Origin of the sequence: Bradyrhizobium sp. CCBAU 53415 (assembly GCF_028128735.1) — a bacterium.
Lineage (GTDB): Bacteria > Pseudomonadota > Alphaproteobacteria > Rhizobiales > Xanthobacteraceae > Bradyrhizobium.
Genome location: NZ_LBJF01000024.1, coordinates 1 through 55791, shown reverse-complemented (window position 1 = coordinate 55791; position 55791 = coordinate 1). Strand labels below are relative to the sequence as shown.

52 protein-coding genes and 1 pseudogene (1 of these 53 only partly in view) are annotated in these 55791 nt (G+C 64.8%); 26 read left to right on the top strand and 27 right to left on the bottom strand.

Features of this window, described 5'->3' with window-relative positions; genetic code table 11:
* Positions 1-500, top strand: the 3' portion of a protein-coding gene (locus XH87_RS18535; protein WP_158669186.1) for a GGDEF domain-containing protein. 223 nt of this gene lie to the left of the window's left edge; 500 of the gene's 723 nt are visible here — the last part of the coding sequence; the start codon falls outside the window, past its left edge; it ends in the stop codon at positions 498-500.
* 2 nt (positions 501-502) lie between these two features.
* On the opposite strand, the gene XH87_RS18530 is transcribed toward XH87_RS18535, so the two are convergent.
* The 3 genes from XH87_RS18530 to XH87_RS18520 all read right to left on the bottom strand — a co-directional run bounded on the left by XH87_RS18530 (position 503) and on the right by XH87_RS18520 (position 1330).
* Positions 503-754 (bottom strand): hypothetical protein, encoded by a 252-nt coding sequence (locus XH87_RS18530; protein WP_158669185.1) that lies wholly within the window; start codon positions 752-754, stop codon positions 503-505.
* Between the two features lie 22 nt (positions 755-776).
* On the bottom strand, positions 777-995 hold the full coding sequence (locus XH87_RS18525) for a hypothetical protein (protein WP_158669184.1): 219 nt from the start codon (positions 993-995) through the stop codon (positions 777-779).
* A gap of 128 nt (positions 996-1123) precedes the next feature.
* Positions 1124-1330, bottom strand: a complete 207-nt coding sequence (locus tag XH87_RS18520; protein WP_008546179.1) for a YdcH family protein — start codon at positions 1328-1330, stop codon at positions 1124-1126.
* A 329-nt stretch (positions 1331-1659) separates the two neighbouring features.
* Here XH87_RS18520 and XH87_RS18515 point away from each other — a divergent pair, with 329 nt between their 5' ends.
* Positions 1660-1839 carry a YdcH family protein gene (locus XH87_RS18515; RefSeq protein ID WP_025034152.1) on the top strand — a complete coding sequence of 60 codons (180 nt, stop codon included), beginning with the start codon at positions 1660-1662 and terminating at the stop codon, positions 1837-1839.
* Between the two features lie 168 nt (positions 1840-2007).
* Here the strand turns inward: XH87_RS18515 and XH87_RS18510 are convergent, their stop codons facing one another.
* The gene (locus XH87_RS18510; RefSeq protein ID WP_035704714.1) at positions 2008-3111 is read right to left on the bottom strand and encodes an NAD(P)/FAD-dependent oxidoreductase; all 1104 of its coding nucleotides are present in this window, start codon (positions 3109-3111) and stop codon (positions 2008-2010) included.
* Positions 3112-3313: 202 nt separating this feature from the next.
* Here XH87_RS18510 and XH87_RS18505 point away from each other — a divergent pair, with 202 nt between their 5' ends.
* The 5 genes from XH87_RS18505 to XH87_RS18485 are packed head-to-tail and all read left to right on the top strand — an operon-like array spanning position 3314 to position 10469.
* Entirely contained in the window at positions 3314-6001 is a 2688-nt protein-coding gene (locus tag XH87_RS18505; protein ID WP_271588380.1) for a sensor domain-containing protein, read from the top strand.
* A 36-nt stretch (positions 6002-6037) separates the two neighbouring features.
* Positions 6038-7516: a glycerol-3-phosphate dehydrogenase gene (locus XH87_RS18500; protein WP_271588379.1), complete on the top strand. Its 1479-nt coding sequence runs from the start codon at positions 6038-6040 to the stop codon at positions 7514-7516.
* Positions 7517-7568: 52 nt separating this feature from the next.
* Positions 7569-8741 carry an ABC transporter ATP-binding protein gene (locus tag XH87_RS18495; protein WP_271588378.1) on the top strand — a complete coding sequence of 391 codons (1173 nt, stop codon included), beginning with the start codon at positions 7569-7571 and terminating at the stop codon, positions 8739-8741.
* A complete protein-coding gene (locus tag XH87_RS18490) occupies positions 8738-9652 on the top strand; it encodes an ABC transporter permease (RefSeq protein ID WP_271588377.1) in 915 nt (304 codons plus the stop codon). Before XH87_RS18495 ends, XH87_RS18490 begins: the two co-directional genes overlap by 4 nt.
* Positions 9653-9656: 4 nt before the next feature.
* A complete protein-coding gene (locus XH87_RS18485; RefSeq protein ID WP_271588376.1) occupies positions 9657-10469 on the top strand; it encodes an ABC transporter permease in 813 nt (270 codons plus the stop codon).
* Between the two features lie 111 nt (positions 10470-10580).
* Here XH87_RS18485 and XH87_RS18480 read toward each other — a convergent pair whose 3' ends face one another.
* The 4 genes from XH87_RS18480 to XH87_RS18465 form a co-directional block, all read right to left on the bottom strand.
* Positions 10581-11447, bottom strand: coding sequence for a carbohydrate ABC transporter permease (locus XH87_RS18480; RefSeq protein WP_158669178.1), 867 nt, complete (start codon positions 11445-11447; stop codon positions 10581-10583).
* Entirely contained in the window at positions 11444-12316 is an 873-nt protein-coding gene (locus tag XH87_RS18475) for a carbohydrate ABC transporter permease (protein ID WP_035704723.1), read from the bottom strand. The genes XH87_RS18480 and XH87_RS18475 overlap by 4 nt, the downstream gene beginning before the upstream one ends.
* 93 nt (positions 12317-12409) lie before the next feature.
* Entirely contained in the window at positions 12410-13795 is a 1386-nt protein-coding gene (locus tag XH87_RS18470; protein WP_158669177.1) for an ABC transporter substrate-binding protein, read from the bottom strand.
* A gap of 175 nt (positions 13796-13970) precedes the next feature.
* Positions 13971-14951 carry a LysR family transcriptional regulator gene (locus tag XH87_RS18465; RefSeq protein ID WP_271588375.1) on the bottom strand — a complete coding sequence of 327 codons (981 nt, stop codon included), beginning with the start codon at positions 14949-14951 and terminating at the stop codon, positions 13971-13973.
* Positions 14952-15068: 117 nt separating this feature from the next.
* Here XH87_RS18465 and XH87_RS18460 point away from each other — a divergent pair, with 117 nt between their 5' ends.
* Positions 15069-16142, top strand: coding sequence for a 4-oxalomesaconate tautomerase (locus tag XH87_RS18460; RefSeq protein WP_271588374.1), 1074 nt, complete (start codon positions 15069-15071; stop codon positions 16140-16142).
* A gap of 62 nt (positions 16143-16204) precedes the next feature.
* Positions 16205-17590, top strand: a complete 1386-nt coding sequence (dctA, locus tag XH87_RS18455; RefSeq protein WP_333909187.1) for a C4-dicarboxylate transporter DctA — start codon at positions 16205-16207, stop codon at positions 17588-17590.
* Positions 17591-17696: 106 nt separating this feature from the next.
* Here the strand turns inward: dctA and XH87_RS18450 are convergent, their stop codons facing one another.
* The gene (locus XH87_RS18450) at positions 17697-19625 is read right to left on the bottom strand and encodes an AsmA family protein (protein ID WP_271588697.1); all 1929 of its coding nucleotides are present in this window, start codon (positions 19623-19625) and stop codon (positions 17697-17699) included.
* Between the two features lie 273 nt (positions 19626-19898).
* On the opposite strand from XH87_RS18450, the gene XH87_RS18445 reads away from it, so the two are divergent.
* Both XH87_RS18445 and XH87_RS18440 read left to right on the top strand, forming a co-directional pair.
* The gene (locus XH87_RS18445; protein WP_158669175.1) at positions 19899-20636 is read left to right on the top strand and encodes a CoA transferase subunit A; all 738 of its coding nucleotides are present in this window, start codon (positions 19899-19901) and stop codon (positions 20634-20636) included.
* Positions 20636-21286: a CoA transferase subunit B gene (locus XH87_RS18440; protein ID WP_035704748.1), complete on the top strand. Its 651-nt coding sequence runs from the start codon at positions 20636-20638 to the stop codon at positions 21284-21286. The genes XH87_RS18445 and XH87_RS18440 overlap by 1 nt, the downstream gene beginning before the upstream one ends.
* A 145-nt stretch (positions 21287-21431) precedes the next feature.
* On the opposite strand, the gene XH87_RS18435 is transcribed toward XH87_RS18440, so the two are convergent.
* The 3 genes from XH87_RS18435 to XH87_RS18425 form a co-directional block, all read right to left on the bottom strand.
* Positions 21432-22310: an SUMF1/EgtB/PvdO family nonheme iron enzyme gene (locus XH87_RS18435; RefSeq protein WP_271588372.1), complete on the bottom strand. Its 879-nt coding sequence runs from the start codon at positions 22308-22310 to the stop codon at positions 21432-21434.
* Between the two features lie 53 nt (positions 22311-22363).
* On the bottom strand, positions 22364-23461 hold the full coding sequence (nirK, locus tag XH87_RS18430) for a copper-containing nitrite reductase (RefSeq protein ID WP_199763005.1): 1098 nt from the start codon (positions 23459-23461) through the stop codon (positions 22364-22366).
* Positions 23462-23962: 501 nt separating this feature from the next.
* The gene (locus XH87_RS18425) at positions 23963-24163 is read right to left on the bottom strand and encodes a hypothetical protein (RefSeq protein ID WP_271588371.1); all 201 of its coding nucleotides are present in this window, start codon (positions 24161-24163) and stop codon (positions 23963-23965) included.
* Positions 24164-24328: 165 nt separating this feature from the next.
* Between XH87_RS18425 and hemN the strand changes: the two genes are divergently transcribed.
* Complete coding sequence (hemN, locus tag XH87_RS18420; protein ID WP_271588370.1) at positions 24329-25681, top strand: oxygen-independent coproporphyrinogen III oxidase; 1353 nt, start codon at positions 24329-24331, stop codon at positions 25679-25681.
* 119 nt (positions 25682-25800) lie between these two features.
* On the top strand, positions 25801-25998 hold the full coding sequence (locus tag XH87_RS18415; RefSeq protein WP_035704759.1) for a DUF1858 domain-containing protein: 198 nt from the start codon (positions 25801-25803) through the stop codon (positions 25996-25998).
* 105 nt (positions 25999-26103) lie between these two features.
* Here XH87_RS18415 and XH87_RS18410 read toward each other — a convergent pair whose 3' ends face one another.
* Positions 26104-26814, bottom strand: a complete 711-nt coding sequence (locus XH87_RS18410; RefSeq protein ID WP_271588369.1) for a Crp/Fnr family transcriptional regulator — start codon at positions 26812-26814, stop codon at positions 26104-26106.
* Between the two features lie 121 nt (positions 26815-26935).
* Between XH87_RS18410 and XH87_RS18405 the strand changes: the two genes are divergently transcribed.
* Positions 26936-28147, top strand: a complete 1212-nt coding sequence (locus XH87_RS18405; protein ID WP_271588368.1) for an NnrS family protein — start codon at positions 26936-26938, stop codon at positions 28145-28147.
* Between the two features lie 2 nt (positions 28148-28149).
* On the opposite strand, the gene XH87_RS18400 is transcribed toward XH87_RS18405, so the two are convergent.
* A complete protein-coding gene (locus XH87_RS18400; protein ID WP_271588367.1) occupies positions 28150-29178 on the bottom strand; it encodes an AraC family transcriptional regulator in 1029 nt (342 codons plus the stop codon).
* 204 nt (positions 29179-29382) lie between these two features.
* On the opposite strand from XH87_RS18400, the gene XH87_RS18395 reads away from it, so the two are divergent.
* Complete coding sequence (locus tag XH87_RS18395; protein ID WP_158671523.1) at positions 29383-30003, top strand: response regulator transcription factor; 621 nt, start codon at positions 29383-29385, stop codon at positions 30001-30003.
* Between the two features lie 168 nt (positions 30004-30171).
* Entirely contained in the window at positions 30172-31851 is a 1680-nt protein-coding gene (locus XH87_RS18390) for a mucoidy inhibitor MuiA family protein (protein ID WP_271588366.1), read from the top strand.
* 189 nt (positions 31852-32040) lie between these two features.
* Here XH87_RS18390 and XH87_RS18385 read toward each other — a convergent pair whose 3' ends face one another.
* The 4 genes from XH87_RS18385 to hemP are packed head-to-tail and all read right to left on the bottom strand — an operon-like array spanning position 32041 to position 35023.
* Positions 32041-32853 carry a heme ABC transporter ATP-binding protein gene (locus tag XH87_RS18385; protein WP_271588365.1) on the bottom strand — a complete coding sequence of 271 codons (813 nt, stop codon included), beginning with the start codon at positions 32851-32853 and terminating at the stop codon, positions 32041-32043.
* A complete protein-coding gene (locus tag XH87_RS18380; RefSeq protein WP_271588364.1) occupies positions 32850-33941 on the bottom strand; it encodes a FecCD family ABC transporter permease in 1092 nt (363 codons plus the stop codon). The genes XH87_RS18385 and XH87_RS18380 overlap by 4 nt, the downstream gene beginning before the upstream one ends.
* Positions 33938-34891, bottom strand: coding sequence for a heme/hemin ABC transporter substrate-binding protein (locus tag XH87_RS18375; protein ID WP_271588363.1), 954 nt, complete (start codon positions 34889-34891; stop codon positions 33938-33940). The genes XH87_RS18380 and XH87_RS18375 overlap by 4 nt, the downstream gene beginning before the upstream one ends.
* 6 nt (positions 34892-34897) lie before the next feature.
* Positions 34898-35023 (bottom strand): hemin uptake protein HemP, encoded by a 126-nt coding sequence (gene hemP / locus XH87_RS36795; RefSeq protein WP_193374113.1) that lies wholly within the window; start codon positions 35021-35023, stop codon positions 34898-34900.
* A gap of 344 nt (positions 35024-35367) precedes the next feature.
* On the opposite strand from hemP, the gene XH87_RS18365 reads away from it, so the two are divergent.
* The 6 genes from XH87_RS18365 to XH87_RS18340 all read left to right on the top strand — a co-directional run bounded on the left by XH87_RS18365 (position 35368) and on the right by XH87_RS18340 (position 40777).
* Positions 35368-37719, top strand: a complete 2352-nt coding sequence (locus tag XH87_RS18365) for a TonB-dependent hemoglobin/transferrin/lactoferrin family receptor (RefSeq protein ID WP_271588362.1) — start codon at positions 35368-35370, stop codon at positions 37717-37719.
* A 98-nt stretch (positions 37720-37817) separates the two neighbouring features.
* On the top strand, positions 37818-38150 hold the full coding sequence (locus tag XH87_RS18360) for an antibiotic biosynthesis monooxygenase family protein (protein ID WP_271588361.1): 333 nt from the start codon (positions 37818-37820) through the stop codon (positions 38148-38150).
* A gap of 27 nt (positions 38151-38177) precedes the next feature.
* Positions 38178-38693 (top strand): heme utilization cystosolic carrier protein HutX, encoded by a 516-nt coding sequence (hutX, locus tag XH87_RS18355; protein WP_271588360.1) that lies wholly within the window; start codon positions 38178-38180, stop codon positions 38691-38693.
* 27 nt (positions 38694-38720) lie between these two features.
* Positions 38721-39497 carry a tonB-system energizer ExbB gene (gene exbB / locus XH87_RS18350; protein ID WP_271588359.1) on the top strand — a complete coding sequence of 259 codons (777 nt, stop codon included), beginning with the start codon at positions 38721-38723 and terminating at the stop codon, positions 39495-39497.
* A gap of 3 nt (positions 39498-39500) precedes the next feature.
* Positions 39501-39947 (top strand): TonB system transport protein ExbD, encoded by a 447-nt coding sequence (gene exbD / locus XH87_RS18345; RefSeq protein ID WP_035704788.1) that lies wholly within the window; start codon positions 39501-39503, stop codon positions 39945-39947.
* Positions 39947-40777, top strand: a complete 831-nt coding sequence (locus XH87_RS18340; protein WP_271588358.1) for an energy transducer TonB — start codon at positions 39947-39949, stop codon at positions 40775-40777. Before exbD ends, XH87_RS18340 begins: the two co-directional genes overlap by 1 nt.
* A gap of 190 nt (positions 40778-40967) precedes the next feature.
* On the opposite strand, the gene XH87_RS18335 is transcribed toward XH87_RS18340, so the two are convergent.
* The 6 genes from XH87_RS18335 to XH87_RS18310 all read right to left on the bottom strand — a co-directional run bounded on the left by XH87_RS18335 (position 40968) and on the right by XH87_RS18310 (position 47974).
* Positions 40968-42323 (bottom strand): esterase-like activity of phytase family protein, encoded by a 1356-nt coding sequence (locus XH87_RS18335; protein WP_271588357.1) that lies wholly within the window; start codon positions 42321-42323, stop codon positions 40968-40970.
* A 92-nt stretch (positions 42324-42415) separates the two neighbouring features.
* Positions 42416-43387 carry an MBL fold metallo-hydrolase gene (locus tag XH87_RS18330; protein WP_271588356.1) on the bottom strand — a complete coding sequence of 324 codons (972 nt, stop codon included), beginning with the start codon at positions 43385-43387 and terminating at the stop codon, positions 42416-42418.
* Between the two features lie 127 nt (positions 43388-43514).
* On the bottom strand, positions 43515-44414 hold the full coding sequence (locus XH87_RS18325; RefSeq protein ID WP_158669558.1) for a carbohydrate ABC transporter permease: 900 nt from the start codon (positions 44412-44414) through the stop codon (positions 43515-43517).
* Positions 44407-45363 carry a carbohydrate ABC transporter permease gene (locus XH87_RS18320; protein ID WP_271588355.1) on the bottom strand — a complete coding sequence of 319 codons (957 nt, stop codon included), beginning with the start codon at positions 45361-45363 and terminating at the stop codon, positions 44407-44409. The genes XH87_RS18325 and XH87_RS18320 overlap by 8 nt, the downstream gene beginning before the upstream one ends.
* A gap of 139 nt (positions 45364-45502) precedes the next feature.
* Complete coding sequence (locus tag XH87_RS18315) at positions 45503-46846, bottom strand: ABC transporter substrate-binding protein (RefSeq protein WP_271588354.1); 1344 nt, start codon at positions 46844-46846, stop codon at positions 45503-45505.
* Positions 46847-46930: 84 nt separating this feature from the next.
* A complete protein-coding gene (locus tag XH87_RS18310; protein WP_158669556.1) occupies positions 46931-47974 on the bottom strand; it encodes a C-terminal binding protein in 1044 nt (347 codons plus the stop codon).
* 251 nt (positions 47975-48225) lie between these two features.
* On the opposite strand from XH87_RS18310, the gene XH87_RS18305 reads away from it, so the two are divergent.
* The gene (locus tag XH87_RS18305; protein ID WP_271588353.1) at positions 48226-49911 is read left to right on the top strand and encodes a methyl-accepting chemotaxis protein; all 1686 of its coding nucleotides are present in this window, start codon (positions 48226-48228) and stop codon (positions 49909-49911) included.
* Between the two features lie 150 nt (positions 49912-50061).
* Here XH87_RS18305 and XH87_RS18300 read toward each other — a convergent pair whose 3' ends face one another.
* Together XH87_RS18300 and XH87_RS18295 are read right to left on the bottom strand one after the other, a co-directional pair.
* On the bottom strand, positions 50062-51039 hold the full coding sequence (locus tag XH87_RS18300) for a Bug family tripartite tricarboxylate transporter substrate binding protein (protein ID WP_271588352.1): 978 nt from the start codon (positions 51037-51039) through the stop codon (positions 50062-50064).
* A gap of 223 nt (positions 51040-51262) precedes the next feature.
* Entirely contained in the window at positions 51263-52198 is a 936-nt protein-coding gene (locus XH87_RS18295) for a DMT family transporter (RefSeq protein ID WP_271588351.1), read from the bottom strand.
* Between the two features lie 105 nt (positions 52199-52303).
* On the opposite strand from XH87_RS18295, the gene XH87_RS18290 reads away from it, so the two are divergent.
* A complete protein-coding gene (locus XH87_RS18290) occupies positions 52304-52693 on the top strand; it encodes a DUF1330 domain-containing protein (RefSeq protein WP_442868287.1) in 390 nt (129 codons plus the stop codon).
* Between the two features lie 72 nt (positions 52694-52765).
* Here XH87_RS18290 and XH87_RS18285 read toward each other — a convergent pair whose 3' ends face one another.
* Complete coding sequence (locus XH87_RS18285; RefSeq protein ID WP_035704810.1) at positions 52766-53698, bottom strand: DMT family transporter; 933 nt, start codon at positions 53696-53698, stop codon at positions 52766-52768.
* Between the two features lie 424 nt (positions 53699-54122).
* On the opposite strand from XH87_RS18285, the gene XH87_RS18280 reads away from it, so the two are divergent.
* Positions 54123-55415, top strand: a complete 1293-nt coding sequence (locus tag XH87_RS18280; RefSeq protein WP_035704812.1) for an adenylosuccinate synthase — start codon at positions 54123-54125, stop codon at positions 55413-55415.
* A 37-nt stretch (positions 55416-55452) separates the two neighbouring features.
* Positions 55453-55791, top strand: a pseudogene (locus XH87_RS18275) (hypothetical protein); the annotation flags it as partial.

Here is a 55791-nt window from a genome sequence, read left to right as displayed (position 1 = left end):
CGGCCGACACCGATTTCCTGCTCGCGATTCCCAACCGGCGCGGCTTCGAGCGCGAGCTCGCGCGCGCCATCGCCTATATGAAGCGCTACCGCGCCAGCGGGGCGCTGATCGTGCTCGACGTCGATCGGCTGAAGCCGATCAACGATTCATTCGGTCATGCCGCCGGCGACGAGGTGCTCAAGGCGATCGTCGCCACGCTGACGCGGCAGGTCCGCGCCTCTGACGTGGTTGGCCGGCTCGGCGGCGACGAATTCGCGCTGCTGCTCTGGAATCTCACCGAGACCGATGCCAAGGCGAAGGCCGCGGCTTTCGAGCAGGCGATCGACGAATTGTCCTTCGTCTTTCGCGGCCAACACGTGACCGCGGGCGCCTCCGCCGGCGTCGCGCTGCTGGGGGCGCAGTCCGACGCCGGCCGCGCCCTGGAGGAGGCGGATGCCGCCATGTACGTGCGCAAGGCGTGTCGGCGGCACGAGCCGCGGATCAGGCTGATCGGCAGCTGAACTTACAGTGTCCCCAGATCTTCCGGCACGCTGCCGAATTTACGCAGCAGCCTGGCGTCGCCGAATTCGCCGGTCATGGGATCGCCGCTGCGGCTGAACGCGACCGCGCCGATGTGGCCGGCACCGTGTGCCAATATCTCGGCGCGTCGCAGCGCGGCGGCCGAGCTCTGGCATTCCTCGGCAGTGCCCGCGACCGGCGAGCCGTCGGCATCGATCAAGAAGGGCATTGCAACGTAATAGGTCACATCCGACATGGCGTTGCTCCAAAGATGAAACTCAGGCGGCGCTGCTTCCGCCCCGCATCCTGCCGCGCGAAGTTTCCGGAACACAGCCGGCGGAAATCGCCGCCTGCAATTCCTCCAACTCGGCTTCGAGATATTCATTGGCCATGATCAGTGCCTTGATCGTGCTGCGCAGATTGCCGTCACACATCGCGATCGCCTGATCACAGGCCTGTTCATAATGGCTGTTGTCGAGAAGGGGCGTTGCCGACATCTGCGTTGTCCTCGTGTCGTGGGCTTAGGCGTCTTCTGAGGAGTTGGGTTCTCTGGAATGTTCCTATTTTGTTCTTTTTGAGTCAAGCGGATTCCTGCGGCTGAGCCGTAGCGAGGCCGGCTCGCGGATCAGGCTATGATGTCGGGGGTAATCTGGTCTTCGATGAACGCTATGCGGTCACGCAACAACAGCTTGCGCTTCTTCAGCCGCTGTAACCGCAATAGGTCGGGGGCCGGCGATTGATGCAGTGCATCGATCGCTGCGTCGAGATCTCGGTGTTCCTGCTGCAACCGGGTGAGCTCGGCTTCGAGCTCACGCTCGTCTTCATTGGTCATGTCTGCGGTGGCCAAAAGCCGATAGGCGTGAGATCTGGGCTGTGGATGCCCTGTGGAAATTATCGTCCTTGCGCAGCGTGATCGCAAGCGATCTGCGACCCTCGCTCGCCGATCTCCCGCAGCATATTTCTGCAGGTAGCTGCGGCGTTGCGCAGGCGCATTGATATCATGGATTTTTCCCGCGTGGTTCCCTTAGTCACGCTTCGTTGCACATGAACTTTCAAAAATGACGCTGCGATGACGGATACCCATCGACAGGACGAATCGGTGATGTAGACTTGTTCGTCCGGATCGAATCCTGAGGTTCAACCCTACCGAGGAGGTTTCGAATGACAATTCAGGCACATCTTGTTGAATTGGAACGGAAGCACAAACTTCTCGAAAACGAATTGCACGAAGCTCTCGTGCACCTTTCAACAGACGACCTGCAAATTGTTGAATTGAAGCGCCGGAAGTTGATGGTCAAGGACCAGATCGAGCGTCTGAAGCAAGGCGATACGCTCCACTAGCAGCCCCCGTAATAGCGTAGAGTTGATCACATCCTTTCACGCAGGGATGAAAGCGTTCGTGCTCATCCCTGCCGCAAGGTCGAACCGCGCAAGATGCTCGCGCGGCGCCTGCCTTGTCTGGATGCGCTGTCTTGACGCCAGCCGGTATGCACTTCCCTCGAAAACGCTCTAGATGTCTGCGAGCTCGGCGACGTGGTCGGCGATCGCGAGCGACGACGTCAGTCCCGGGGATTCGATACCGAACAGGTTGATCAAGCCTGCGACGCCGTGATCGCGCGGGCCCTGCATCAAAAAGTCCTGCGTGGCCACCGCCGGCGGCACGATCTTCGGGCGGATGCCCGAATAGCTCGGCATCAGCGCCCCGTCGGGCAGCGTCGGCCAGTACTTGCGGATCGCCGGATAGAAGCGCTCGGCGCGTGACGGATCGACCTCGTAGTTGATCGCCTCGATCCACTCGACGTCGGGACCGAAGCGTGCCTGCCCTGCCATGTCCAGGGTCAGATGTACTCCTAGCCCGCCGGGTTCGGGCACCGGATAGATCAGGTGCGAGAACGGCGCCTTGGCGTTGCAGCTGAAGTAGTTTCCCTTGGCGAGATAGGCCGGCGGAATCCGGTCCAGCGGCATGCCGTCGATGTTGCGCGCCACCGTCGTCGCCGACAGCCCGGCGGCGTTGACGAGGAGGCTGCATTGCAACGTCATCGGCGCTTCGCCGCCGGCCTCGACCTCGACGACGCCGGCCGTCGCCTTGGCGCGGATCAGCGGGGTGTGAAACGCGAAGGCCGCGCCGGCGTCCTCGGCCTCGCCGCGCAGCGAGAGCATGTAGGCGTGGCTGTCGATGATCCCGGTCGAGGGCGAGAGCAGCGCGGCATCGCAGGCGAGCGCCGGCTCCAGCGCGCGTGCCGCCTCGCCCGTGAGCAGCTGCATGTCGAGCACGCCATTGGCCTCGGCGTGCGCCTTGATCAATTGCAGCTTCTCGGTTTCCTTCGCATTGGTCGCGACGATCAGCTTGCCGCAATTCTTGTGGGGGATGCCGCGCTCGGCGCAATAGCGGTAGAGCGCGTGCTTGCCGCTGACGCACATGCGCGCCATCCAGCTCCCGGCGCGGTAGTAGATGCCGGCATGGATCACCTCGCTGTTGCGCGAGGAGGTAATGGTGCCGATGGCCTCGGCTTCCTCGAGCACGATGACCTCGCGCCCGGCCTGGGCGAGCTTCCGGGCCACCGCGAGCCCGACCACGCCGGCTCCGATGACGATGCAATCGACCTTATCCATGGTGGTGCAGGATGTCCGCCGGAAGCGCCGGTGGCAATGGACCCGGGAACGAGGGCGCGGGATCGTTTTCCGTTAAGGAAGCATTTATCATGTCAGGGCAATTGCCGTATTTGGCGTCACATTTTTCTGTTGCGCGTACAGGCGTTTACCCGATCCAAACCCGCGAGGCCAGACAATCCGACGTTGAAATCGCGGGTGGCTGATGGCTGAGAAGAACTGGCAACTGGGCAGCACGCTTCCGATTGCTGTGCAGGCCGTTCTGTGCCTGGCCGGTGCGGTCACGCCTGCGGGTGCCCTTGCGGTATCAGACGGCTTCACCGCTCCGGGCGATCTCGACAAGCTCGCTCCCAACGCGGTCTGGGAAGCCCTGATCGCGGGCATCGTCGTGTGCTCGTTCCTTGCCGCTGTCGCGTTGTGGATTCATTCCTCGCTGCGCCAGTCCAGGCGTTTGCAGCTGCGGCGCAACGCCTTCATCTCCTCCGCCATGAACAATCTCAACCAGGGCGTGGTGATGACGGATGCCCAGCGCCGCGTCATCTTCTGCAACGATCGCTATCTCGATATCTACGGCCTGACACGGTCGCATATCCGGGCCAAGATGAGCGGCCGCGAGCTGCTCGACCTGCGACGTCGGCGCGGGGTGCTCGGCGGCGCGTCCGATGACGAGTTCTACGAGAGCGCGGCAAGCCCCAACGGCCTGATCACCGAACTGCCGGACGGACGGGCCATTCTGGTGAAATTCTTCGTGCTGCCGAACGGCGGCTCGGTGGCGACGCATCTCGACGTCAGCGAGCAGCGCAAGCTGTCGCGGCAGCTTGCCTCCACCAAGCAATTCCTGGAATCGGTGCTCGACCATGTGCCGGCCTGCGTGGCGGCCAAGAACATCGAGGACGGCCGCTACATCTTCGCGAACAGCGCCTACGAGCGGTTCTGGGAATTGTCGCGGGACTTCGCCGTCGGCAGGAATGCGCGGGAGCTGTTTGCGCCGCGCTCGGCGGCCAGCATCGAGGCGGCCGACCGGGCGGCGCTCGATGCGCCGGATGGCCAGTACCGCAATGAGTTCGAGGTCGACCGCGCCGGTGCGCGGCGCATGGTCGCCTCGATCCGGATCGTGGTCCGCAACGAGAGCAACAAGCCCGAATTTCTGCTTATCGTGTTCGAGGACATCACCGATCGCCGCTCGTTGTCGCAGGAGCTGGAGAGCACCAAGAAGTTCCTCGAGCTCGTGGTCGACAACATCCCGGTGGCGCTGATCGTGGAACAGGTCAAGGACGGCCGCTATCTGCTCGCCAACCGCAGCGCGGAGACGATCCTCAACCGCAGGCGTGAGGAAGCCACCGGCCTGACCGCTTCCGACATTTTCAACGCCAAGGAAGCCAAGCTGATCATCGCGCGCGATGAGGCCGCGATCAAGAAGCGCGGGATGATCACCGAGGAGCATCCGATCTCCACCAAGGACGGCCTGCGGCTGTTCCTCACCCGCCGCGCCACAGTGCTCAACGATGCCGGCGAGCCGCAATATCTGATCAAGACCCACGAGGACGTCACCGACCGCCGGCAGACCGAGTCGCGCATGGCGCATATGGCCTATCACGACGGCCTCACCGATCTGCCGAACCGCGCCGCCTTCCTGCAGGCGCTGACCCAGATGATCGAGGCCTGCGAAGGAACCCGCGAGGAGTTTGCGGTGCTCTGCGTCGACCTCGACGGGCTCAAGGAGGTCAACGACGTCTTCGGCCATGCGCTCGGCGACAAGCTCCTGATCGAGGTGGCCCATCGGCTCCAGGACTCCGCGCGTGGCGGCGTGGTGGCGCGCCTGTCCGGCGACGAGTTCGGTCTTATCATCGACGGCAAGCAGCCGGACGCGGGCCTTGCGCTGGCGCAGCAGCTCGGCGAGGCCGTCGCTAAGGAGTTCCAGATCGACGGCCGGTCGGTGCGCGCCGGCGCTACCACCGGCATGGCGATCTTCCCGCACAATGGCACTGATGGCGCCTCGCTGCTCGCCAATGCCGGTGCGGCGTTGTTCCGCGCCAAGCAGAAGTCGCGCGGCACGATCAGCCTCTACCAGCCGGAGATGGACCAGCAGATCCGCGATCGTCGCGTGCTGCATCAGGATCTCTCGATGGCGGTCAAGAACGGTGAGCTCTCGCTCGCCTTCCAGCCGCAGGCGGCCGCGGGTCACAGCGTCGCCGAGAGCGAGATCATCGGATTCGAGGCGCTGGCGCGCTGGCAGCATCCGGTGCGCGGCCAGGTCTCGCCCGCCGAATTCATCCCGATCGCCGAGGAGAGCGGCCTCATCGTCGAGATGGGCGAGTGGATCCTGCGCGAGGCCTGCCGCGAGGCGGCATCCTGGCCCAAGCCGCTCCAGGTCGCGGTCAATCTGTCGCCGGCGCAGTTCATGCATGGTGACGTGGTTGGCCTCGTCCATTCGATCCTGATCGAGACGGGCCTTGCACCGGGCCGGCTCGAGCTCGAAATCACCGAGGGCGTGCTGATCGAGGATTTCGATCGCGGCCTCGCACTGCTGCGCCGCCTGAAGGCGCTCGGTGTCCGCATCTCCATGGATGATTTCGGCAGCGGCTACTCCTCGCTGAGCTATCTCCAGGCATTCCCGTTCGACAAGATCAAGATCGACCGCGCCTTCATCATCAATCTCGGCCGCAACCCGCAATCCGCGGCGATCGTGCGCGCGGTGATCGATCTCGGCCACGGGCTCGAAATGTCGATCATCGCCGAGGGCGTCGAGACCGTCGACCAGCTCGTCTTCCTCGCCAAGGAGGGCTGTGACGGCGTGCAGGGCTATCTGCTCGGCAAGCCGCTGCCGATCGGGAGATATGCCGGCCTCGTCGGCCGCACAGAGACCATGGAGCTTGCGCTCAAGACCGGCTAGAGATGATGGGGCACATCGCTCCCATTCGACAGCCTCATGGCGGATTACGACCTCGCGATCATCGGCGGCGGCCTGAACGGTGTCAGCCTCGCCCGCGATGCGGCCGGCCGCGGTCTGCGCGTGATTCTGTTCGAGCAAGGCGATCTCGGCGGCGCCGCATCGTCGGCAACACCGCGGCTGATCCACGGCGATCTCTCGGTGCTGGAGCGCCGCGGCTTCCGGCGGGTGCGCCGGGCTCTGGCCGAGCGCCGCACCTGGCTCCGGATCGCGCCGCATCTGGTCCGGCCGATGCGCTTCGTGCTTCCCGCGCATTCGGACGAGCGTCCACCGTGGCTGCTGCGCGCCGGTCTATTCCTCTATGACAGCCTCGCCGGCCGGAGCGGACTGCCCGGATCGACGACTCTCGACATCACCCATCATCCGGTCGGCAACGAGCTGAAGCGTCCGCTCGGCACCGCGTTCGAATATTCGGACTGCGTCATCGACGATTCCCGCCTCGTCGTGCTCACGGCGCTGGATGCGGCCGAACGTGGCGCGGCGATCCGGACCGGGGCACGCTGCGTGCGTGCCGACAGAACCGACGTCTGGCGGCTCGCGGTGGTCGATCGCGGCCATCGCCGCGCGATCACGACCCGCGCGCTGGCCAACGCCACCGGAGCCTGGACGCCGCTGGTCGCGGAAACCGTGCTGCGGCAATCGCAGCCAACCATGGCTGCCACGCAGATGAGCCAGATCATCGTGCTGCGGCTGTTCGAGTCCGATAACGTCTACGTTTTCCAGAACAGCGACGGCCGGCTGATTTTCGCGAGTCCGTTCGAGCGTGACTTCACTCTGATCGGCACGGTGACTCGTGACTTCACCGGCGATCCCGCGATCGTGGCAATGCCCGGGGCCGATGTCAGCTATCTCTGCGAAGCGGCCAGCCGCTACTTCCGCGAGCGCGTTACCCCGACCGACGTAGTCCGGACGGTCTCCGGCGTCAACCTGACGCTGGCATCCGCACGCAGACGTGACGGCACGACCCTGTTCCACGCGCGCCGGCGCAAGGCGCCGTTGATCACGATGTTCGGCGGCGACGTCACGACATCGCGCCTGCGCGCGGAGCGAGCGATAGCGAAGCTGACGCCGTTCTATCCGATGTCGCCGCGCTGGACCGCCGGCGCGGCGCTGCCCGGCGGCGACTTTGCCTGGGATCGTTTCGACACGGAGGTCGATCTCGCACGCGAGCGCTGGCGGTTCCTCTCGGAGCCCGAAGCTCAGCGCTTGATCGCGGCCTATGGCTCGCGATTGCCGGCGGTGCTCGGCGGGGCCAAGACCCGCGACGATCTCGGCCCCGCCTTCGGTCCCGAACTGACCGGCGCCGAGGTGCGCTATCTGATGGCCTGCGAATGGGCTCGCTTCCCCGACGACATCCTGTGGCGCCGCTCTAAGCTCGGTTTGACCATGCCCGCAGCGGGCCACGACGCGCTGGCCGCGTTCATGGCAAGTGTGAACGATTCATCCCGAACCGGTTGAGCTGGGGACGATCGGCCGCTAGCGTGTGGCGGAATCGGGGTTGGCGGGGACCATGACGGACGAGTTGCCCAGAACAGACACCGCGACCAATGCGGTCGGTGGAGATCCGTATCCGGCCGCAGGGCAGCCGTTGCTGCGGATCGAAGGCGTCGCCAAGACGTTCGGGACGTTCCGCGCCGTCGAAGGCGTCTCGCTCGACATCAAGGCCGGCGAGTTCTTCGCGCTGCTCGGTCCCAGCGGCTGCGGCAAGACCACGCTCCTGCGCATGCTTGCCGGCTTCGAGGCGCCGGACGAGGGGCGCATCCTGCTCGGCGGCAAGGACATCGCGCAGGCGCTGCCGCACGAGCGTCCGATCAACATGATGTTCCAGAACTATGCGCTGTTCCCGCATCTGTCGGTGCGCGACAACATCGCCTTCGGCCTGAAGCGCGCCGGGATGCCGCGCGCCGACATCGCCACCCGCGTCGCGGAGATGGTCGCGCTGGTGAAGCTCGAGGGGCTTGAGAAGCGCAAGCCTGACCAGCTCTCCGGCGGCCAGCGCCAGCGCGTGGCGCTCGCCCGCGCGCTGGCGCGGCGGCCGCAATTGCTGCTGCTCGACGAGCCGCTCGCCGCGCTGGACAAGAAGCTGCGCGAGAGCACGCAAGGCGAGCTGATGGAGCTGCAACGGCGGCTCGGCATGACCTTCATCATCGTCACCCACGATCAGGAGGAGGCGATGACGATGGCGAGTCGGATCGGCGTGATGAAGGCCGGCAAGCTCGCCCAGGTCGCGAGTCCTCGCGAACTCTACGAGGCGCCACGCTCGCGCTGGATCGCGGAGTTCGTGGGCGACATCAATCTGTTCGACGGCGAGTCCAAATTGCGCGATGGTCATCGTCTGGTCATCGGCACGCGTGATGCGGGTGCGCTGGTGGTGGCCGAGCCGCGCGAACCGCTCGGCGCAGGAAAACTGGCGGTCGCGATCCGCCCCGAGAAGGTGAAGCTGTCGCGCCGCGGTCCCGTGAGTGAGGCCGGTCATGAAACGGCGATCAATCGGCTGGACGGCGTGGTCGCGGACATCTGTTATCTCGGCGGCACCACCACCTACAAGGTGAAGCTCGACACCGGCGGCATGGTTCAGGCTTCGGTCGTCAACAGTGCACGCATCGACGTCGACGCCTACAGCCTGAACCAGCACGTCGTCGCCTGGTTCACGCCCGACGATTGCGTGGTGTTGCTGTCATGAACTCCCGCCGCATCTTCGCGCGACCGGCGCGCTTTGCCGCGATCGCACCCTATGTCTGGATGGTGCTGTTCTTCCTGGTGCCGTTCGCCTTCGTGTTGAAGATCAGCCTGTCACAGACGGCGATCGCACAGCCGCCCTACGAGCCAGTGTTCGACCTGGCGGCGGGATGGGACGCGCTCAGGGGCGCCTTTGCCGCGCTCTCGATCGACAGTTTCAGGCTGCTCGTCTCCGACGACATCTACGTGTTCGCCTATGTGCGCAGCCTCACCGTTGCCGCCACGGCGACCGCGCTGCTGCTCCTGATCGGCTATCCCATCGCCTATGGCATGGCGCGATTACCAAAACGCTGGCAGGCGGTGGCGATGGTGCTGGTGATCGTGCCGTTCTGGACCTCGTTCCTGATCCGCATCTATGCCTGGATCAACATCCTCCAGCACGACGGCCTGCTCAACCAGATCCTGCTGGCGCTGCATCTGGTCAGCCAGCCCGTGGTTTGGCTTTCCACCGACACCGCGATGTATATCGGCATCGTCTATTCCTACTTGCCGTTCATGATCCTGCCGCTCTACGCCACGCTCGCCAAGATGGAGCCGGCGCTGGAGGAGGCGGCCTCCGATCTCGGCGCGCCACCCTGGCAGGTGTTCTGGCTCGTCACTTTTCCGTTGTCGCTGCCCGGCGTCGGCGCCGGCGTGCTGCTGTGCTTCATCCCGATCGTCGGCGAATTCGTCATTCCAGACCTTTTGGCCGGCTCCAACTCGCTGATGATCGGCCAGACCCTGTGGCTGGAATTCTTCACCAACAAGGACTGGCCGGTTGCCTCCGCCGCGGCCATCGTGCTGCTGGTGGTTCTGCTGGTCCCGCTGCTGCTGTACGAGCGGCTGCAGAAGCGGCAGCTGGAGCAGGGGCGCTGAGGCTATGCGCAAAATCCCCCGTCTGTCCCGCTTCAACGTCGCCTCGCTCGCGCTGGGCCTGGCATTCCTCTATCTGCCGATCCTCATCCTCGTCATCTATTCCTTCAACGCCTCGCGTCTTGTGACGGTGTGGGGCGGCTGGTCGCTGCGCTGGTATCAGGAATTCTTCAATGACCGCGCCATGATCGAGGCGGCCTGGATGAGCCTGCGGGTCGCGGTCTCCTCCGCCACCATCGCGACGCTGCTCGGTACGCTCGCTGCGGTCGCGCTGTCGCGCGGCGAGCGCTTTCGCGGCCGCACGCTGTTCTCCGGCATGCTCTATGCGCCGCTGGTGATGCCGGAGGTGATCACCGGATTGTCGCTGCTGCTGCTGTTCGTCGCCCTAAACGCGGAGCGCGGCTTCTGGACGGTGACGATCGCCCACACCACGCTGACGATGTGCTTCGTTGCTGTGGTGGTGCAGTCCCGCCTCGGCTCGCTCGATCGTTCGCTCGAGGAGGCCGCGATGGACCTTGGCTGCGACCCGGTGCGCGCCTTTCTGTCGGTGACGCTGCCGCTGATCGCGCCCGCGATCGTTGCCGGCTGGATGCTGGCCTTCACGCTGTCGCTCGATGATCTTGTGATCGCGAGCTTCACCACCGGTCCCGGCTCGGCGACGCTGCCGATCCGCATCTATTCGGAGGTGCGGCTCGGGGTGAAGCCCGAGATCAACGCGATCTGCACGCTGGTGATTGCCGTGATCGCGGTGGTCATCGTCATCGCTTCGCTCGCTTCGAAACTGTCGAGCTCGCAGGGCGAGAGCGCGGCGCCGCTGTAGCGGAAAGTGTCATTCCGGGCGATGCGAAGCATCGAACTACGGTGCGCAATTGCGCACCTGAGAATCTCGAGATTCCGGGTTCGCGCTGCGCGCGCCACGGAATGACACCATTTACGACTTCACCGCGCCCGCCGTGAGCCCGCCCACCATGTAGCGGCGGAAGGCGTAATAGACCGCGGCCGGCGGCAGCGCGTAGATGAAGCCGGTGGTCATCAGCAGCTCCCACGGCGAATCGTCGGCAGCGAGGAAGTTGCCGAGTGCGACGGGGAGGGTGATATCGCGGTCGTTGGACAGCAACAGGAACGCGTAGAGATATTCGTTCCAGGCCAGCAGCACGGCATAGGTTCCGATCGCGACCAGCGAAGGCATCATCAGCGGCAGGTAGACCAGGCGGAAGATCTGCAGCGTGGTGGCGCCGTCCATGACCGCGGCCTCATCCAGTTCGACCGGCAGCTTGTCGGAGGCCTGCTTGAGCACCCAGATCGCGTAGGGGCTGGCGATGGTCACCATGGCCAGGATCAGCGACCAGTGATTGTTGAGCAAGCCGTAATTGCCCATGGTGCGGTACATCGGCACGGCGAGGAAGGCCGCGGGGATGAAGTAGGTGAAGAGCGCGAGGTTCAGCACGGCGCGTCCGCCCGGCACCTTCAACCGCGAGATCGAGAAAGCCGCAGCGGTCGCGATGAACAGCGTCAGCACGCCGACGGAAACGGCGATCACCGTGGAATTCCAGAACTGGACGTAGAAATCGCGGAGGAAATAGTGCTGCTGCTTGAACACGATCTCGAAGTTGTGCAGCGTCGGATGGTCCGGCCACAGCTTGCCCGAGAACGCGTCCTCCTTCGGGGAGATCGCGAACAGGAACATGTGATAGATCGGGATCATCGTCCACAGGAAGACGGGGATGCCGATCAGCAGCAGCCGCGCTTCGGTCGCGACTTCGCGCCAGGAAAACTGTCTTACGCCGGGGAGCTTCATCGCGACAACCGTTTCATCATGAAGTACACGAGCGGCAGGACGAACGGCATCGCGCAGACGATGGATGCCATCGCCAGCGAGAGCTGGTCGAGCCGGAGATAGCGGATGCCGAGCGTCGCCAGCACGTGCGTGAGGTCGGCAGGTCCCCCGCCGGTGAGCAGGTAGACGCTGTTGAAATCGCCGAGCGTCCAGATCATCGAGAGCAGCGTGCAGGTGACGTAGAGCGTCTGCATCGAGGGCCAGGTGATGAAGCGGAATTTCTGCCACCAGCTCGCGCCGTCCACCTCGGCGGCTTCGAACAGGTCGTGCGAGATCGCGAGGCGCCCGGTGATCAGGATCAGCGTCCAGAACGGCAGCGACTTCCAGATGTGCACGGCGATCGCCATGGTCAGCGCCACCGTCGGATCGTTCAGCCAGTTCGGGCCGTCATCGCCGGTCAAGGAGAAGATGTAGTGGTTGATCATGCCCCATTCGGGATTGAGCATGAAGCGCACCGACAGGATGGTCGGGATCGACGGCACCGCCCAGGGCAGGATGAAGATCACCGAGAGCCATTTGATCCAGGTGCGCTGCTGGGCGAAGAAGCCGGACAGGAACAGCGCGATCAACATCTTGATGTTGATGCCGATGACCAGGAAGATCAGCGTGTTGACCGCGGCGCGCGCAAAGATCGGATCATTGTAGAGCGCCACATAATTTGACGGGGCCCGCGCCAGCCACAGCCCGTAGCCGACGGGATAGACGACGAAGGCAAGGAAAACGAGCAGATAGGGCGCGAGCAGGATGATTCCCCAGACCTGCGCCGGGGTCAGCCGCGACGACAAGGGCGGGCCGGGGATTGCCTGATCGCCAGAGAGCGTGATCGCCATTCTTTCGAACTCTTCAAGGAGAAGCCGGCCGCGAAACGCGGCCGGTGTTGTTCTTGCATCCTCTCCCGCAACGCGGAGAAAGGGGCGGGCGACTTAACCCGCGACCTGCTTGATGCGGGCGATCAGTTCGTCGACGGCCTTGTCGACCGGGACCTTCTCGCTGACGACGCGGTTCATCGCCTTCGCCCACACGTTCTCGTTGTTGAGGATCGTGAACTTCCAGTTCTTGGTGAAATCGAACGCGGCGGTGCCGCCCTTGAACTGCGCGTAGACGGCCTTGCGGTGCTTGTCAGCCTGCCAGAACGGGCTTTCCTGGCTCTCCTTGGTCACCGGGAACCAGCGGCCGAGCGCGCCCTCGATGTAGGGACGGACGTTCTCTTCCTGGAGCAGGAAGCTGATGAACTGCTTGGCCTCGGCCTTGTTCTTGGCTGCGGTGAACACCAGCCCGGTCTTGACGTCGGAGCGGTACTTGATGGTCGAACCATCCGGCGCCTTCGGGAAGGATGCCGTGATGATGTCCTGCTCATAGGCCTTCTTGCCGGCGTCGCGCTGCTCCTGGGTGAGCGCCTGGTTCTGCGAGTCCTCGAACCACTTCGCCGCGATCGAGATCGTGAAGTTGTGGGTCATCACGATGGTCTTGTTGTGGAACGCGACGTTGTTGTCGGGATCCTTCCAGGTGGTCGAGGAGGGCGGGGTGCAGCCCTTGATGTAGGTGTCGGTATAGTCCTTCATCGCCTTGATCAGGCCGTCGCGGACCTTCGGGTCGTCGACCAGCAACTTGCCGTCGTCGTCGACCAGCTTGACGTGGTAGGCATCCATGAAGGTGTAGAACGACTGGAATGAGTCGGTGGATTCCACGCCCATCGGCTGGCCGACGGCGTAGATGCGCTGGCCGGTGGCCTTGCGGATCGCCGGCTGCACCTTGTCGCACCAGAACGTCCAATAGCCCGTCCAGTCGTTCGGGATGTCGCTCTGCTTGAAGCCGGCCTTCTCCAGCATGTCGTTCCAGATCTGGACGTGCATGCTCTGCTGCTTCAACGGAAAGCCGTAATAGGCCTTCTTCTTGGTGACGTCGTTGTAGAGGATCGATGCATCCAGCGTATTCTGCACGAACCGGCCCTTGATCGGCTCCATGACGTCCGTGAGATCCTCGAGCTTGCCCTCATAGGCCCACTTGCCCTGCGCCTGCACGTCATAGGAGTCGGAATAGGCGACATCGGGAACCGTGCCGGCATCGAGCGCGGCGACCGTCTTCGGAATCATGTCCTGGATCGCGTATTGCGACAATTCGACCTTGATGCCGGTCTTGGCTTCGAATTTCTTGATCGTCTCGATCAGCGCGTCGTCTTCGGACCGATAGAAGCCCTTGCCCCACCAGACCGTGATCGTCTTCTGTTGTGCAAAGGCGGGTGCAGTGGCAGCAAAAAGCCCGGCTGCAGCGACCGCCAATGATACTGCGCCAATTACCTTGGATCTCACGTTTTTCTCCCTCAAACGGCCGGTGTTTTTAACCGGTCGTATAAAACACTAGCGCATGGTCGTCATCCGATCTAGCGGCATGTTGTCAGACATAGGTCGTGGTTGGAATTCGCGCATCGATGCAAAGGCCGCATCGATGCATGCCAATCAATTCACCTCGTGGCGTCTGGCTTCGTCAGCGTTTTCCTTTGAGGCCCGTCGAAGCGGCATTCGAACTCGCCTCAGCGGATTGGGGCCGCGGCTTGCCTCGCCCGCTTGTCGGGGAAGGAGAACGCCATGCCTCGAGGAGCATCTTGAGAAATTGGCTGGCATGAGGCGATAGCGTCGCCCCGCGCCTGCGCACGATGCCGATCGTCCGCGACACTTCCGGCTCGGTCAGCCGAATGGTGTGAATGATCGGATGGCCGGCCGCTGGCGTCGCGAGCCTCGGCAGCACAGCGATGCCGAGGCCCGCTTCGACCAGGCCAAGCGAGCCGGAGAGGTGAGCGACTTCATAGGACCAGTTCAGCTGCAGGCCGTGTCGTGCCAGCGCATTGTCGATCAGCGCGCGATTGCCGCTGTTGCGACCGACGGTGATGACCCGGTGCGACACGATCTCCGACCAACTGACCTGCTTGCGCGATGCCAGCGGATGGTCGTGACGGCAGGCCAGGACGAAGGGATCCTCAACCAGTTTCTCGAACTCGATTTCCGCATGCGAAGCGCCGATGAAGTTGATGCCGAAGTCGGCTTCTCCGCGCGCGACCGCTTCCAATCCCTCGTTGGCACCGATGTCGAGTATCCGGATGCGAATGCGCGGATACGCTTCGGCAAACCGACCGATCGCACGCGGCAGGAAATAGAACACCGCTGTCGGCACCGCAGCCACCGAGACCAGGCCTGAACTTCGCGCGCCGATATCGTGGATGGCGAGCACCGAGGTCTCGAACTCGTCGATGAGGCGGCGCACCTTCGGCAGGAAGTCGCGCCCGGTCATGGTGAGATTGACGTGGCGCGTCGACCGTTCGAGCAGCGGCGCACCGAGGCTCTCTTCCAGCTTTTGAATGCGTCGGCTCAGCGCCGGTTGCGACAGGTTCAGCGCCCTGGCGGTGCGGACGAAGCTTCCCGTCTCCGCCACGGTGATGAACGCCTTGAGGTCGAGCAGTTCCGCGTTCATGGCAGGCTCCATTATATCGATATACGAAATAATACCTCAGATCTTTGCATTTCACAAAATAGTTCTGCCGAAGGATGCTCTGGCCTGCGTGAAGATGTCGCCGAACGGAAGAGCTCCATGAACGATCAGATTGCCATTCCCTGTGTGGTCATGCGCGGGGGCACCTCGCGCGGGCCGTTTTTCCTGGCCCGCGATCTTCCGGTCGACCCGAGCCTGCGCGACGCGGTCCTGTTGTCCGTGATGGGAGGCGGACACGATCTTGGAATCGACGGGATCGGCGGCGGCAATGCCGTCATCAACAAGGTCGCGATCATCGGGCCGGCAACGGTGCCCGGCGCCGATGTCGATTACCTGTTTGCCCAGGTGCGGGTTCGTGAGGGGATCGTCGATACCTCGCCGAATTGCGGAAACATGCTGGCGGCCGTGGGGCCGTTCGCAATTGAAGCCGGCTTGGTCGCCGCTGCCCCAGATCGCACCCATGTGCGCATCCACAATGTCAACACCGGCAAGTTGATTGACGCAACCGTTCCGACCCCCGCAGGACACGTGACTTACGACGGCGAGGCGCGGATCGATGGTGTTCCGGGAACGGCCGCGCCGATCGAACTGTCGTTCCCCAACGCGGCCGGCGCACGCACTGGTCGCCTCCTGCCGACGGGGCATCTGGTCGACCGCATCGAAGGGATCGATGTGACCTGCCTCGACGCGGCGATGCCGGTCATGCTGGTCCGCGCGGCGGATCTGGGATGGAGCGGCCGTGAGGCTCCCTCGGACTTCGCCGACAGCGGCTTCCGCACGCGTCTCGACACTTTGCGCATCGAGGCCGGACGCCGGATGGGCTTTCCAGATTCCGCGACGATGGTGATCCCGAAGCCGGTTCTGATTGCGCCCGCGAGAGAGGCGACGTTGAACGTCAGGTACTTCATGCCACACGACTGCCATAGTGCGCTGGCGGTGACCGGCGCGGTCGCGATCGCGACTGCATGCATCACTCCCGGGACGATCGCGGCGGAGATGGTCGGGCCACTGGCGCCGCCGGTGCCGATCACGCTCGCCCATCCCTCCGGCCAGCTCGTGGTTCGGCTGGAGCCCGGCCCGGTTGCCCGGGTGCTGCGGACAGCCCGGCGAATCTTCGAGGGCCACGTCTTCGCCCGTCGGTCGCACGTGCCTCATTCGGTCCTGGCGGCCTGAAGCCCGCCGCGCCTCCGAAGCCATCAAGAATAATCAGAGCCATGGGAGAAACGAGAATGCAAATGCACAAGGAAGCGCTGGTTGGGCACCTGAACACCGAGGCGAGAAAGCCCTTCTACCGGATTCTCTACGTCCAGGTGCTGATTGGCGTCATGCTGGGCGTTCTCACAGGCCATTTCTGGCCCGAGTTTGGCGCCGCGCTGAAGCCCTTTGGCGACGGCTTCGTCAAGCTGGTCAAGATGATGATCGCGCCGATCGTGTTCTGCACCATTGTGAGCGGCATCAACAGCGTCAGCGATTCCCGCGAGGTCGGCCGCACGCTGGTGAAGTCCATGGCGCTGTTCTACCTGCTGACCGTGCTCGCTTTGCTGGCAGGACTGATCGCGGTGTCGCTGATCCAGCCGGGCGCGGGCATGCATGTTGCGGTCAATACGCTGGACCCGTCGGTGGCCGCGAAATTCACCAAGCAGGCAGGGGTATCCGGCTTCGCGGACTTCATGCTGCACATCATCCCGCATTCGTTCTTTGGAGCGTTCGCCGATGGCGAAGTGCTGCCGGTGTTGCTGGTTTCAATCCTGATTGCCTTCGGCCTGAGCCGTGCCGGCGACGGAGGTGTCGTGGTGACAAAGGCAGTCGCCTCGTTCTCTCAGGTGCTGTTCGTGTCCTTCGGCTTCATCATGAAGCTCGCTCCACTCGGCGCCTTTGGCGCCATGGCGTTCACGGTGGGCCGCTATGGCATCCGATCGATTGGCTCGCTCGGATTGCTGATCCTGACATTCTATATCGCCTGCTCCGTGTTCGTGGTGGTCGTGCTTGGTACGCTGGCGCGGCTGAACGGCTTCAGCCTGTGGAAAACGATCCGCTACTTCAAGGAAGAGCTGCTGATCGTGCTCGGCACGTCGTCGTCGGAGCCGGCGCTGCCGGGCGCGCTGCGCAAGCTGGAGCAGCTCGGATGCCGGAAAGGCGTATCGGGGCTCGTGTTGCCGATGGGCTATTCCTTCAATCTAGACGGCAGCGCGATTTATCTCACCTTGGCTTCCATCTTCATCGCGCAAGCCTGCGACATTCACCTGTCATGGGGGCAGATTGCGGCAATGCTTGGATTGATGCTGCTGACGTCCAAAGGGGCCGCCGGTGTCACCGGCAGCGGCTTCGTTGCGCTTGTCGCGACTCTATCGGTGATGCCGGATTTGCCCGTGACCGGCGTGGCGCTGCTTGTCGGCATCGACCGCTTCATGTCGGAGGCGCGGGCGCTGACCAGCATGATCAGCAACTGTGTCGCATCCATCACCGTTTCGCTGTGGGAGGACGCCTGTGACCGCGAGGTGTTGGCCCGTGAACTGGGACAGGGTGGTACGTTCACGGTCGCGGCCGGGTCGAAGATGGGGGCGGCACCAGTCGTGAGGGAAGACGAGGCCTGGATTTCAACGCCGCAATCGGCCGCGTGACGTCGCGTTGAGATCGGTCGCAGTATTCAGTCTGGCAAGTCGAAGCTACAGCGCGCGGGCTTGCCACCCCAAGCAGCGCGACGTTGACACCTCTGGTTGGACTTGCCTAGTTGGACTTGGCGCCGTCCTTCGCGTTCTCCGCCGTCGGCGATTCCGCAGGTGCGGGACGCTTTCCGCTGCCGGTAATGCGCTCGATTGCGGAGCGCACGGCATCGCCCCCCTTGCGGTCCTTCAGCATGTCGAGCAGCGGCGCGGAGGCCGGCGAGCGGCGGATCAGGCTTTCCGGATCGGGAAAGATCAGCGGATCGTCCCAGGGGCCCTGCACCACGAACGGCAGTTCGAACCCCGACGCGCTGTTGAGACTCGCCACGCCCTTCATGTCGTATTCGCGCGTCGGCACCGAGGCGGTGCCGGTGAGCGTGATCTTCGTCGCCGGGCCTTCGACGCGGATGTCCTCGGCGGTGGCGATCCCGTCGGAGAATTTCACGGCGATGGTGAGATTGGTGTAGGGCGTCGAGCCGTTGCGGAAATTGCCGCCGCCCGACAGCGGCCGCCGCTCCAGCCGCTTCAGGAGCTGCTCGGCGTTGAAGCCCGAGATCGCACCGTCATGCCCGGTCACGGTGGCGCTTCCGTCGAGTGACTGCACGAGGCCGAACGGGCTCGATCCGGAGGCGAGGAGCGAGACGTTGATGTTGCCGCGGCCGGACAGCTTGTTGAGGCCGAACAATTCGGTGGCGCAGGCCTGGAGATCGACGTCGGTGAACTGGAACTGCGCCTTGATATCGGCGACGGTATCGGACCGCGCGATGCCGAACGAGCCCTTTGCGATCCCGCCATAGACCTGAGCCTCGCCGACCGAGAGCGCCAGCGTGCCGTTGCGCAAATTGGCGCCGATCGCGGTGCGGCCGAGCCTGGTCGGCCCGACCGTCAGCTTTGCTGCCGACAGGCGCATGTCGAGGTCGGTGGTCGACAATCCGTTGAGGTCGAACAGCTGCCTGTTCCAGTCGCGCGCGCCGCTCGCAAGCAGGCGGAACGTCGAGATATAGGGTGTAAAGTCGAGCGCGTCGGCGGCGAGCGTCGCCTGCAGCGTCTGCCGGCCGTTGTTGGCGTAGGTCATGACGCCCTCGGCGGCATTGCCGTCGAGCTCGACATTGACGTTCGTGAGCGCGATCGAGGCGCCGACGACGTTGGCGCGCGCCTTCAGCGCGAACCGGCCGAAGCCGCCGCTGCCGGGCTGCGGCTGTCCCGTCCAGCGTAGCGCGTTGCGCAAGGACGGGCTGTCGACGGTGAGCGTGCCTTCCATCATCGGGCTGGTGCGGTTGGCGACGCTGCCGTCGAATGCGAGCTTGAGCGGTGCGCTGGCGATTCGCGCCTTCAGGCCGGACCGGTCGCCGGAGAGGGCGGCGACGAAATCGGAAAAGCTGATCGAGCCGTCGACGCGCTCGCCGCGCCAGTCGAACTGTCCGGTCGCGGCGAAGGAGCGCGAGATCGAGGGCCAGGCCAGCGACAGGTCGATGTCCTCCAGCTTCTCGGTGGCATGCGCGTCGGCCTCCTCGTAATCGAGCACCCCATCCTGGATCCGGATTTCGGAGAACGAGACCTGGTTCTCGGCTCCGGGCTTCATGGTGCGCGCGATGGTCTGGATGAAGGGTGTCCAGTTGCTGTCGCCGTCCGGCTTGAGGCTGACATGGATGCGCGGCCGCAGCAGCATCAGGTCGGCGATCTCGAACCGCTGCAGCAGCAGCGGCAGCAGCCGCAGATTTGCGGTGAGCACGTCGACCTGGAGCGCGGGAGCGCTGGTGCCGCCGCCCTTGAGGCGCACGTCGTGGAAGGAGATGTAGCTCGCCGGCAGCACCGAGATGTCGATATTGCCTGCGACATTGAGCTCGAGCCCGGTGACGTCGCGGATCTGCGTTTCGACCGCCTTGCGCAGCGCGTCGCGGTTGATGAACCAGGAGGTCGCGATCAGGGCGATCAGCACGACGCCGAGCAGCGCCGCGATCGGCGTCCCGAGGCGCTTCATTCCTTGGGCCATGGTCAATGGCATGTCCTGATCGGGTTGGTCGTTGGAGCCAGAAAGGGCGGGCCGGGAAACCCGCGCGCCCACACCCAACCCCCACAACTTGATGGGTTTTCTTGACGCTTTCAAGGCCGCTGTACGGTTATGCCCACGGCGTGGGCAGCTTCTATCACCCAAGGGCGGAGCGGAGAACCCCGTATCATTGACGGCTTCGGACGATTTCGCCTAATAATCGCCCCCAATAAGGCGCGACGCCTGCAAGCCGAAGGTTCAGTCGAGGTTTTTTGCATGAACAAGGTCTATCCCGACGCCAAGTCGGCGCTCGACGGCATTCTCAAAGACAACATGATGATCATGTCGGGCGGCTTCGGCCTCTGCGGCATTGCCGAGGAGCTGTCGGACGCGATCCGGGAGTCCGGTGTCAAGGGCCTGACGGTGGTCTCCAACAATGCCGGCGTCGACGGGATCGGCCTCAGCCGCCTGCTCGAAACCCGCCAGATCAAGAAGATGATCTCGTCCTATGTCGGCGAGAACAAGCTGTTCGCCCAGCAATTCCTCGCCGGGGAGCTGGAACTCGAATTCAATCCGCAGGGCACGCTGGCCGAGCGCATCCGCGCGGGCGGCGCCGGCATCCCGGCCTTCTACACCAAGACCGGCGTCGGCACGCTGATCGCCGAAGGCAAGGAAGTGAAGGAGTTCGACGGCGAGAAATATCTGATGGAGCGCGGCCTGTTCGCCGACCTCGCCATCGTGCACGCCTGGAAGGGCGACACCGCCGGCAACCTCATCTACCGCAAGACCGCGCGCAACTTTAACCCGATGATGGCGACCGCCGCGAAGATCACGGTGGCCGAGGTCGAGCATCTGGTTCCGGCCGGTGAACTCGATCCCGACCACATTCATACGCCCGGCATCTTCGTGAAGCGCATCGTCGAGGTCGGCACGGCCAAGAAGCGCATCGAATTCCGCAACACCCGCCCGCGCCCGACGGCGGCGCCGGCGGCCGGCACTGGAGTTGAAATCTGATGGCCTGGACCCGTGAACAGATGGCCGCGCGCGCCGCGAAGGAGCTGCGTGACGGCTATTACGTCAATCTCGGCATCGGCATCCCGACGCTGGTCTCGAACTACATTCCGGACGGCATGGACGTCAGCCTGCAGAGCGAGAACGGCATGCTCGGCATGGGCCCCTTCCCATATGAGGGCGAAGAGGACGCCGATCTCATCAACGCGGGCAAGCAGACCGTGAGCGAGCTGCCCTCGACTTCGTATTTCTCGAGCGCCGATTCCTTCGGCATGATCCGCGGCGGCCACATGGATCTCTCCATCCTCGGCGCCATGCAGGTGGCCCAGAATGGCGATCTCGCCAACTGGATGATCCCCGGCAAGATGGTCAAGGGCATGGGCGGCGCGATGGATCTCGTCGCCGGCGTCAAGCGCGTCGTCGTGGTGATGGAGCATTCCGCCAAGGACGGCGCCAAGCTCCTGAAGAAGTGCAATTTGCCGCTGACCGGCGAGCGCGTGGTCGACATGGTCGTCACCGATCTTGCCGTCTTCACCATCGACAAGCATGGCAATGGCGGCATGGCGCTGATCGAGCTTGCCGACGGCGTCTCGCTCGACGAGGTCAAGGCCAAGACCGAAGCCGAGTTCCGCGTCGCGCTGAAGAACACGTAAGAGCGTCGCCAGCTATCTCTTCGCCGTCATTGTGAGGAGCTCTTGCGACGAAGCAATCCAGACCTTCTCCGCGGTGGGATGCCGGATTGCTTCGCTGCGCGCGCAATGGCGGGGTGATACGCTGCCGTCATTCTCCCCGCGCTTGTTACGACCTCGCCGACCACGCCTTGCCCCATCGCGCCGACAGGCTCGCCACCCATGACGCCTCCTCGCGCACCAGGCGGAAGCCGAGATTGGCAGGCGGCACGCCTTGGGCACAGCCGCCGGCGCGGGCGTCGCGGATGAAGTCGGTGACATAGGCGCGGTGCGCGCCTTCGGCGATGCGCACGCCGCAATTCACGGTCGCGCGGCCGGCATTGCCGGCCTCGTCGACCCGGGAGCGCACGAAGCAGGTCGAGGTCCACTCCCAGACATTGCCGGCGAGATCTTCGACGCCATGCTCGTTCGGGCCGAACTTGCCGAACGGATAGGCCGTGGTGTCGGTGAGGTCGCGTTCGGATTCACGCTCGTAGCGGCTGATCCAGCGCTTCGAGGGGTCGCTTGCATCGACCGGTGCACCATCATCCCTAAATCTGGAGCCGGCGGCAAAGGCCCATTCCTCGTCGCTCGGCAGGCGGTATTGGCGGCCGGTCTTGCGCGACAGCCAGCCCGCATAGGCTTCGGCATCGTGCCAGCTCACCTGCACTGCGGGGCGATCGGGGGCGATCGCCACGTCGCGATCGAGCGCGCGGCAGGCGCCATCCTGCACGCAAAGTCGATAGTCGGATGAGGCGACCTGATTGCGCATGATGTGCAGCGGCCGGTCCCTCCGCACGTTGCGCAGCGGCGCTTCCGCCTGCTGCCCGCCGCGCGTGAAGTCGCCGGCCTCGCGATATGAGAAGCTGCCGGCAGCGATCTCGACCATCGCCGGCTCGCCTCCCGCATGGTGCGTCGTCACCTCGGAAACCAGAGGCGCAACGGCGAGCGGCCCGGCAAGCCCGGCCGCGCAGGCGAGCGCCAGCTTGAGCTTGAATGCGATCAGCATGGTGATTCCCCGGAGAAAGAAGGGGCCGGTGATGGCCCGACCCCTTGTCGCGTCTAGTTGGTGCCGGCAGGCGGTATTTCAGCAGGCGCCTTCACCTGGGTCATCAGATCGTCGTTCCACTTGCCTTCGACCTTGAAGTGCGCGGTGGCGCCGAGATCGGCTGCCTCGATCAGATTGTGCGTGACATAGGCGTAGATGCCGGGCTGCTGGAATTTGTACAGCGCGGCTCCGGCCGAACCGCCGCGGATGAACCAGGTCTCGAGCCCGACCTCGGGCGCATTGCCGAACTTGCCGGTCTCCCAGACATAGTCGCCATGGCCGCCGATCAGATGCGGACGGCTGTCGCGATTGGCCTGCGAATGCACGATCAACACGTTCTCGCCGACCTTGGCGGTGAGCGCATTCTTGCCGGTGAGCGCGCCGACCTTGCCGTTGAACACGACATGGGTGGGGATCAGCTTCTTCATCACCTCTTCCGTGTCGGTGAAGGCTTCGCCGGGCGAGTCGTACGACTTGAAATTGCCCTTCTCGTCGCGCGGCACGTACATGTCCTGCTCGCCGATGTAGTAGACCTTGTCGTATTTCAGCGCGTGGCCCTTGCCGTCATTCAGCCCGTCGCGCGGCAGCACCATCACGGCACCATTCATGCCGGAGACGACGTGCCAGGGAATCATCGGGCCGCCCGGCGCGCAGTGATAGACGAACACGCCGGTCTTGGTCGCCTTCCAGCGCAGCACGACCTGCTCGCCGGGGTTGATGAGCGTGAGTTCACCGCCGCCGAGCGCGCCGGTCGCGGAATGGAAGTCGATATTGTGCGGCATGGTGTTGGTCGCGGGATTGACCAGCGTCAGCTCGACATAGTCACCCTCGTGCACGACCATGAGCGGTCCCGGCATCGAGCCGTTGAACGTCATCGCCTGGAAGGTGGTGCCCTTGTCGTCGATGACGACCTTCTTCTCCTCGATCGTCATCTTGAACTCGATGATCTTGGGGCCCTGCGTCGTGGCCTGCTCGTGCGCGTGCACGAAGGGCGGAGCGACCAGCTCCACCTTCTGACGCGGCAGCTTGAGATCGCTCGCGGCGAAAGCCGGCGCCGCCAACATCAGGGCGGTCGCGGCGGCGCTGATCAATGCGGCTCTGCGGGTGAACATCGGAAGCATCCTTCATCTGAAAAGGTTTTGATGACGGAATGCAGTGTGCGCCGATCGCGGCAAGCGTGTTTGCGCTGCGACAAGCTTCCGCCGGATTCACCTCCGCAACAGTACTTAGGTGTCTCGGCGGAGCATGATCGGTGATGCCATCTTGGCCGCGTCCCAAGGCGGGATGCGAATGTCGCGGCCGAGCAACCAGCCTTTGCGGCAACCGGCGTCGCGCCATGCTCGGGATCGCCGAGCGTGACCGCAACGCATCTGCGCTCAGCGGCGACTCGTTCGCATCTTCAAGCGGGATGGCGATCTCGGCCGGACCGGCGCGTCCGGGCGAGGATGCATGGCTGGTCGTGTCGGCGGCGAGGTGGGCAGGCCGGCAAGGCAGGTGGGGACGACCAAAGCATGATCCGGCAAAGTGCGCAGCGGTTTTCCCTCGCGACAAGCGCGGAACGTGTTTGTGCGGAGATCATGAGCGCGATTGTTTCATCCTGATCGCATCGCGCTTTAGAGGAGGTGGATCGCAAGCCAGACCGTTCCCCAGATCGCCAGCGACAGCCCGACCAAGACGACGATTGCTGCGGCCAGAGCGAGCACCAAGCCGGCGGGGGCTGGCGTGGCCGGGGCCGGCCGGAAGTCGTCGAAACGCGGGATATGGCCGCGGACGTCGAGCAGGGAGAGAATGAGGTCGAGTGCGAGAAGCCTCATGGCAAAACGCTCCGGTAGCCTGCGGATCGTTCTCATCATGGTCGGGAACCGATCGCCGCGCTTTGCGCGAGCGCAAAGTCGCTTCCGCGCCTCCGGGTTAATTGAACTCGTTCCGTGATTTGCCGTGGCGTCTGCGCGCGGCGGAAATTTACGAATGGGTAAGATATGAGAGCTGATCTTGCGGCGATCTACGGCGAGGAACGTCTCCCACGCTACACCAGCTACCCGACCGCACCGCACTTCACGTCCGCGATCGGTCCAGACACATATGCGAGGTGGCTGGCGGAACTGCCGGCGGGTGCCAGCGCGTCTCTTTATCTGCACGTGCCGTTCTGCCGCGAGATGTGCTGGTACTGCGGCTGCCATACCCAGATCGTCCGCCGCGACGAGCTCATCGCCGGCTATCAACGGACGCTGCGCGGCGAGATCGCGCTGGCCGCCGAAACCATCGGCCGCCGCATCAAGGTCGAGCATATCCATTTCGGCGGCGGTACGCCGACGATCATGGCGCCGGAAGCCTTTGCCGAGTTGATGGCGACGATGCGCCAGAGATTCTTCGTGCTGCCTTCGGCCGAAATCGCGGTCGAGATCGATCCCCGCACGTTGACCGCCGACATGGTCGAGGCCATGCGGCTCTCCGGCGTCAACCGCGCGAGCCTCGGCGTGCAGAGCTTCGATCCCGTGGTGCAGAGGGCGATCAACCGCGTGCAGAGCTTCGAGCAGACCGCGTCCGTGGTCGACATGCTCCGCGGCGCGGGCATCGAGGGCATCAATTTCGACCTGATCTACGGCTTGCCGCACCAGAGTGTCGCGTCGTGCCTGGACACCGTGCGGCGCAGCCTCGCGCTCGCGCCCAATCGTTTCTCGGTGTTCGGCTATGCTCATGTGCCTGATTTCAAGAAGCACCAGCGCATGATCAGCGAGGCCGTGCTGCCCGACGGCCTGGCGCGCCACGACCAGGCCTGCGCGATCGCGAATGCCCTGAAGGAGGCCGGTTACGTGCAGATCGGGCTCGATCATTTCGCACGGCCCGACGATTCCATGGCCGTGGCGTTCGAGCAGCGGACGCTGCGGCGCAATTTTCAGGGCTACACCACCGACAAGAGTGAAATCCTGCTCGGCTTCGGCGCGAGCGCGATCGGACATCTGCCGCAGGGCTACGTCCAGAACGAGGTGCAGATCGGCGCTTATGCGCAGAGCATCGCCGCCGGCCGCCTCGCTACCGCGAAGGGCTATGGGCTCACCGATGACGATCGGCTGCGCGCCGATATCATCGAACGCATCATGTGCGAGTTCGGTGCTGATCTCGGCGACATCTGCGCGCGCCATGGCGCAGAGGCAGGGGCGATGCTGAAATCGGCGGCGCGTCTGAAACCGCTGATCTCCGACGGCGTCGTTAGGTTGGACGGCGACCGGCTCGCGGTCGCCAAGGATTCGCGCTTCCTGGTCCGCAGCGTCGCCGCCGCATTCGACGCGCATCTGGATACTGCGAAGCAGTTGCACAGCAGGGCGGTTTAGACGCTCTCTCCGTCACTCCGGGATCGTGCTGTGCACGCCCCGGAATGACGACGTTGCTTGCGCTTCGACAAAGAAGCTCCGCCTCGCCCCGCTATCGTCGTCTCCGAACGGAGTTGTCCATGCCATTTGGATCCGACGATCTGGTCGATGACATCATGCGCACGGCGCCGCACACGATCCGCGTGTTTCTCGCCTTCAGGATGGCTTGTGTCGGCTGTCCGATCGCGACCTTCCACACCGTGGATGATGCCTGCCGCGAGCATGGCATCGACCGCGACAAATTCCTCGCTGCATTGAGCGATTGCGTGCCGGCGTGAGACGGTCTGGAATTCGCGCGGGTGCGCGTTCCCGGATGAGGGAGCGCTTTCGCCGCAGGCGGAAGCGCCTCTCACCCTCGTCAGCCGAGGCATCCCGGCGTCGGCTCAAGTCGCGCCGCTGTCGGCGTTTCGCTCCGCCAAGACGACGATTCTGTGCGGGTCGCGCAGGATGATGCGCTGGCGGCCGCTCTCGACGAGGCCTTGGCTCTCCCAGCCGCTGAGGATGCGGCTGACGGTGTGCAGCGTGGTGCCGGTCATCTGCGCGATGTCCTGGCGGCTGATCGGGAAGTCGATCTCGATGCCGTGGTCGAGTTTCTTGCCGGACTGCTTGGCGAGGCGCAGCAGCGCGTGCGCGACGCGTTGCTCGACCTGCTGGGTCGACATTTCCAGGATGCGGGTGTGGCTCTCCTGAAGCCGGGTGCCGACGGTCTGCAGCGTGTTGGCGGCAAGCGCTGGAAACCGCTCGACCAGCCGCGGCCAGGCCGAGGTCGGCCAGATCAGCACGACGCTGTCATCGACGGCCATCGCCGTCGCCGGGTACCGCGCGGCTCCGATCGCCATCGCGAGCCCGAACGTTTCGCCAGGCGCGACATAGCGCACCACGATCTGCTCGCCGGTCGGCGTGGTCTTGGCCGCGCGGACATGGCCGTGCAGCAGCAGGAAGAAGGACTGCGCATCCGCCCCCTGTTCGAAGATGGCACTGTTCTTGGGATAGCGCGCCGACCGGGCCTCACGCAGGATCTCATCCAGAGCGTCCGGCGTGACCCCGGCAAACAGCGGCAAATGCGCAACCAGCGATGTGTCGACCTTGGCCATTCTGCCTCCTTGTCGCTCGGGAGCGTGATGGCACCTGCAATCGTCAGGTAGTTTGCGATAGCGCAAAACGGACCGGCCGGGTGGCGGTATTTTTCGATCCGAATTGATTGGAGTTGACCTCATGGCTGGCGCCCGATCCCGCAATTTTGCGGGCTGGCCGCTGTTTGCGAACAGCTTTCGGCCCTTCTTCCTGCTTGCCGCGATCCAGGCGGCGCTGTCGATCCTGGCCTGGCTGCCGATGTTCTATGGCGAATTGTCCGTGAGTTCCGCATTCGCGCCGCGCGATTGGCACATCCATGAGATGCTCTATGGCTTTCTTCCGGCTGTCATCACCGGGTTCCTGTTCACGGCAATTCCGAACTGGACGGGGCGGCTGCCGGTTCGGGGCACGTCGCTGGGAGCGTTGCTCGTGGTTTGGCTGGCGGGACGCGTCGCAGTAACCTTGTCCGCCGAACTCGGCTGGTCGCTTGCGCTTGTCGTCGATGCCGCCTTCCTGATGCTCGTCGTCGGGGCCGCCGCGCGCGAGATCATCGCCGGCGGCAACTGGCGCAACCTGCCCGTGGTGGGACTGGTGCTCGTGCTGCTCGCCGGCAACGTCGCCTTTCATCTCGAAGCGCATTACGAAGGCGCGGCCGATGTCAGCATCCGCGTCGGCATCAGCGTCGTTGTGCTGCTGATCTCGCTGATCGGCGGCCGCATCATCCCGAGCTTCACCCGCAACTGGTTGGTCAAGTTCAATCTCGGCCGTCTGCCCGTGCCATTCGGACGCTTCGACGGCGCAGTGATCGGATGTAGCGCGCTCGCGCTCGTCTCATGGATCGTGGCGCCGTTGAATGCCGTCACCGGCATCCTGATGGCATTCGTCGGCGTGCTGCATCTGGTGCGGCTTGCGCGCTGGGCTGGCGATCGCACCTTCCGCGAGCGGCTGCTCGTGATCCTGCATGTCGGCTACGTCTTCGTGCCGTTCGGTTTTATCCTGCATGCCCTGGCGGTTCTCGGTGTGCTGCCGCCCAGCGCCGGCATCCACGCCTGGATGGCGGGTGCGGCGGGAACCATGACGCTCGCAGTGATGACCCGCGCGAGTCTCGGCCATACCGGACAGGCGTTGACGGCTTCGCCGGCGATCCAGGGAATCTATGCTGCAATCATCATCGCGGCTTTGGCTCGGGTCGCTGCCGTCGTATTGCCAGCGCACAACGATGTGTTGTTGCACATCGCCGTCTGCGGCTGGATCGTCGCCTTCCTCGGATTTGCCATCGCGTTCGGTCCGCTGCTCGCCGGCAGCCGGTGGCGTGCCCTCGCCACGATGGGCGTACCCGCTCCGGCGCGCTGAACTCAAGCCGCAGTCGCCGAGGGCGGCGCTGTCGGAGGCCGCGCGCCCTTGCGCCATTCGGTGATGGTGCAGCCGAATCGGCCGCGGAACCAGCGCGCCATGGCGCTCTGCGCGGAGAAGCCAAGCTGCATCGCGATGTCGGCCAACGGTCGGCCGGGGGCGCCGATCAGCTTGATCACGAGATCGGCGCGCTGCGTATCCAGGATGGCCGAGAAGCTGGTGCCGGATGCCGCGAGGCGGCGGTGGATGGTGCGGCGAGTGCAGGCGAGATGCTCGGCGACGCGCTCGATCGTGCAGTCGCCGCCGGCAAGGAGGAGACGTACGACCTCGTCGACCTTCTGCTCCCAGCTTGCGGGCCGTGTTTCGATCGCCTCGATCCGCTTGCGCAGATAGCTCGCGATCAGCGGATGCGCGCTCGGGATCCGACGCTCCATATCGTGTGCGGACAGCACGATCGCATCATCCCTCGCGTTGAAGATCACGCGGCAGCCGAAGAATTCGCGATAGCGCTTGCGATCGTGCGGCGGCGGATGATGCAGGTGCACCTCCTGCGGCCGCCAGTCGTGACCGAACAGCGACTGGATGATGCGGTGGACGCTGCCGAGCGCCATGTCGATCGACTGCCGCGACGCGCCCGGGTGCCGGCCGCGCAGATGCATCGTGATGGTCACGGTCTGCTTGCTGCGCGCAACGTCCAGCCGCATGCCATCGTGATGGATATGAATGAAGCGTGAGAACGCATTGATGGCCTCACCGACGGTCGCTTGCTCGCGCACGATCAGGCCGACCGCGCCGAAATTGGTCAGGCCGCCGCGCTCGGCGAGACGCAAGCCGAAATCGTCGACGCCGGACGCCTCCGCCGACAATTCGAGCAGACGACGCAGGCTGGCGACGGCGATGGGCGTGTCGGGCTTGTCGACGCAGGCCGGTGGCAGCCTCGCCTTGCGCATCATCTGCCTGGGGTCGAGCCCGACTGACCGGGCGACCTCCGGGTAATAACTCAGGCTCGAGCTGCGAACGAGGTCGGTCATGCGAACCGTTCCTGCCAGCCATCGCTGCAGGTGTCCCGAAATGTAAAATTTCTGTCCCGGTCAGTCAAACCCGGGAACCGGGCGGAACATACATACGGGAAACCGAAGCACGAGCGTGAATGCCGTGTTTACGACGGTCGGGCAGGGCGATGGAGCCGGCTACCGTCTCGGACCATTTGACCAAGACATTGCTGGATCGGGATCATGCCGGGAAACATGCTTTCCAAGGGTGAGATATTCGTCATCGACACCGACGCAGCCTCCCGCGAACAACTTTCGGCGGCGCTCCAACGGAACGCCTATGAAGTGACCTGTTTCGCTGACGGTGCGTCTCTCTTGTCCGCAGCAAAGGCGCGGATGCCGGCCTGCGTGCTGCTGGAGCTGCCGTCCGATCATTCCGGCCTCGAGGTGCTCAAGCGGTTGCGCGGCGAGAACTGCATGGCGCCGGTGCTCGTGACCTCGGCCAACGGCAGCATCGCCATGGCGGTCGACGCCATCAAGAGCGGCGCGGCCGACTTCATTGAAAAGCCGTTCCGCACCCACGACATCGTCGGCCGGATCGATGCCGCCATCGATGAGTTCACCCAGCCCGCCGCGATCCGGCAATGCTGGCTGCCCGGTTGCGAGCCCCTGACCGGGCGCGAAGGGGACGTGCTCGAGCATCTCGCCGCCGGTCTCACCAACAAGGAGATCGCCCGGCGCATGCATCTGAGCGCGCGGACGGTCGAGGGTTACCGCGCCAGCATCCTGAAGAAGGCCGGCGCCCGCAACGTGACCGATCTGCTGCGCCGTATCTTCGGCCAGGCTTCGCCGGCCCAGGTTTAAAGACCGCCGGAACGACAAAGCGTTCCCCGGCCATGGTGCCGTCGCGGCGGCGCCGCACAGAAACCTCAATCGAACCAGTTCCTTCCCTGCCGCGTCCAACCACGATGGCGAGGCATTTCATCGCGCGCGTCCGGCTGGCGGCGCGGCGATACCGGCAGGAGGGACTTCATGCGCATCACCGCGAAATATCTGGCAACCACGAGCCTGGTCCTCGTGACCACGGCAATTGCATCGCCGTCATGGGCGGCCAACGTGGACGCCACGTCGGCGATCGACACGGTCACCGTCTATCCCGACGGCGCCACCATCACTCGCGTCATTTCGTTGGATCTCGCCTCCGGTGACTCGACGCTGGTCGCCAAGGATTTTCCGCTCTCGCTCGATCCGTCGTCCCTCCGCGTCGAAGGCGAGGCGGGCGCCAAGCTCACCATCGGTACGATCGATGCACGGCCGCCGAGGGCCGCGCCGCCCGCCAACCTCCCCGAGCTCGACAAGCGCATCGAAGCACTGAGAGATCAGCGGGCCGATCTGCAAGGTGCGATCGACTCTGCCAACGCCCGGCGCAAGTTTGCGCAGCATTTTGCCGAAGCCTCGCCGGCCGGCCTCGGTGAGAAGGGCGAGGCGCGGCCGATCACGGAGTGGCGCGCGGCGTTTGCGGCAGTTGCCGAGGAGATCGCGACCGCCGACACCGCAATTCGCGACGCCGCGCGAAAACAGCGCGAGATCGACCGACAGATCGCGCAATTGGAAGCCGAGCGCGCGGCCAAGCCGCCGAGCAAGCTGGAAGTTCGGATCGACGTCGCCTCAGCCGCGGCGACCAAGGCGACGTTGCGTGTGACCTACGCCGTGCGCAACGCGCGCTGGGTGCCGCTCTACGACGCCCGGCTCGACACCGGCGCCAAGGATCGCAAGCCGCAGCTCGAACTCGTTCGTCGCGCCGAGGTCACGCAATCGACCGGCGAGGACTGGTCGAACGTGACGCTCGGCGTCTCCACGGTCCGCATCGGCCGCGGCGGCGGTGCTCCGGAGCTGAGCTCACTGGTTGCGCAATATCCGCAATTGCCGAAACCGCTGGCGCTCGGCACGGCCTCCGATCTGGCACGGCCTGCGCCCGTGACGCGTCAGGCGCAATCGCCGGCCATGGCCAGGATCGCAGAGGCGGCGGAGCCGCGCGAGCGCGCCGACGAGCAGCAGGCCGTCGCCGAGATCGGCGATTTCCAGGCTACCTTCAGGATTCCCGGCCGCGTCAGCCTCGGCGCTGCGGAGGGGGCCAAGAGCCTCCGCATCGCATCGGTGAATGTGCCCGCCGATCTCGCCGTGCGCGCCGCACCGGTGATGGACCCGACCGCGTTCCTCGAAGCCAGCTTCAAGCAGACCGACGACACGACCCTGCTGCCCGGCAAGGTCGCGATCTATCGCGACGGCGTTTTCGTCGGCCGCGGCAAGATCATGGCGTCCGCCAAGGACGACATCGTGCGGCTCGGCTTCGGCGCCGACGACAAGGTGAGAATCGAGCGCGCTGTGCTCAAGCGCAACGAGGGCTCGGCGGGCTTGCTCGTGACGACGTCGAAGACCGACGAGCGTTCATTCAAGACCACGATCCGCAACGGCCATGATTTCCCGATTCGCGTCGCGATCGAGGACCAGCTGCCTGTCAGCGAGAACGAGGACATCGTCGTCGAGATGCTGCCGTCGAGCACCCAGCCCACGGCGAGCAATATTCGCGACAAGCGCGGCGTGCTGGAATGGTCGTTCGACGCCAGGCCCGGCGAGGTCAAGGACATCAATTTCGCCTGGCGCATCCGCTGGCCGAAGGACAAGAGCATGGTGATCGTGCCGGCGGGGTAGGGCCCGAAGCACGATGTTGTCTTACCTCGCCCCGCTTGCGGGGAGAGGTCGGATTGCATCGAAGATGCAATCCGGGTGAGGGGGACTCTCCACGAGTCTCACTCTTTCCGTCCCTGCGGAGTCCCCCTCACCCCAACCCTCTCCCCGCAAGCGGGGCGAGGGGGGCGTACCGTCTCTGCGGCCGCGCTTTCAGCTCGATTGCATGAGAGGTACCGCCGCTCGCATCGACTGCGGCAACACATACGGCACGCCGTCACCGGCTTCGTGAACAACGGCGTCGATCTCGAAGATGTCGCGGATGATCTCGGGGGTGACGATCTCGGCGCGCGGGCCGTCGGCGACGAGCCGGCCGCCATTCAGCACGATCAGCCGGTCGGCGAAGCGGATGGCGAGATTGAGATCGTGCAGGATGGCGATGACTGCCGTGCCGCTGCCGGCGCGGCGGCGCGCCGCTTCGACGAGGTCGATCTGGTGACGCAGGTCGAGGCTCGAGGTCGGCTCGTCCAGCAGCAAGAGCCCGGGGCCATGCTCGGCCTCGCCGCAGGCGAGCTGCACCAGCACGCGGGCGAAATGGGCGCGCTGCTGCTCGCCGCCCGACAGGGTCGGCAATTGCCGTTCGCGGAAATGCGCGAGGCCGACCTCGTTCAGGGCGGAGTCGACGAGCGGTCCAGCCTCGCACAGGCTGCGCTCGCCTGCTCCCATCAGCACGATCTCCTCGACCGTGAACGGGAAGGTGACGTTGATGTGCTGGGACAGCATCGCGCGCCGCGCGGCGAGCTCGCGCGGCGTGAAGCTGCCGATATCGCGCTGCTTCAGCCGCACCTTGCCTGCGCTCGGGCGAAGATCGCCGGAGAGCAGCCGCAGCAGCGTCGACTTGCCGGCGCCGTTCGGGCCGATGATGGCGACCATCTCGCCGGCCGTGACCGTCAGGCCGACGTCGTCGAGCAGCGTCGCGCGGCCGGCGCGCTTGACCAAGCCGCGTGCCTCGATCACCGCGTTCATAGCGAGGCGAGCCCGCGCTGCCGCAGCAGGATGAAGAGAAAGACGGGTGCGCCGACGGCGGCGGTCAGGATGCCGATCGGCATCTCCGCCGGCGCCACGATGGTGCGCGCCAGCGTATCGGCGCCGACCATCAGGATGGCGCCCAGCAGCACCGAGGCCGGCAGCAACAGGCGATGCGCCGGCCCGATCACGAGGCGGAGCAGATGTGGCACCACGATGCCGACGAAGCCGATGACGCCGCTGATCGACACCGCGACGCCGGTCATGGCGGACACCATGACGATCGAGATCCGCTTCTGACGCTCGACGTCGACCCCGCCGTGGAAAGCGTCGGCCTCGCCGAGCACCAGCAGATCGAGACCGCGCGCGATGAAGGCGCAGGCGGCAAGCCCGATGACGAGGATCGGCGCGAGCATGGCGGCCTTGGTCCAGGTCACGCCGCTCATCGAGCCCAGCATCCAGAACGTGATGTCGCGGAGCTGGCGGTCGTCGGCGATGAACACGAGCAGCCCGATGCCGGCATTGGCGATCGCGGTGATGGCAACGCCAGCGAGCAGGAAGATCGCGGTCGAAGTCCGCCCCGAGCGGCTCGAGATGCCATAGAGGATTGCGGTGGTCGCCAGCGATCCCGCGAAGGCCGCCAGCGGCAACAATTCGGTATGGAGAGAGCGCAGCGTCTCACCGAAGCGCGAATCGGTAAAGACGATTGCGCTCGCGGCTGCGAGCGCGCCGCCGCTGGAGACGCCGACCAGGGCGGGATCGGCCAGCGGGTTGCGAAACAGTCCCTGCATGATCGCGCCGGCCGCGGCGAGCAGGCCGCCGACCATCGCGGCTGCTGCGATGCGGGGAATGCGGATCGACCACAGCACCAGCTGGTCGCGGGCCGTCGTGGCAGTGCTTTCGCCGGCAAGGCCCAGCGCGGCAGGCAGGCGGGAGAGGGGGATACCCGCGGCGCCGACGGTCAGCGCGACCATCGCGGTGATCGCGAGCACGGCGATCAGGAGAGGAATCGCGAGCGAGGCGGACCGTCGTCTCGCGCTGGCGCGTCGCCGCGGGCCATGCGCCCCGGTCGCGATCGCCTCGCTCATTGCCGGCAGTTCGCCGCCGACAGGGCCGACGTGAACGTGCCGCCCTGGTCGGCCAATGCCGGGTAGAGCCTGACGGAGAGGTCGCGTGCCGCCGCCGCCGTCCGCGGCCCGAAGCCGAGCAGATAGAGCCCGTCCATGCTGATGAAGCTCTTGTTGGCCGCGACCGGCGTCAGCGCAAATCCGGGATGGGCATAGATCGCATCGGCCTGGAGCGACTCCTTGCCGCGCTCGATCGACAGCACGAATTCGGGTTTGGCCGCCGCGATCGCCTCGTCGCCGATGATCTTGTAGCCGTCGTAATCGTCGACAACGTTGGCCGCGCCCGCGAGCCGGATGATCTCGTCGGCCGCGGTCTTGTGGCCGGCCACCATCGCCCGCCCGTTCTGGAGCGACATCACGAACATCACGCGCGCCGGCTTCGTCACCCTGGCGCGCAGTGCGCGGAGCTGCGCGAGATCGGCGCCGACAGCGGCACTCAGGCATTCGGCTCGTGCGTCGACGTCCATGGCATGGCCGACCAGTCTTATCTTCTCGATCAGACCTTCCTCGGAGAAGGTCTCGGGCACCAGCACCAGCGGCACCTTCGCCGTCTCCAGAATGTCCATGGTCTCGCGCGGGCCCGAGCCCTGGATCGCCAGGATCAGGGTCGGGTTGAGGCCGAGCACGCCTTCGGCCGAGATCTGGCGCATGTAGCCGACATTGGGCTTGTCGTGCAGCGCCGCCGCCGGATAGAGGCTCGTGGTGTCGACGCCGACCAGGCGGTTCTCCAGCCCGAGCGCGTAGAGGATCTCGGTGATGGCACCACCGATCGAGACCGTGCGCGCGAAGTCGTTCACCGCGACTTCGCGATTGCGCGCGTCATGCACGGTGATGCCGGTCGCGTGCGCGGCAGACGCGAGCGCGATCGTGCCGGCGAGCAGGAGATTGGTGAGAGTGCGGCAAAATGTCATTGCGGGTTACTTCGTCAGGAGCAGCTTGTTCTGCGAGGTCAAGCGGAGACGATAGCTGTCCTCGCCATGCGCGATGATGATCTCGCGCTCGGCCGCAAACAGCTCGCGGCTGTCGATCCGGCTCCCTCGCATGGTCAAAGTTCTCGTCGTTGCGGAAGGGCTCTGTGTCGGCCCTGCCGCATCGCCGCCGTTGTCTCCTGATGTTGCTGACATTGTCGGTGTGTGCGCTTTCGATAACTTGGATTACCGGTTGTTTGTACAGGCGGTGCGAAGCGCATTCCAACGGCCGCAATTTACAATCGATATAAAGTGCAACCTGATGTCATTGACCGTCAGCGTGTTGCCACGTAACCAAATATGGCAGCGGGGTGACGTCCCCGCCGTTTGAGGCAATCAGCCAGCCAGTCGCTCGCGTTGCGAGCGCGCGCCAGCCAACACACTGAAACAGCTAACGTGAAGTGCAGGCTGGGGCTGATATGGCTGACGGGGCTAGGTATTCGCGCGCCCTGATTTTGGGCGCGTCGGTGGTTGCAATTGCGGCAATGATGGCGGAGGGCAGTCTCGCGCAGACCGCATCGCCGCAGGCTGAAAACGCGCCCTCGGAACAACCGAAACGGGCCAAGCGCAAGCTGGGGAAGCCCCAGGTCGCGGAGCAGGCAGCGCCTGAAATCCTGAATGCTCGCGCCCAGGCCGGCGGCACGGCGTCCGTTCAGGTGCTCGACACCATTACCGTCGCCGCAACCAAGACCAGGGAGCGCGCGATCGACGCGCTCGCGCCTGTCAGCTCGATCACGCTCGACCAGATCCAGGGGATCCAGCCGAACCGCCTGTCGGGCATTTTCTATGCGGTGCCCGGCGTGTCGTTCCAGGAGCGTGGTGACGATCCCGCAACGGTCATCAACATCCGTGGCTTGCAGGATTTCGGCCGCGTCGCTGTCGTCGTCGACGGGGCGCGGCAGAACTACCAGCGCACCGGCCACAACGCCAACGGCTCCTTCTTCCTCGATCCTGAATTGATCGGCGGCGTCGACGTCGTGCGCGGACCGACCGCCAACATCTACGGCTCCGGCGCCATCGGCGGCCTGGTCTCGTTCCGCACCAAGGACATCAATGACGTGCTGCGACCCGGTGAGCGCTGGGGCGCCGATCTCTCGGGCTCCTACGGGTCCAACAACAATCGCGGCCTCGGCTCGGTGTTCGGCGGCGTGCGCGCCACGCCCGATGTCGACATCTTCGGCGGCGCGGTCTACCGCACGCAAGGCAATTACAAGGACGGCAACGGTACCGAGATCGGCAACACCGGCAACCAGGTCGAGGCCGGGCTGATGAAGCTCACGGTGCGCCCGGCCCTCGGTCACGAGGTCAAGTTCGGTGCGGTCTTCCAGGACTATCAATACGACATCGGCCAGTTCAACCGCGGTCCGGTGGTAACAGCGGCGCAGCGCGCGCTCTATCAGGGCTCGTCGGTCTACGCCTCCGACGCGAAGAACTACACCGGCACCATCACCTGGAACTATTCGCTGCCGAGCGACAATCTGTTCGACTGGCATATGTCGATCTACGGCAATCGCGTCGACAACGACCAGACCAAGACCTATCACTATTCCACGTCCGGCGCCGCCTATTGCGGGACGGGAAATTTCGGCAACAACATTTCGGGCTGCGTCGGCGACAAGCGCGGCTACGTCCTCGATACCTATGGCATCGACGTCAACAACACCACGCGCTTCAACGTGGGCGACTGGCGCAACGCCGTCACCTGGGGCATCGACGCCTTCCAGGACGATGTGATCACGACCGACAGCCGCGGCAATTCCAACATCACGACGCCGAGCGGCATCCGCACCGTGTCGGGCGGTTTCCTTCAGCTGAAGCAGAACTACAGCACCTGGTTCGAGGCGGTGAGCGCGATCCGCTATGACCGCTACGATCTCGATTCCGGCAGGACCAGCGCCGGCGGCGACCGCTTCTCGCCGAAGATCACTCTCGGCGTGACGCCGGTTCCGGGCTTCCAGCCCTATGTCAGCTATGCCGAAGGTTATCGCGCGCCGTCGATCACCGAGACCGTGATCTCGGGCGCGCATGCGACCGGTGGCGGACCGGCCTTCTTCCCCTGTCCTGACGGCACCGTCGGCCTGTTCTGCTTCCTGCCCAGCCCGAACCTTCGTCCCGAGGTCGGCAAGAACAAGGAAGTCGGCCTCAACCTGAAGTACGACAACATCTTCAGCGCCAACGACTCGTTTCGCGGCAAGATCAATCTCTTCCGCAACGATGTCAGCGACTACATCGACCTCGTCGCTTCGGCGCCGGTCCCGGTGCCGCCGTTCGGATCGTTCAGCCAGTACTATCAGTACCAGAACATCGCCAATGCCCGCATCGAGGGCTTCGAGGCGGAGACGATGTACGATGCCGGCAGCTGGTTCATCGGCGTCGCGGGACACTACATCAAGGGCAAGAACGTACAGACTAATATCGGGCTTGCGACGATCACCCCGACCAAGGTGGTCACGACCGGCGGCGTCCGCCTGCTCGATCGCACCCTGATCCTGTCGGCGCAGTGGGCGTCGTACGGCCCCAACAACGACGTGCCGGCCAACTATATTCGCTCGACCGGCTACGATCTCGTCAATCTGTACCTGACCTACAATGCGACCAGGGACATCGTGTTCTCGGCTTCGATCGACAATCTCTTGAACCAGTACTACCGGCCTTACGCCGTTCCCGGCAGCTCGACCGACGGCACGTCGCAGAACGACGTGCTGTGGTCGAGCCCGGGTCCGGGCAGGGTCTACAAGGCCGGCATGAAGATCCACTTTGGAGGTGCGTAAGCCTGGAGGCGCCGCATCACCATAACCTCCGCCGGGCCGCGCTGATGCTCCAGCGCGGCTTCGGCGTATTTTCGTCTTGATCAGAAGGAGAGACTTTCATGTTTATCGCCATGAACCGGTTCCAGGTGAAGAAGGGCGCGGAGGCTGCGTTCGAGACCGTCTGGGCGACCCGCGAATCCTATCTCGGCAGCATGGCCGGCTTCGTCGAGTTTCATCTGTTGAAGGGCCCGGAGGCCGAGGACCACACGCTCTATTCCTCGCACACGACCTGGGTCGACAAGGCGGCGTTCGAGGCCTGGACGCGCTCGGAGGAATTCCGTCGCGCCCACGCGCGTGCCGATAACAAGACTGGCGAGAGCCTGCATCTCGGCCATCCCAGGTTCGAGGGCTTTGAGGTGATCCAGAGCGAGCGCAAGGCGGCGGCCGCCTGAGTCGATGACGCACGAGAGGAGCCGGACATGTTGAGCACCCATCTCGCCGATCTCAGGGCCCATATGGCCGACAACCCCTGCGCGGCGATCGAGGACGTCGCGCGCGAGCGCAAGGTCACCCCGCGCGCGGTGATCGAGGCGCTGCCGTCTGCCATGATGCGCATCGGGGGCGGCGAGCACTTTGTTGCTGCGATGCAGGACCTTGCGGAATGGGGCGAGGTGACGCTGATCGTGCACACGGATGATGCGATCTTCGAGTTCACGGGCCCGATTCCCGCGGGGGAGATCGGCCGCGGCTATTTCAACCTGATGCAGCCGAAGGGATTGCATGGCCATCTTCGCCATGAGCGTTGCGCGGGCGTCGCCTTCGTCGAGCGGCCCTTCATGGGCAAGACCTCGGCCTTCATCGCGTTCCTGAACGCTAACGGCGGCATCATGTTCAAGGTCTTCGTCGGTCGCGACGAGACACGGGCGCTGCGGGCGGATCAGCTGGCGCGGTTTCGGCAGCTTGCGGACCGAATCGCGGCCGCGCCCGCGGCGTAGTTTGCTTCAACCTGTCGGGAGATCAGGATGCAGAGCAATTCGAGGCTTGGGCATATGATCCTAACAATCGCGCTGGCGCTCGCGCCGGCACCGGCCTTCGCGATCGACGAAGCCCTGTTGCCGCGCAATCTGTCGCCCTGGGGCATGTTCGTCAGCGCCGACATCATCGTGAAGACCGTGATGGTCGGGCTCGCGGTCGCCTCGCTGGTGACGTGGACGGCGTGGCTCGCCAAGACCATCGAGCTGCGCCGCAAGTGCGCACTCGCCGTGCAGCGGACGCGGGCGCTCGAAGGACGGATGACGCTGGCGGAGGCGGCGGAGAAGACCGGGGATGCACACGATGCGGTTGCCCAGCTCATCCAGTCCTGTGCCAGGGAGGCGGAGCTCTCGGGCGGCATCGTCGACGACGGCCTGCAGGAGCGGGTCGCGCTGCGGCTGGAGCGGGTCGAGGCCGCGATGTCACGGCAGATCGCGCGCGGCACCGGCGCGCTCGCGACCATCGGCGCCGTTGCGCCCTTCGTCGGCCTGTTCGGCACGGTCTGGGGTATCATGAATTCCTTCATCGGCATTTCCGAGAGCCACACCACCAGTCTTGCGGTCGTCGCGCCCGGCATCGCGGAAGCCTTGCTCGCGACCGCGCTCGGTCTCGTCGCCGCCATCCCGGCGGTCGTGATCTACAATCATCTCGTCCGCGGCATCGCCAACTACCGCGCACTGCTCGGCGATGCCTCGGCGCAGCTGATGCTGCTGGTGAGCCGCCAGCGCGACCACCGCCATTTCCGTCTGGCCCGGGCGGCGGAGTAGGCCATGGCCGCGAAGCTCGGCGCACGCGGGGGACTAGCGCTGAGGCGCGGCGACCCTGATGATCTCGACGTCACCCATGAGATCAATGTCACGCCGTTCATCGACGTCATGCTGGTGCTGCTGATCATCTTCATGGTGGCGGCTCCACTTGCCACCGTCGATATCGGCGTCGATCTGCCGGCAACCGCGGCCGAACCGGCGCCACGGCCCGACAAGCCGGTTTTCGTCACCGTCAAGCCGGATCTTTCGATTGCGGTGGGTGAGGATATCGTGGCTCCCGACGCGCTCGGCAGCTCGCTCGATGCCGCCACCAAAGGTCGCAAGGACGAGCGCATCTATCTGCGCGCCGACAAGGCAGTCTCCTATGGCGACCTGATGCAGGTGATGAACACCTTGCGCAATGCCGGCTATCTCAAGGTCGCGCTGGTCGGCCTCGACGGACGCAGCTGATGGCCGAGAACGCCTTTGCCTTGCACGAGCCGCTCGGCGAGCGCGAGGGCGCGCGCTGGGGTGTCTCGGCGGCTCTGATCGTGATGTTGCATGTGGCTGCCGCGCTGCTTGCGATGAATTGGCTGAGGTCGCAGCCTGAACAGGGCGTCAGCCTGCCGGCGATCATGGTCGACATGTCGCCGGTGACCTCGTCGCCGCAGCCGACGCAGGACGACGTCGCCCCGGGGCCGGTGATGCAGGAGGCCGACGCCGCGCCGCCAGAGCCCATGCAGCAGCAGGCCGTCGAGGAGACCATCGCGCCGACGCCCCCACAGGACAAGCCGGACGTCGTGGCGCCGCCGGAGCGGAAGCAGGAGGCGGCATCGGCCAAGCCGGAGCCCGCGAAAATCGTGCCGGTCGAAAAGCCGGTCCCAGTGAAGCCGAAGGTGGTTCGCCGCGAAGCCAAGAAGCCGTCGGAAGCAACGCCCGCGCCGCGCACCAGCGCACCACCGCGCGCCGAGCGCGAGGCGCCGATGGCATCCGCCATGAGTGCGGGGGCGGTGGCCGCCACGATCGCATCCTACAATCAACGTGTCCGCGCGCATCTGATGCGCTTCCACTCGTTTCCGGCCGGCGGTGGCGGCCAGCGTGGCGTTGCAAGGCTCAGCTTCACGATCAGCCGCAGCGGGCAGGTGACATCGAGCCGTCTCGGTGGCTCGTCCGGCGTCGCCGCCTTCGACGCTCAGGCGATGTCCATGGTCCGCCAGGCCTCGCCGTTCCCGCCGATCCCGAATGAGATCAAGAACGGCTCGATGAGCTTTGCGATCCCCGTGGAGTTTACCGTGAGGTGATGTCCGCCCTCCGCAAACTCAGCCGTCGTCCCGGACAAGCGCAGCGAAGCGGAGCGCCGATCCGGGATCCAACCACAGGATCAGGTTTGACGAAGATTCGTCATCACCATCTCGCGCCACGACTCCGGTTCGGGGGTATGGGTCCCGGCTTTCGCCGGGACGACGGAGGAGCGTGTAGCGAGCGGCGAGACTACTTCGCCTTCAGGAAATCCGCGACTTCGAGCAGCATGAACTCGTTGTCGTCGGCCTTGTTGGGCTCGCGGCTGGACGAGAACGGCAGATTATTGTCGTTGCCGACGATGATGTGGGTGTCGTCGACGCGGTCGACGTTCTCGATGGTGAAGAACGGAAAGGTGTAGACGCCGTCGTTGAGCGGCTTCCTGGCCTTCTTGTCGGGATCCCTGATCTTCATCAGGTCGATATAGCCGATCTTGCGCACGGGCTTGCCGACGTTGGCGTCGGTGAGCTCGATCTTGTAGATGCGCTTGAACTTGGCAAGATCCGGAAAGCAGTTCTCGCCGCGGGTGCCTTGCGAGCAGGCCTTGTCGGCGGTGCCTTCGCCATTGTCGCGCTCGATGATGAGGCCGGAGGTCTGATCGATCATGTTGAAGTCGCCGATGGCGTTGCCGTTCTGCTCGAACACATATTGCCAGGAACGGCCGGTGAATTTTTCCGCGGCGACGTCGAATTCGAGGATGCGGGAGGCTTCCTTGCCGTCGACCTTCTCCCAGTCCTTCTTTTCGGCGTCCCACAACGGGCCTTCGAGCAGGCCGTAGAGGAACTTTCCGTCTTTCGACGAGGCGAAGCCCTCATAGCCCTTGGAGCGGCGGAGGTTGACGTTGGTGTAGCTCGCGCCCGGCGCGCCGGGCGTCGCCACCGCCCAATTGTCGGGCGAGCGCACCGGCTTGCCGCCGGCGACGGTCTCGAACACGCCGAGGATCTTGCCCGCTTTGTCCGCCTTCAGGATGTACGGGCCGAACTCGTCGCCGATCCAGATGACGTCGCCGATGATCTGGAAGCCCTCGGTGTCGAAGTCGGAGCCGGTGAGATAGCGCTTCTCGGTGTCCTCGTGCACGATGCGGAAGGGGACCTTCTTGTCGGGATCGTGCAGGAAGATGGTCTCCAGCCGCTCGATCTTGCCGTTCGCCCAGTCCATCTTGTAGCGGTTGAGGTACAGCATCGAATCCGGCGAATTGGCGCGCGCGCCCATGCCGTTGTCGGTGATGACCCAGAACGTGCCGTCGGGCATGGTCTTGATGCCGGAATGGCCCTGCAGAGGCTGGCCCTTGAACGGCAGCGACACGCCGGTCGGTCGCTCATAGGACTTGCCCATCACGGTGCCGAGCGCGTCGACGCGCTTGCCGGTGGTGTATTTGCCCGACGTCTTGAGATCGGCGGGTGCATCCGCCGGCGCGTCGATGAAGCTGGCGGCCGGCATCACCACGTGGCCGGCGAGCTTGGCCGGGAATTCACCCTCGCTCTGCGCCAGCGCAGAACTGGCGGCAAGAATGATCGTTGCGACGGTGCTGAGAAAAGTCGCGCGCATGTGCGTCTCCTGTTAACGGACGCACGCCTTATGCGGACTGCACGTTGCAGTTTTGTGAAGCCGGGCCAAACGCCGCAGCTGCCCGCAGCGCGTCACACGCCTTCGTAGACCAGCCTTGTGAAATAGCCGGGATCGACGAGGAACTGCCCCCATTTCGCGTCGAACGCTGCGGTTGGCTTGGCGGCAACAGCCTCGTCTCTGGTCTTTCCCTGCTTCTTGAGGTTGCCGACATTGTCGCGGATGGCGACCAGCATGTCGCGGAATTCCTGGAGTTCGGCCTTGTTGCTGACGGGCTTGCCGTGGCCGGGAATGATGATGGTGTCGGTCTTGGCCGCGGCGAGATTGGCGTCGGATGCCGAGATCATGCCGTCGATGCTGCCGCCGGTGGAATAGTCGATGAAGGGGTAGATGCCGTTCCAGTAGGTATCGCCCGCATGCAGGATATTGGCCTCGGCGAACGAGACGGAAACGTCGCTATCGGTGTGTGCGGGTCCGTAGTGCTTCAGCGAAATCGATGCGCCGTTGAGCTTCAGCTCGTGCTCCTTGGCGAAGACCTCGGCCGGCAGGGCACCGGCGGGAGCGGGGAGGAAATTGTAGTCCCAGTCCTCGACTCGCTGGATGCCGGAAAGATGCTTGCGGGTGTTCTCGTGAGCTATAATCTTCGCGCCTGCCGCATGCAGCCACTCATTGCCGTCGGCATGGTCGAAGTGCCAGTGCGTGTTGATCAGATGTGTGACCGGCTCGCCGCCGAGTTCGGCCAGCGCCTTGCTGAGTTGCGGCCGCGACACGCCGATTCCGGCATCGACCAGCACCTTGCCGTCTGGCCCGGTCAGGACGGCGATGTTGCCTCCGGACCCTTCAAGGACGCTGATGTTGTTGCGCAGCTTGTAGGTCGTGATAGGCGCTGTTGCAGCACTGTCCTTGATCAAGCTGACGATGCCTCGGGCCTCGGCATAGGCCTGGCGCGGCGTGAGCCAGCCCGCGGTGGCCGAGAGCGTTGCGCCGCCGACGCAACACAGGCAGAAGCCGCGTCGGGACAACGAATTGAGTTTTGGCGATGTCATGCAATTCTCGCTCTTCGCGCGATCATCGACGGCGCCAACGATCGACCCCGCCTTCCGCGTGGAAGGTGGGATCGAAAGAGTGGAGCGGTCTATCACGATCGCACGATCGCTCGCGTGCAACCGCGATCTACTCCTTCACCGCCCCGGTCAGCGAGGAGACGTAGTAATCCACGAACAGCGAGTAGAAGATCGCGACCGGCAGCGAGCCGAGCAGCGATCCCGCCATCAGCGCGCCCCACTGGTAGACGTCGCCGGTTACGAGCTCGGTCAGGATCGCGACCGGCACGGTCTTGTTGGCGCCGCTCTGAATGAAGGCGAGGGCATAGATGAACTCGTTCCAGGACAGCGTGAAGGAGAAGATGCCGGCCGAGATCAGCCCGGGCACCGCGAGCGGCAGCGTGATCCGCCGCAGGATCTGCAGCCGCGTGGCGCCGTCGACCAGCGCGCATTCCTCGAGCTCGTAGGGGATCGACTTGAAATAGCCGATCAGGAGCCAGGTGCAGAACGGCACCAGGAAGGTCGGATAGACCAGGATCAGGGCAAGCGGAGAGTCGAACAGGCCGAACTGCACCACGACGGTCGCGAGCGGAATGAACAGGATCGACGGCGGCACCAGATAGGCGAGATAGATGCCGAGGCCGACATAAGGACTGCCGCGGAAGCGCAGCCGTTCGATGGCATAGGCGGCCAGCGTGCTCGCGATCAGCGACAGCGTGGTCGAGCCGATCGCCACCAGCATCGTCGTCCACAGCCAGTGCGGATAGGCGGTGTCGAACAAGAGGTGCTTGATGTGCGCCAGCGTCGGGGAAGAAATCCAGAACGGGTTGTGCTCCCGGTAATTCATCAGCTCCGCGTTCGGCTTGAACGAGGTGATCGCCATCCAGTAGAACGGGAACAGCAGGATGAGGACGAAGCAGCCGAGCGGCAGATAGATCATCATCAGCCGCCGCAGCCCGGAATCCCAGGCCATGGTATCGGGCGCGGCCTTGGCGTCGGCGACGGCGGCTTGCGCGACAGTGTCAGTCATTGCTCTCTCCCTGCTGCCATTTGCGGCGCGCCAGGCCGAAATAGGAGAACAGCGTCGCGAACACCAGGAACGGGATCATCGACACCGCAATCGCTGCGCCTTCGCCGAGCTCGCCGCCGGCAATGCCGCGCTGGAAGGCCAGTGTCGCCAGCAGATGAGTCGAGTTGCCGGGGCCGCCACGGGTGATGGCGTAGACGAGCTGGAAGTCGGTGAAGGTGAAGATGATCGAGAAGGTCATGACGATGGCGAGGATCGGCATCATCATCGGGAAGGTGATGTAGCGGAAGCGCTGCCAGGCGCTGGCCCCATCCAGCATCGCGGCCTCGTAGAGCGAGGGCGAGATGGTCTGGAGGCCCGCGAGCAGCGAGATCGCGACGAAGGGAATGCCGCGCCAGATGTTGGCGGCGATCAGCGAGAAGCGCGCCGGCCAGGGCGAGCCGAGGAAGTCGACATTGCTGTCGCGCCAATGCAGCACGTCGACCAGCAGGTAGGAGATGATCGAGAATTGGGGATCGTAGATCCACCAGAACGCCAGCGCCGACAGCACGGTCGGAACGATCCAGGGCAGCAGGATGATCGCGCGCAGCACGCTCTTGAAGGGAAAATGGTTGTTGAGCAGCAGCGCGAGCCAGAAGCCGAGTGCGAACTTCCCGAAGGTCGCGATGGCCGTGTAGACCACGCTGTAGAACACCGCGTTCCACCACAGGGAATCGGTGAGGAGATACTGGAAATTCTCGAGCCCCACGTAGATGCCGCGCCGGCCGATCGTGGTGTCGGTGAAGGCGAGCCAGATGCCGAGCCCGAGCGGATAGGTCAGGAACACCGATAGCAGTCCGATCGCGGGCGCAAGGCACATCGCGATCAGGAACGGCTTGTAGTCGAACAGGCGCACCAGCCAGTTCGGCTGCCGATGCGCTAGTGCTGGAGAAGAGAAGGTCGTCACGGACATCAGTTGGTTGTCCTGTCTCAAATGTCACCCCACCGTCATTGCGAGCGGAGCGAAGCAATCCAGTCTCGTTCTGCAGTGGGACTCTGGATTGCTTCGTCGCAAGTGCTCCTCGCAATGACGGCCGCTTTGTCGTCGGCTCTTACCGGTTCTGCCGCCGGAAGTACCGCTTGCAGCGCTGCTCGGCTTCCGCGGCGGCGGCCTCTGGCGTCGCCGTACCGGTCGCAACGGCGGAGAACATCTGAATCAGCACGTAGTCTGCGCTGACGGCACCGGTCGCCGTTGAGATCGGGCCCTTGTAGCCGTCATAGTATGTGCTCTTCATCGTGTCCTTGAAGATAGAGACCTTGGGGTCGCCCTTCCAAACGGCTGCTTCGGCATAGGCGGCGAGCGGCTGCGACCAATAGCCGGAGTTGGCGTTGAGCCAGGGCTCGTATTGGTCCTTCTCCATCATGTATTGCAGGAAGGCCTTCGCAGCATTGGGGTACGGGCTGTGTTTGAACACCATTGCGTTCAGCGTCAGACCTGCCATCGGTGAGACCTTAGCCACGCCCTTCGGCAGCAGCTGATGCTCGCTGTCGTCGGCGATCGCCTTGGTCGCCGGATCGTTCTTCAAGGAGAAGTACAGCGAGACGCCGTTGGCCGTCAGCGAGATCTCCTGCGAGGAATAGGCGCGGTTGTTGCTGACATCATTCCACGACGTCGTGCCGGCGATGAAGGTCGGGTAGAGCTGCTTGACCCAGTTGAGCGCCGCGATGGTCTCCTTGCTGTTGATGACGACGTTGCCTTCCTCGTCGAGCAAGGAACCGTTGTGCGACCATAGCGCCCAGTTGGCGAAGCCGTTGCCGTCGCCCTTGGCGTTGCCGAGCGCGAATCCTGCCGGCTTGCCGGCCTTGTGCAGCTTCTGGCACAGGTCGAGGATTCCGGCATGGTCCTCCGGCACCTTGTCGAAGCCGACCGATTTCAGGATGGACTTGCGGTAGATCAGGGGTCCGGCGGTGGCGCCGAACGGCAGTCCGATCCAGGCGTCGCTCTTGTTCTTCTTGCCGTAGCGCTGCGCCAGCGGCAGCCAGCCGCCATACTTCTTGCCGACATAGTCGGCGACATCGGTCAGCTCGATCAGCTTGTCGATGTAGATGTGCGGCGCATCCGAGAAGCCGATGATGATGTCGGGGCCGGCGCCGGAATTGGCGGTGACCGCGGTCTGCTGGTTGATGTCTTCCCAGCCGACGAAGTCGACCTTGACCTCGACCCCGGTCTCCTTGGTGAACTTTGCCGCATTGGCGCGGAACACGTCCTCGTCGGCCTGGACGAAGCGCACCGGGCGCAGCATGCGCAAGGATGCGCCCTTCTCGATGTCGCGCTTGGGTGCCGGCACGTCGGCAGCCTTGATCTTGGATGTTTGCGCTGCAGCACCGGTGGCCGCGAGCGTTGCAGCAGACAGGCCCAGCGCCAAGGCATCACGACGTGTGATGTCGTTCCTCATCAGTACCTCCCTATGATGTTCCCTTCCCGGCGTTGATCGCCGGTGAAGGGCCGTTTCGGTCGTTGGCGCTTTCGCGCCGGCCGCCTAGCTGTTCGGGCCGCGGTCCATGCTGACCGGCTGCCAGCGGCGGAGCGCGGTGCTCTGCAGCACCGACGGATTGACGCAGCTTACCGGCCACATGCCCTGCAGCACCAGTGACAATTCGTAGCCCACGCGGCGCTTGCGCGCCTCGTCGAACCGTGCCGAGGCCGAGGCCACATGGGCGGTCAGGGTCACGTTCTCCATGCCGAGCAGCGGATTGTTGTGCGAGGGCGGCTCCTTCTCCAGCACGTCGAGGGCGGCGTGCGCGATCCAGCCCTCCTGCAGCGCCTTGATCAGGCTCTCCTCGTCCACGGTGGCGCCGCGGCCGGTGTTGATGAAGATCGAGCCCTTCTTCATCTGCCGGAAGTGCTTCTCGGTCAGCATGTGATGCACTTCGGGCCTCGCGGGGGCGTGCATCGAGACGAAGTCGGATTGCGACAGCACCTCGTTCAGCGTCGCCGGGATCACGCCGTGGTCGTACATGAGCGTTTCCTGGATGAAGGGATCGTAGGCCATCATGCGCAGTCCGAACGGCGCCGCTCGTTTCGCAACCGCACGCGCGACGCGGCCGAACGAGATGAAGCCGAGTGTCTGGCCCATCAGCCTCGGGATCTTGAGCAGCGCCGGCCGGCCCTCGGCCCAGCGGCCGCTGCGCACCATGCGGTCCTGCTCGACCAGGCGACGGAAGCCCGCGAGCAGCAGCATCATGGCGTGGTCGGCGACCTCCTCGATGAAGGTGTCGGGAATGTTCGTCACCGGAATTCCACGGGCGGTGGCGGCCTTGACGTCGACACTGTCGACGCCGACCGAGCCGAGCGTGATGACCTTGCAGCTCTGCAGGCTGTCGATGATCGACCTGGTGATCGGGATGCCCTTGGCGTAGATGGCGTCGGCATTTTTCGCGGCGGCGATGAACCCGGCCTCGTCGGCGGGCGCCTCGACGATCTCGGCATCGATCGGATCGAGCGCCTCGCGCTCGTAGGAATAATCGCTGCCCGCGACGGTGAAGCTCGCACCCTTCGGCGTCACCACCCTGTATTTCGGCATGTCCTGCTCCCGATTTGGTTTCTTGTTGTGACCCGCCTTCGTGGCGGGCCTTTGCGTCTTTTACGCGAAATCGGGGCGTGCGCGTACAATTCCCGGTTGTCGCGAGCGAGGTATATTTCAGTTTTTCCGTGCGCAGTCCGGGCTTCTACGGAGGCGCGTAAGTAACTTGCTAAGAGCTCCCCACTAAAAATTGATTCGATTTTGATCGATCTGGTCGCGTGCCCGTGTCCCACTATTGCCGGAGCTAGCCTGTGAAGTTGAGCAATCTGAAGATCGCGCCCAAGCTGGGCATTCTCGTCGGCGTCACCTTGTTCGGCTTGTGCGCCTCCGGTGTTCTCGCCGGCTATCTGATGAAGCGCGAGATGGTGAACGCGCGCATCGACCAGGCCAAGGCGATCGTCGAGCTGGCGCGCAACTATGCCGCCGCGTTGAAGAAGCGCGTCGATGCCGGCGAGCTGACGAAGGACGCGGCGATGGCCGATCTTCGCCGCTACGGCAATGCGATGACCTACGACAACGGCTCGGGCTATCTGTTCGGCACGTCCTATGAAGGCATCACCCAGCTTGCGCCCGATCCCAAACAGATCGGCACCAACCGCATGGACGTCGTGACCAACGGCCGCAAGCTGTCCGTCGAGTTGATGGACGGCGTCAAGGCCAACGGTTCGATCCTGCTGTATTATGAATACGTGAAGCCCGGTCAGCCGACGCCGATCCGCAAGATCGGTTACGCCGTCGCGGTCCCCGGCTTCGACATGTATCTCGGCACCGGCGCCTATCTCGACGACATCGACGCCAAGATGGGCCCGGTCTACTGGATGCTCGGCCTTGCCATGCTCGGCATCTTCATCGTTGCCGGCAGTGCCGCGTGGCTGATCGGCCGCAGCATCAGCGCGCCGCTCGCCCTGCTCGGCACTCGGATGCGGGAGCTGGCCGACGGCAAGCTCGAAGGCGACATCCCCGGTGTCGGTCGCGGCGATGAGATCGGCGCGATGGCTTCGACCGTGCAGATCTTCAAGGACAACGCGGTCCGCATCCGCGGCCTTGAGAAGACCGAAGCCGATGCCAAGGAACGCGCCGCGGCGGAACGTCGCAGTGCGATGGAGGACATCGCCAACGATTTCGAACGCAGCGTCAACGGTATCGTCCGCTCGGTCTCCTCGGCAGCGGCCGGCATGCAGACGACGGCGCAGTCGATGACTGCAACCGCCAGCGACGCCTCCTCGCGTGCGGCGACGGTCGGCGCAGCCTCGCAGAAGGCGTCCGGCAATGTCGGCACGGTCGCGGCGGCCGCCGAAGAGCTGTCGAGCTCGGTCGCGGAAATCTCCCGCCAGGTCACGCGCTCGACCGAAGTGGCGGGCCGGGCCGTCAATGACGCCGAGCGTACCAACGCCACCGTTCAGGTGCTCTCCTCGGGCGCCGAGAAGATCGGCGAGGTCGTCAAGCTGATCCACTCGATCGCGGCGCAGACCAACCTGCTCGCGCTCAACGCAACCATCGAAGCGGCCCGCGCCGGCGAGTCCGGCCGCGGCTTCGCCGTGGTCGCCTCCGAGGTCAAGGCGCTCGCCAACCAGACCGCGAAGGCGACAGAGGAGATCTCCGCCCAGGTCGCGGCAATGCAGACCTCGACCAGCGACGCGGTCGCGGCCATCTCCGGTATCACCCAGACGATCGCCGAGATGAGCGAGATCACCGCGGGGATTTCCGCCTCGATCGAGCAGCAGGGTGAGGCGACGCGCGAGATCGCGCGCAACATCCAGTCGGTCGCGGCCGGCTCGAGCGAAATCAACACCCATATCGGCAGCGTCACCTCGGCCGCGGAAGCGACCGGCAGCGCGGCCACCGACGTGCTCTCCAACGCCCGCGAGCTGGACAATCAGTCCGGCGCGCTGCGCTCCGCCGTCGACAACTTCCTCGCCAAGGTGCGCGCGGCGTAAGCCGTTACGCAAAAACTCTACACGGTCGTCATGCCCGGGCTTGTCCCGGGCATCCACGTTCTTGGGCACCGCGCGCGCGGACAGACGTGGGTGGCCGGGACAAGCCCGGCCATGACGGAAGATGTGGAGTATGTGGCATTTGCGCGTGCGCTACTGCTTCTCGATCTTCGCGTTCGTGATCAGCTTTTCCCACAGCACCAGCTGCTCGTTGACGAAGGTGCCGAGCTGCTCCGGCGTGCCGGAAAAGGCGTCCATGCCGAGCGTGGCGAGCTTGGCCTTGATCTCCGGATTCTCGATGATCTTCCTGATCTCGCTGTTGAGCCGCGTCACGATCTCCTTCGGCATGCCGGCGGGGCCGAAATAGCCCTGCCACGACGAGATGTCGAAATCCGGCACGCCCGCCTCCTGCATCGAGGGCAGGTGCGGCACCAGCGGCGAGCGGTCCTTGGTGGTGACGGCGAGAGCGCGCAGGGCGTTGCCGTTGACGTGGGGCAGGCCGGTCAGGATGTCGACGAACATCATCGAGACGCGGCCGCCCATGACGTCGTTGAGCGCCGGCGGCGAGCTCTTGTAGGGCACGTGCAGGAGGTCGAGCCCGGCATTGTGCGCGAAGGTCGCACCCGACACGATCGCCGAGGACGAGCCCGAGGCGTAGCTCAGCTTGCCCGGATTGGCCTTGCCGTACGCGACGAGCTCGCCGACGGTCTTGGCCGGTACTTCCGGATTGATGACGAGCATGAAGGGCAGATCGCCGGTGCGCGCGATCGGAGTGAAGTCCTTGACCGGATCGTAGGTGAGGCTCTTGAGCAGATAGGGATTGGCCGAATGCGTGGTGTTGGTCGTCACCAGCAGCGTGTAGCCGTCGGGGGCGGCCTTCGCGACATAGCTTGCGGCGAGCATGCCGTTGGCGCCCGCCTTGTTCTCGATGACGATGCCGACGCCGAGCGCCTGCGACAGATGCTGCGAGATCAGCCGTGTCGTGGTGTCCGTGCCGCTGCCGGCCGCGAACGGCAGCACCAGCGTGATGTTGCGGCTCGGATAGGTGTCGGCCTGGGCCGTGGATGCGGCGGCAAGACACAGCGCGGCCACGCCGATGGTGCGCAAGTTTCGAATCAGCCCTGAAATCATCTTGAGACGTTCCCTCTTTTTCGTTGGCGGGGAACCTAGCGCCTCTACGTTGAAATCGGAAGACAGGAGTTCGTCTCGTGCCCCGGGCGCAGCGCAGCACGCAGTGATGCGCTGCTGAACCGGGGCCCATGCTCGCGGCACACTGGGTCCCGGCTCTGCGATGCAGCGCTTAAGCGCTGCATCTTGTCCGGGACGCGAGAGCGCTCACGTCCGTCACGCGGAATTACTTCACCGCCGAGCCCTGGCGCGATGCGATCACGACGCCGGCGAGCACCAGCGCGTAGCCGATCAGGTGAAACGGTTGGAGCTTTTCACCCAGCAGCAGGATCGCCATCGCCGAGCCGAACACCGGTACCAGATGGAAGAACGGTGCCGCCCGGTTCGGTCCGATCAGCGCCACGCCGCGGTTGAAGAAGAGGTAGGCGAGGGTGGAGGGAAAGATCAGGATGTAGCCCAGCGTCGCCAGCGTCATCCCGTCGAATTGCAGCACGTGGCCGCTTGCCGCCTCCCAGATCGCCGTCGGCAGCAGCATCGTCGCGCCGCAACAGGTCGTGAAGGACAGGAAGGAGAGCTGATGGATCTTCGGCCGCCGCGGGATGAAGGCGGAGTAGATGCCGAACGCCACCAGCGAGGACGCGAACATGATGTCGCCCCTGTTGAGGCTGATGCTCGCAAGCGCGGCGAGATCGCCGCGCAGGATGATGATCAGCACGCCGAGAAGCGAGATCGCGATGCCGCCGAGTTGCGCGCCGGTCAGCCGCACGCCGAACAGCACCAGCGACCACAGCGCCACGAACAAGGGACCTGCCGACTGGATCAGCAGCGCATTCAGCGCCTCGGTGTATTGCATCGCCCAGTACGAGATCGCGTTGTTGAAGGCAAAGCCGACCAGCGACAGGAACAGCATCAACGGCAGGCTCTTGCACAAGGCAGGCCAGTCGCGCTTCAGATGTGGCCAGGCGAACGGCAGCAGGATCAGGAACACGCCGAACCAGCGGATCGTGGTCACCGTCAGCGGCGGCACATGCGCGCCGACATGGCGTGCGAGCACGATGTTGCCGGCCCAGAACAGCGAGGTCAGGCTGAGCAGCAGATAAGGCTGGTTGTTGAGCCAACTGGCGGGATTCGAGGCCGTTGGCGCGGGCGAAGCGGTCGTCATGAGCGTCGAATACGAGCTTGCGCCGGATCGCGGTCGTGACACAAGTAACAGCGTCGCAATGCTACAATGCAGGCATGACCCGGGGAGGCGCCATTGGCGGTCAATATGTTGAACATCGAGGGCCTGGAGAAGCTCGAACCGAACGCGCCGGTGGTGATGCTGAACCTGATGCGCTTCCACGCGCGCTCGCGCGATGGTGATGGGTCCGGCTGGGATGCGTATCTGCGCTACAGCGCGATCACGGTGCCGATGATCAGGGCACGCGGTGGCACCCTGCTCTGGACCGGCGAGGCGAAGGCGGTCGCGCTCGGTCCGTACGCGGGCAACGAATGGGATTTCGTCGCGCTGGTCCATTATCCGTCGGTCGCGGCCTTCCTCGACATGATGACATCGGAAGCCTACGAGACGCAGGCCGACCCCCATCGCGTCAACGGCTGCGCCGAGCACGTCATCATCGCCACCAGCGAAGCCTACAGCAAGTTCAAGACGAAGTAGGCGCGGACTTGCTTACCCTCCCCCTCCAGGGGAGGGTGAACCGGCAGCACTACGCTCGGACAAAACTTGCGGCTAGGTCGCCTGCTTCCTCGACGCTGCGAATACGCCCGCCAGCACCAGTGCGAAGCCGATGAAGTGGAACGCCTGCGGGTGTTCGCCCAGAAACGCCATCGCCATGATCGAACCGAACACCGGCACGACGTGGAAGAACGGCGCGGCGCGGTTGGCGCCGATGAGGCGCACGCCGCGATTGAAGCAGAGATAGGCGAGCGCCGACGGGAAAACGGCGACGTAGAACAGGGTCAGCAGGTTAGGCCCGTCGAGCTTCATGACCGGGCGCGCGGTCAGTTCCCAGATCTCCAGCGGAATGAGACAGGCGGCGCCGCAGCCGAAGGTGAAGGCGAGGAAGGAGAGGCCGTGCATCGGCGGCCGCTTCAGTGACAGCACCGAATAGAGCGCGAAGATCAAGAGCGCGAGGAGGAAGATCAGGTCGCCCTTGTTGAAGTCGATGTTCGACAGCGTGGTGAAGTCGCCATGCAGCAGGATCGTCAGCACGCCGCACATTGACAGCAGCACGCCGAAGGCCTGCGCCGCGGTGAGCCGGATGCCGAGAATCACCAGCGACCACAGCGCCACGAGCAGCGGCGCGGCCGACTGGAGCAGCAGCGTGTTGAGCGCCTGGGTGTGCTCCAGCGCCCAATATTGCAGCGTGTTGAAGGCGCCGATGCCGGTGACCGAGAGCGTGACCATCAGGCCGAGCTTGCCGCGAATGGCCGGCCAGTCCTGCACGAGGTGCTTCCAGGCGAATGGCAGCACCAGCAGGAAGGCGAAGAACCAGCGCAGGAACGACAGCGTGACCGGTGGAATGTGGCCGGCGGCGAGCCGCCCGACGATGGCGTTGCCGGCCCAGCACAGCGCGGTGATGCTGAGCAGCAGATAAGGTTGGTTGGCGATCCAGCCGTGGCCGGATGTTTCGGCGCTCGTGGTCTGGCCGGTGGCGGACATTGTGATTGTTGGGCCCCGCGTGGAGTGCGCCGAGGCTTCCGGCCCGGCGAGGTCCGGGCCGGCTGATCACCCGGCGCTGTTCAAAGACACGGAAATCGAGGTTGCATCAACGGGGGGCGGACGCATCGCGACCATGCAGTGGCGAAGGCGGCCTCTCACGCTTTGGTCGAAGCCATTGCGCCGGCCGCGAGGTTCCTGGATTTTCAGGGGATATCAAAGGCTTGGAGTACGCGCTGGGCCTGAAAAAAGCCCCGTTCTTGCTTGCCTAGAGGGGCTGCTTCCTTTATCCGGTTGGGCTGCCTCGCGTGCGAACGGCCTCGGCCGGGAATTGGGCTGGGCGCAGGCATGATCCCGGAAAAGTGGGTCCCGGTTTTCCGTTCGGATCATGCCACTTACAGAGAAATCTTCGAAGGATTACCCGCGCATGGCCAATGTTGTCGTCGTCGGCGCCCAGTGGGGCGACGAAGGGAAGGGCAAGATCGTCGACTGGTTGTCGGAGCAGGCGGATATCGTCGTCCGCTTCCAGGGCGGTCATAACGCCGGCCACACGCTGGTGATCAACGGCAAGACCTACAAGCTCGCGCTCCTGCCCTCCGGCGTGCTGCGCGAGGGCAAGCTGTCGGTGATCGGCAACGGCGTGGTGTTCGATCCCGCCGCCTTCCTCGACGAGGTCACCAAGCTCAGGGCCCAGGGCGTCGCGGTCTCTCCGGACAATTTGCGCATCGCCGAGAACGTCACGCTGATCCTGCCGCTGCACCGCGAGCTCGATGCGCACCGCGAATCCGCGAGCGCCGCGACCGCGATCGGCACCACCCGCCGCGGCATCGGGCCGGCCTATGAGGACAAGGTCGGCCGCCGCGCCATCCGCCTGATGGACCTTGCCGACCATCAGACGCTGCCGCACAAGATCGATCGCCTGCTGGCGCACCACAACGCGCTGCGCCGCGGCCTCAACCTGCCGGAATTCGACAGTGCGGTGATCCTGAAAGAGCTGATGGCGATGGCGCCGCAGCTGCTGCCCTATGCCGAGACGGTGTGGCGGCTGCTCGACATCAAGCGGCGCGAAGGCAAGCGCATGCTGTTCGAGGGCGCACAGGGAGCGCTGCTCGACGTCGACCACGGCACCTACCCCTACGTCACCTCGTCCAACACGGTGGCGGCGCAGGCCGCGACCGGCGCCGGCCTCGGGCCGGGCGCGGTCGGTTACGTGCTCGGCTTGTGCAAGGCCTACACGACCCGGGTCGGCCAGGGCCCGTTCCCGACCGAGCAGGACAACGAGATCGGCCGCAAGATCGGCGAACGCGGCCGCGAGTTCGGCACCAATACCGGCAGACCGCGCCGCTGCGGCTGGTTCGACGCCGTGCTGGTCCGCCAGGCGGTCCGGACCTGCGGCATCAACGGTCTGGCGCTGACCAAGCTCGACATCCTCGACGGCTTCGATTCGATCGAGGTCTGCACCGGCTACATGCTCGACGGCAAGGAGATCGACCATTTTCCGGCCGGCGAGGGCGCCCAGGCTCGGGTCGTGCCGATCTACGAGACCATCGAGGGCTGGAAGGAGCCGACCGCCAGTGCGCGGTCCTGGGCCGACCTGCCGGCCCAGGCCATCAAATATGTCCGGCGGATCGAGGAATTGGTGGGGTGCCCGGTCGCGCTGCTTTCCACCAGCCCCGAACGCGAAGATACTATCCTCGTGCAAAATCCGTTTGAGGCTTAACGATATCTTACCGGGACGCGCGTATAGTTGAGTAGAAATGGCTGATTACTATCCGCTGATCGCCCGCGCTATTGCCGCCTTGGACCCCAACGCTCCCGGCGAAAGCCGTCGTGCGCTCTATGAGCGGGCGCGCACGGCGCTGATCGCGCAGCTGCGCAGCGTGCAGCCGCCGCTTTCCGAATCCGAGATCACGCGCGAACGGCTGTCGCTGGAAGAAGCCGTTCGCAAGGTCGAATCGGAGGCCGCCCAGCGTGCCCGCGAGGCCGCACGCCCCGGTGGCGGCGCCCGCCCTGGCGGCAGTGGCGACGCCTTCCGCCGCGCCAGCGCCCGTGCCACCGAGGGCAGCCCGGCTGCGGCGCCGCCGCGCACGCGTCCG

Excerpts from the sequence above, each read along its gene's own strand:
- XH87_RS18530 (WP_158669185.1), bottom strand. The coding sequence starts at position 754 with ATGTCGGATGTGACCTATTACGTTGCAATGCCCTTCTTGATCGATGCC.
- XH87_RS18525 (WP_158669184.1), bottom strand. The coding sequence starts at position 995 with ATGTCGGCAACGCCCCTTCTCGACAACAGCCATTATGAACAGGCCTGT.
- XH87_RS18520 (WP_008546179.1), bottom strand. The coding sequence starts at position 1,330 with ATGACCAATGAAGACGAGCGTGAGCTCGAAGCCGAGCTCACCCGGTTG.
- XH87_RS18515 (WP_025034152.1), top strand. The coding sequence starts at position 1,660 with ATGACAATTCAGGCACATCTTGTTGAATTGGAACGGAAGCACAAACTT.
- XH87_RS18510 (WP_035704714.1), bottom strand. The coding sequence starts at position 3,111 with ATGGATAAGGTCGATTGCATCGTCATCGGAGCCGGCGTGGTCGGGCTC.
- XH87_RS18505 (WP_271588380.1), top strand. The coding sequence starts at position 3,314 with ATGGCTGAGAAGAACTGGCAACTGGGCAGCACGCTTCCGATTGCTGTG.
- XH87_RS18500 (WP_271588379.1), top strand. The coding sequence starts at position 6,038 with ATGGCGGATTACGACCTCGCGATCATCGGCGGCGGCCTGAACGGTGTC.
- XH87_RS18495 (WP_271588378.1), top strand. The coding sequence starts at position 7,569 with ATGACGGACGAGTTGCCCAGAACAGACACCGCGACCAATGCGGTCGGT.
- XH87_RS18490 (WP_271588377.1), top strand. The coding sequence starts at position 8,738 with ATGAACTCCCGCCGCATCTTCGCGCGACCGGCGCGCTTTGCCGCGATC.
- XH87_RS18485 (WP_271588376.1), top strand. The coding sequence starts at position 9,657 with ATGCGCAAAATCCCCCGTCTGTCCCGCTTCAACGTCGCCTCGCTCGCG.
- XH87_RS18480 (WP_158669178.1), bottom strand. The coding sequence starts at position 11,447 with ATGAAGCTCCCCGGCGTAAGACAGTTTTCCTGGCGCGAAGTCGCGACC.
- XH87_RS18475 (WP_035704723.1), bottom strand. The coding sequence starts at position 12,316 with ATGGCGATCACGCTCTCTGGCGATCAGGCAATCCCCGGCCCGCCCTTG.
- XH87_RS18465 (WP_271588375.1), bottom strand. The coding sequence starts at position 14,951 with ATGAACGCGGAACTGCTCGACCTCAAGGCGTTCATCACCGTGGCGGAG.
- XH87_RS18460 (WP_271588374.1), top strand. The coding sequence starts at position 15,069 with ATGAACGATCAGATTGCCATTCCCTGTGTGGTCATGCGCGGGGGCACC.
- dctA (WP_333909187.1), top strand. The coding sequence starts at position 16,205 with ATGCACAAGGAAGCGCTGGTTGGGCACCTGAACACCGAGGCGAGAAAG.
- XH87_RS18450 (WP_271588697.1), bottom strand. The coding sequence starts at position 19,625 with ATGGCCCAAGGAATGAAGCGCCTCGGGACGCCGATCGCGGCGCTGCTC.
- XH87_RS18445 (WP_158669175.1), top strand. The coding sequence starts at position 19,899 with ATGAACAAGGTCTATCCCGACGCCAAGTCGGCGCTCGACGGCATTCTC.
- XH87_RS18440 (WP_035704748.1), top strand. The coding sequence starts at position 20,636 with ATGGCCTGGACCCGTGAACAGATGGCCGCGCGCGCCGCGAAGGAGCTG.
- XH87_RS18435 (WP_271588372.1), bottom strand. The coding sequence starts at position 22,310 with ATGCTGATCGCATTCAAGCTCAAGCTGGCGCTCGCCTGCGCGGCCGGG.
- nirK (WP_199763005.1), bottom strand. The coding sequence starts at position 23,461 with ATGTTCACCCGCAGAGCCGCATTGATCAGCGCCGCCGCGACCGCCCTG.
- XH87_RS18425 (WP_271588371.1), bottom strand. The coding sequence starts at position 24,163 with ATGAGGCTTCTCGCACTCGACCTCATTCTCTCCCTGCTCGACGTCCGC.
- hemN (WP_271588370.1), top strand. The coding sequence starts at position 24,329 with ATGAGAGCTGATCTTGCGGCGATCTACGGCGAGGAACGTCTCCCACGC.
- XH87_RS18415 (WP_035704759.1), top strand. The coding sequence starts at position 25,801 with ATGCCATTTGGATCCGACGATCTGGTCGATGACATCATGCGCACGGCG.
- XH87_RS18410 (WP_271588369.1), bottom strand. The coding sequence starts at position 26,814 with ATGGCCAAGGTCGACACATCGCTGGTTGCGCATTTGCCGCTGTTTGCC.
- XH87_RS18405 (WP_271588368.1), top strand. The coding sequence starts at position 26,936 with ATGGCTGGCGCCCGATCCCGCAATTTTGCGGGCTGGCCGCTGTTTGCG.
- XH87_RS18400 (WP_271588367.1), bottom strand. The coding sequence starts at position 29,178 with ATGACCGACCTCGTTCGCAGCTCGAGCCTGAGTTATTACCCGGAGGTC.
- XH87_RS18395 (WP_158671523.1), top strand. The coding sequence starts at position 29,383 with ATGCCGGGAAACATGCTTTCCAAGGGTGAGATATTCGTCATCGACACC.
- XH87_RS18390 (WP_271588366.1), top strand. The coding sequence starts at position 30,172 with ATGCGCATCACCGCGAAATATCTGGCAACCACGAGCCTGGTCCTCGTG.
- XH87_RS18385 (WP_271588365.1), bottom strand. The coding sequence starts at position 32,853 with ATGAACGCGGTGATCGAGGCACGCGGCTTGGTCAAGCGCGCCGGCCGC.
- XH87_RS18380 (WP_271588364.1), bottom strand. The coding sequence starts at position 33,941 with ATGAGCGAGGCGATCGCGACCGGGGCGCATGGCCCGCGGCGACGCGCC.
- XH87_RS18375 (WP_271588363.1), bottom strand. The coding sequence starts at position 34,891 with ATGACATTTTGCCGCACTCTCACCAATCTCCTGCTCGCCGGCACGATC.
- hemP (WP_193374113.1), bottom strand. The coding sequence starts at position 35,023 with ATGCGAGGGAGCCGGATCGACAGCCGCGAGCTGTTTGCGGCCGAGCGC.
- XH87_RS18365 (WP_271588362.1), top strand. The coding sequence starts at position 35,368 with ATGGCTGACGGGGCTAGGTATTCGCGCGCCCTGATTTTGGGCGCGTCG.
- XH87_RS18360 (WP_271588361.1), top strand. The coding sequence starts at position 37,818 with ATGTTTATCGCCATGAACCGGTTCCAGGTGAAGAAGGGCGCGGAGGCT.
- hutX (WP_271588360.1), top strand. The coding sequence starts at position 38,178 with ATGTTGAGCACCCATCTCGCCGATCTCAGGGCCCATATGGCCGACAAC.
- exbB (WP_271588359.1), top strand. The coding sequence starts at position 38,721 with ATGCAGAGCAATTCGAGGCTTGGGCATATGATCCTAACAATCGCGCTG.
- exbD (WP_035704788.1), top strand. The coding sequence starts at position 39,501 with ATGGCCGCGAAGCTCGGCGCACGCGGGGGACTAGCGCTGAGGCGCGGC.
- XH87_RS18340 (WP_271588358.1), top strand. The coding sequence starts at position 39,947 with ATGGCCGAGAACGCCTTTGCCTTGCACGAGCCGCTCGGCGAGCGCGAG.
- XH87_RS18335 (WP_271588357.1), bottom strand. The coding sequence starts at position 42,323 with ATGCGCGCGACTTTTCTCAGCACCGTCGCAACGATCATTCTTGCCGCC.
- XH87_RS18330 (WP_271588356.1), bottom strand. The coding sequence starts at position 43,387 with ATGACATCGCCAAAACTCAATTCGTTGTCCCGACGCGGCTTCTGCCTG.
- XH87_RS18325 (WP_158669558.1), bottom strand. The coding sequence starts at position 44,414 with ATGACTGACACTGTCGCGCAAGCCGCCGTCGCCGACGCCAAGGCCGCG.
- XH87_RS18320 (WP_271588355.1), bottom strand. The coding sequence starts at position 45,363 with ATGTCCGTGACGACCTTCTCTTCTCCAGCACTAGCGCATCGGCAGCCG.
- XH87_RS18315 (WP_271588354.1), bottom strand. The coding sequence starts at position 46,846 with ATGAGGAACGACATCACACGTCGTGATGCCTTGGCGCTGGGCCTGTCT.
- XH87_RS18310 (WP_158669556.1), bottom strand. The coding sequence starts at position 47,974 with ATGCCGAAATACAGGGTGGTGACGCCGAAGGGTGCGAGCTTCACCGTC.
- XH87_RS18300 (WP_271588352.1), bottom strand. The coding sequence starts at position 51,039 with ATGATTTCAGGGCTGATTCGAAACTTGCGCACCATCGGCGTGGCCGCG.
- XH87_RS18295 (WP_271588351.1), bottom strand. The coding sequence starts at position 52,198 with ATGACGACCGCTTCGCCCGCGCCAACGGCCTCGAATCCCGCCAGTTGG.
- XH87_RS18290 (WP_442868287.1), top strand. The coding sequence starts at position 52,304 with ATGTTGAACATCGAGGGCCTGGAGAAGCTCGAACCGAACGCGCCGGTG.
- XH87_RS18285 (WP_035704810.1), bottom strand. The coding sequence starts at position 53,698 with ATGTCCGCCACCGGCCAGACCACGAGCGCCGAAACATCCGGCCACGGC.
- XH87_RS18280 (WP_035704812.1), top strand. The coding sequence starts at position 54,123 with ATGGCCAATGTTGTCGTCGTCGGCGCCCAGTGGGGCGACGAAGGGAAG.